57 protein-coding genes and 4 pseudogenes (2 of these 61 cut by a window edge) are annotated in these 55,530 nt (G+C 69.3%); 30 read left to right on the top strand and 31 right to left on the bottom strand.

Annotation, left to right across the window (positions count from 1 at the left end; genetic code table 11):
- On the bottom strand, positions 1-394 hold the start of the coding sequence (locus OG247_RS41710; protein WP_327257173.1) for a sensor histidine kinase. Its footprint begins 821 nt before the window's first position; only the first 394 of its 1,215 coding nucleotides appear in the window; its start codon is at positions 392-394; its stop codon lies beyond the left edge, outside the window.
- Positions 391-1,065: a response regulator transcription factor gene (locus OG247_RS41705; protein WP_327257172.1), complete on the bottom strand. Its 675-nt coding sequence runs from the start codon at positions 1,063-1,065 to the stop codon at positions 391-393. Before OG247_RS41705 ends, OG247_RS41710 begins: the two co-directional genes overlap by 4 nt.
- Positions 1,066-1,614: 549 nt before the next feature.
- On the opposite strand from OG247_RS41705, the gene OG247_RS41700 reads away from it, so the two are divergent.
- Positions 1,615-3,129: a hypothetical protein gene (locus OG247_RS41700; protein WP_327257171.1), complete on the top strand. Its 1,515-nt coding sequence runs from the start codon at positions 1,615-1,617 to the stop codon at positions 3,127-3,129.
- 330 nt (positions 3,130-3,459) lie between these two features.
- Here the strand turns inward: OG247_RS41700 and OG247_RS41695 are convergent, their stop codons facing one another.
- Entirely contained in the window at positions 3,460-3,636 is a 177-nt protein-coding gene (locus OG247_RS41695) for a hypothetical protein (protein WP_327257170.1), read from the bottom strand.
- A 16-nt stretch (positions 3,637-3,652) separates the two neighbouring features.
- Positions 3,653-3,976, bottom strand: a complete 324-nt coding sequence (locus OG247_RS41690; RefSeq protein ID WP_327257169.1) for a hypothetical protein — start codon at positions 3,974-3,976, stop codon at positions 3,653-3,655.
- A 707-nt stretch (positions 3,977-4,683) separates the two neighbouring features.
- Here OG247_RS41690 and OG247_RS41685 point away from each other — a divergent pair.
- Positions 4,684-7,161, top strand: coding sequence for an MFS transporter (locus tag OG247_RS41685; RefSeq protein WP_442813550.1), 2,478 nt, complete (start codon positions 4,684-4,686; stop codon positions 7,159-7,161).
- 400 nt (positions 7,162-7,561) lie between these two features.
- Here OG247_RS41685 and OG247_RS41680 read toward each other — a convergent pair whose 3' ends face one another.
- The 3 genes from OG247_RS41680 to OG247_RS41670 all read right to left on the bottom strand — a co-directional run bounded on the left by OG247_RS41680 (position 7,562) and on the right by OG247_RS41670 (position 9,785).
- Complete coding sequence (locus tag OG247_RS41680; protein ID WP_327257167.1) at positions 7,562-7,696, bottom strand: hypothetical protein; 135 nt, start codon at positions 7,694-7,696, stop codon at positions 7,562-7,564.
- Between the two features lie 191 nt (positions 7,697-7,887).
- Positions 7,888-8,988 (bottom strand): serine hydrolase domain-containing protein, encoded by a 1,101-nt coding sequence (locus tag OG247_RS41675; protein WP_327257166.1) that lies wholly within the window; start codon positions 8,986-8,988, stop codon positions 7,888-7,890.
- A gap of 242 nt (positions 8,989-9,230) precedes the next feature.
- Complete coding sequence (locus OG247_RS41670; protein WP_327250346.1) at positions 9,231-9,785, bottom strand: YceI family protein; 555 nt, start codon at positions 9,783-9,785, stop codon at positions 9,231-9,233.
- A gap of 1,230 nt (positions 9,786-11,015) precedes the next feature.
- Here OG247_RS41670 and OG247_RS41665 point away from each other — a divergent pair.
- From OG247_RS41665 to OG247_RS41650, 4 genes and pseudogenes are all read left to right on the top strand, one after another.
- The gene (locus tag OG247_RS41665; RefSeq protein WP_327257165.1) at positions 11,016-11,756 is read left to right on the top strand and encodes a class I SAM-dependent methyltransferase; all 741 of its coding nucleotides are present in this window, start codon (positions 11,016-11,018) and stop codon (positions 11,754-11,756) included.
- Positions 11,757-11,883: 127 nt separating this feature from the next.
- Complete coding sequence (locus OG247_RS41660) at positions 11,884-12,420, top strand: NUDIX hydrolase family protein (protein WP_327257164.1); 537 nt, start codon at positions 11,884-11,886, stop codon at positions 12,418-12,420.
- 270 nt (positions 12,421-12,690) lie between these two features.
- Positions 12,691-13,938, top strand: a complete 1,248-nt coding sequence (locus OG247_RS41655; protein ID WP_327257163.1) for an NAD(P)/FAD-dependent oxidoreductase — start codon at positions 12,691-12,693, stop codon at positions 13,936-13,938.
- Positions 13,939-14,040: 102 nt separating this feature from the next.
- Positions 14,041-14,174, top strand: a pseudogene (locus tag OG247_RS41650) (IS5/IS1182 family transposase); the annotation flags it as partial.
- 215 nt (positions 14,175-14,389) lie between these two features.
- On the opposite strand, the gene OG247_RS41645 reads toward OG247_RS41650, so the two are convergent.
- From OG247_RS41645 to OG247_RS41630, 4 genes are all read right to left on the bottom strand, one after another.
- Positions 14,390-14,926 (bottom strand): hypothetical protein, encoded by a 537-nt coding sequence (locus OG247_RS41645; protein WP_327257162.1) that lies wholly within the window; start codon positions 14,924-14,926, stop codon positions 14,390-14,392.
- A gap of 80 nt (positions 14,927-15,006) precedes the next feature.
- Entirely contained in the window at positions 15,007-15,252 is a 246-nt protein-coding gene (locus OG247_RS41640; protein ID WP_327257161.1) for a hypothetical protein, read from the bottom strand.
- 96 nt (positions 15,253-15,348) lie between these two features.
- Entirely contained in the window at positions 15,349-15,747 is a 399-nt protein-coding gene (locus OG247_RS41635) for a hypothetical protein (RefSeq protein WP_327257160.1), read from the bottom strand.
- Between the two features lie 584 nt (positions 15,748-16,331).
- On the bottom strand, positions 16,332-17,840 hold the full coding sequence (locus tag OG247_RS41630) for a DUF4246 domain-containing protein (protein WP_327257159.1): 1,509 nt from the start codon (positions 17,838-17,840) through the stop codon (positions 16,332-16,334).
- Positions 17,841-18,066: 226 nt separating this feature from the next.
- Here OG247_RS41630 and OG247_RS45015 point away from each other — a divergent pair, with 226 nt between their 5' ends.
- Together OG247_RS45015 and OG247_RS41625 are read left to right on the top strand one after the other, a co-directional pair.
- On the top strand, positions 18,067-18,291 hold the full coding sequence (locus OG247_RS45015) for a hypothetical protein (protein WP_442813549.1): 225 nt from the start codon (positions 18,067-18,069) through the stop codon (positions 18,289-18,291).
- Between the two features lie 380 nt (positions 18,292-18,671).
- The gene (locus OG247_RS41625; RefSeq protein ID WP_327257158.1) at positions 18,672-19,463 is read left to right on the top strand and encodes a DUF2785 domain-containing protein; all 792 of its coding nucleotides are present in this window, start codon (positions 18,672-18,674) and stop codon (positions 19,461-19,463) included.
- Between the two features lie 59 nt (positions 19,464-19,522).
- On the opposite strand, the gene OG247_RS41620 is transcribed toward OG247_RS41625, so the two are convergent.
- Positions 19,523-20,233 carry a response regulator transcription factor gene (locus OG247_RS41620; protein ID WP_327257157.1) on the bottom strand — a complete coding sequence of 237 codons (711 nt, stop codon included), beginning with the start codon at positions 20,231-20,233 and terminating at the stop codon, positions 19,523-19,525.
- Entirely contained in the window at positions 20,230-21,390 is a 1,161-nt protein-coding gene (locus OG247_RS41615) for a sensor histidine kinase (RefSeq protein ID WP_327257156.1), read from the bottom strand. Before OG247_RS41615 ends, OG247_RS41620 begins: the two co-directional genes overlap by 4 nt.
- A gap of 275 nt (positions 21,391-21,665) precedes the next feature.
- Here OG247_RS41615 and OG247_RS41610 point away from each other — a divergent pair, with 275 nt between their 5' ends.
- On the top strand, positions 21,666-22,586 hold the full coding sequence (locus OG247_RS41610) for a hypothetical protein (protein WP_327257155.1): 921 nt from the start codon (positions 21,666-21,668) through the stop codon (positions 22,584-22,586).
- A 267-nt stretch (positions 22,587-22,853) separates the two neighbouring features.
- The gene (locus OG247_RS41605; RefSeq protein WP_327257154.1) at positions 22,854-23,399 is read left to right on the top strand and encodes a hypothetical protein; all 546 of its coding nucleotides are present in this window, start codon (positions 22,854-22,856) and stop codon (positions 23,397-23,399) included.
- A 186-nt stretch (positions 23,400-23,585) separates the two neighbouring features.
- Here the strand turns inward: OG247_RS41605 and OG247_RS41600 are convergent, their stop codons facing one another.
- Entirely contained in the window at positions 23,586-24,152 is a 567-nt protein-coding gene (locus OG247_RS41600; protein WP_327257153.1) for a MepB family protein, read from the bottom strand.
- Between the two features lie 362 nt (positions 24,153-24,514).
- Between OG247_RS41600 and OG247_RS41595 the strand changes: the two genes are divergently transcribed.
- From OG247_RS41595 to OG247_RS41585, 3 genes and pseudogenes are all read left to right on the top strand, one after another.
- Positions 24,515-24,820: a hypothetical protein gene (locus OG247_RS41595; RefSeq protein WP_327257152.1), complete on the top strand. Its 306-nt coding sequence runs from the start codon at positions 24,515-24,517 to the stop codon at positions 24,818-24,820.
- 116 nt (positions 24,821-24,936) lie between these two features.
- Positions 24,937-25,914, top strand: a pseudogene (locus OG247_RS41590) (hypothetical protein).
- Between the two features lie 119 nt (positions 25,915-26,033).
- Entirely contained in the window at positions 26,034-27,146 is a 1,113-nt protein-coding gene (locus OG247_RS41585) for a hypothetical protein (RefSeq protein WP_327257151.1), read from the top strand.
- 7 nt (positions 27,147-27,153) lie between these two features.
- Here the strand turns inward: OG247_RS41585 and OG247_RS41580 are convergent, their stop codons facing one another.
- Entirely contained in the window at positions 27,154-27,474 is a 321-nt protein-coding gene (locus OG247_RS41580) for a hypothetical protein (RefSeq protein WP_327257150.1), read from the bottom strand.
- A 125-nt stretch (positions 27,475-27,599) separates the two neighbouring features.
- Here OG247_RS41580 and OG247_RS41575 point away from each other — a divergent pair, with 125 nt between their 5' ends.
- Complete coding sequence (locus OG247_RS41575; protein ID WP_327257149.1) at positions 27,600-27,914, top strand: hypothetical protein; 315 nt, start codon at positions 27,600-27,602, stop codon at positions 27,912-27,914.
- 153 nt (positions 27,915-28,067) lie between these two features.
- Here the strand turns inward: OG247_RS41575 and OG247_RS41570 are convergent, their stop codons facing one another.
- The 3 genes from OG247_RS41570 to OG247_RS41560 form a co-directional block, all read right to left on the bottom strand.
- Positions 28,068-28,661 (bottom strand): hypothetical protein, encoded by a 594-nt coding sequence (locus OG247_RS41570; protein ID WP_327257148.1) that lies wholly within the window; start codon positions 28,659-28,661, stop codon positions 28,068-28,070.
- Positions 28,658-28,873 carry a hypothetical protein gene (locus OG247_RS41565; RefSeq protein ID WP_327257147.1) on the bottom strand — a complete coding sequence of 72 codons (216 nt, stop codon included), beginning with the start codon at positions 28,871-28,873 and terminating at the stop codon, positions 28,658-28,660. The genes OG247_RS41570 and OG247_RS41565 overlap by 4 nt, the downstream gene beginning before the upstream one ends.
- A 171-nt stretch (positions 28,874-29,044) precedes the next feature.
- Positions 29,045-29,335 carry a hypothetical protein gene (locus OG247_RS41560; RefSeq protein WP_327257146.1) on the bottom strand — a complete coding sequence of 97 codons (291 nt, stop codon included), beginning with the start codon at positions 29,333-29,335 and terminating at the stop codon, positions 29,045-29,047.
- Between the two features lie 346 nt (positions 29,336-29,681).
- Here OG247_RS41560 and OG247_RS41555 point away from each other — a divergent pair, with 346 nt between their 5' ends.
- From OG247_RS41555 to OG247_RS41540, 4 genes are all read left to right on the top strand, one after another.
- Positions 29,682-30,671: a helix-turn-helix transcriptional regulator gene (locus tag OG247_RS41555; protein WP_327257145.1), complete on the top strand. Its 990-nt coding sequence runs from the start codon at positions 29,682-29,684 to the stop codon at positions 30,669-30,671.
- 160 nt (positions 30,672-30,831) lie between these two features.
- On the top strand, positions 30,832-31,059 hold the full coding sequence (locus OG247_RS41550) for a hypothetical protein (RefSeq protein ID WP_327257144.1): 228 nt from the start codon (positions 30,832-30,834) through the stop codon (positions 31,057-31,059).
- 210 nt (positions 31,060-31,269) lie between these two features.
- A complete protein-coding gene (locus tag OG247_RS41545) occupies positions 31,270-32,580 on the top strand; it encodes a CHAP domain-containing protein (RefSeq protein WP_327257143.1) in 1,311 nt (436 codons plus the stop codon).
- A gap of 78 nt (positions 32,581-32,658) precedes the next feature.
- A complete protein-coding gene (locus OG247_RS41540) occupies positions 32,659-34,092 on the top strand; it encodes a CHAP domain-containing protein (RefSeq protein WP_327257142.1) in 1,434 nt (477 codons plus the stop codon).
- Between the two features lie 157 nt (positions 34,093-34,249).
- On the opposite strand, the gene OG247_RS41535 is transcribed toward OG247_RS41540, so the two are convergent.
- A complete protein-coding gene (locus OG247_RS41535) occupies positions 34,250-34,882 on the bottom strand; it encodes a DUF2461 family protein (protein ID WP_327257141.1) in 633 nt (210 codons plus the stop codon).
- Between the two features lie 169 nt (positions 34,883-35,051).
- Here OG247_RS41535 and ligA point away from each other — a divergent pair, with 169 nt between their 5' ends.
- From ligA to OG247_RS41515, 4 genes are all read left to right on the top strand, one after another.
- Positions 35,052-37,100 carry an NAD-dependent DNA ligase LigA gene (gene ligA, locus OG247_RS41530; protein ID WP_327257140.1) on the top strand — a complete coding sequence of 683 codons (2,049 nt, stop codon included), beginning with the start codon at positions 35,052-35,054 and terminating at the stop codon, positions 37,098-37,100.
- A gap of 454 nt (positions 37,101-37,554) precedes the next feature.
- Positions 37,555-38,016 (top strand): hypothetical protein, encoded by a 462-nt coding sequence (locus tag OG247_RS41525; protein WP_327257139.1) that lies wholly within the window; start codon positions 37,555-37,557, stop codon positions 38,014-38,016.
- Between the two features lie 46 nt (positions 38,017-38,062).
- Positions 38,063-38,557, top strand: a complete 495-nt coding sequence (locus OG247_RS41520) for a hypothetical protein (RefSeq protein ID WP_327257138.1) — start codon at positions 38,063-38,065, stop codon at positions 38,555-38,557.
- 33 nt (positions 38,558-38,590) lie between these two features.
- On the top strand, positions 38,591-38,860 hold the full coding sequence (locus OG247_RS41515; protein ID WP_442813547.1) for a DUF1963 domain-containing protein: 270 nt from the start codon (positions 38,591-38,593) through the stop codon (positions 38,858-38,860).
- Here OG247_RS41515 and OG247_RS41510 read toward each other — a convergent pair whose 3' ends face one another.
- Entirely contained in the window at positions 38,861-39,691 is an 831-nt protein-coding gene (locus OG247_RS41510) for a PaaX family transcriptional regulator C-terminal domain-containing protein (RefSeq protein WP_327257814.1), read from the bottom strand.
- 53 nt (positions 39,692-39,744) lie between these two features.
- Complete coding sequence (locus OG247_RS41505; RefSeq protein ID WP_327257136.1) at positions 39,745-40,377, bottom strand: GNAT family N-acetyltransferase; 633 nt, start codon at positions 40,375-40,377, stop codon at positions 39,745-39,747.
- Positions 40,378-40,553: 176 nt separating this feature from the next.
- On the opposite strand from OG247_RS41505, the gene OG247_RS41500 reads away from it, so the two are divergent.
- Positions 40,554-41,573: an alpha/beta hydrolase family protein gene (locus OG247_RS41500; RefSeq protein ID WP_327257135.1), complete on the top strand. Its 1,020-nt coding sequence runs from the start codon at positions 40,554-40,556 to the stop codon at positions 41,571-41,573.
- Positions 41,574-41,618: 45 nt separating this feature from the next.
- Here the strand turns inward: OG247_RS41500 and OG247_RS41495 are convergent, their stop codons facing one another.
- Together OG247_RS41495 and OG247_RS41490 are read right to left on the bottom strand one after the other, a co-directional pair.
- Entirely contained in the window at positions 41,619-42,263 is a 645-nt protein-coding gene (locus OG247_RS41495) for an NADPH-dependent F420 reductase (protein WP_327257134.1), read from the bottom strand.
- 67 nt (positions 42,264-42,330) lie between these two features.
- Entirely contained in the window at positions 42,331-43,143 is an 813-nt protein-coding gene (locus tag OG247_RS41490) for an inositol monophosphatase family protein (protein WP_327257133.1), read from the bottom strand.
- A 115-nt stretch (positions 43,144-43,258) separates the two neighbouring features.
- Here OG247_RS41490 and OG247_RS41485 point away from each other — a divergent pair, with 115 nt between their 5' ends.
- From OG247_RS41485 to OG247_RS41475, 3 genes are all read left to right on the top strand, one after another.
- A complete protein-coding gene (locus tag OG247_RS41485) occupies positions 43,259-44,203 on the top strand; it encodes a LysR family transcriptional regulator (RefSeq protein WP_327257132.1) in 945 nt (314 codons plus the stop codon).
- A 1,355-nt stretch (positions 44,204-45,558) separates the two neighbouring features.
- On the top strand, positions 45,559-46,365 hold the full coding sequence (locus OG247_RS41480; protein ID WP_327257131.1) for a cutinase family protein: 807 nt from the start codon (positions 45,559-45,561) through the stop codon (positions 46,363-46,365).
- A gap of 232 nt (positions 46,366-46,597) precedes the next feature.
- A complete protein-coding gene (locus OG247_RS41475; RefSeq protein WP_327257130.1) occupies positions 46,598-47,008 on the top strand; it encodes an Imm10 family immunity protein in 411 nt (136 codons plus the stop codon).
- A 160-nt stretch (positions 47,009-47,168) separates the two neighbouring features.
- On the opposite strand, the gene OG247_RS41470 is transcribed toward OG247_RS41475, so the two are convergent.
- Positions 47,169-47,564: a DUF2690 domain-containing protein gene (locus OG247_RS41470; RefSeq protein WP_327257129.1), complete on the bottom strand. Its 396-nt coding sequence runs from the start codon at positions 47,562-47,564 to the stop codon at positions 47,169-47,171.
- A 114-nt stretch (positions 47,565-47,678) separates the two neighbouring features.
- Here OG247_RS41470 and OG247_RS45010 point away from each other — a divergent pair.
- A pseudogene (locus OG247_RS45010) lies at positions 47,679-47,789 on the top strand (IS630 family transposase); the annotation flags it as partial.
- A 103-nt stretch (positions 47,790-47,892) separates the two neighbouring features.
- On the opposite strand, the gene OG247_RS41465 reads toward OG247_RS45010, so the two are convergent.
- Together OG247_RS41465 and OG247_RS45005 are read right to left on the bottom strand one after the other, a co-directional pair.
- A complete protein-coding gene (locus OG247_RS41465; RefSeq protein ID WP_327257128.1) occupies positions 47,893-48,792 on the bottom strand; it encodes a GNAT family N-acetyltransferase in 900 nt (299 codons plus the stop codon).
- Positions 48,793-49,052: 260 nt separating this feature from the next.
- Positions 49,053-50,105 (bottom strand): annotated as a pseudogene (locus tag OG247_RS45005) (IS630 family transposase).
- A gap of 843 nt (positions 50,106-50,948) precedes the next feature.
- Here OG247_RS45005 and OG247_RS41450 point away from each other — a divergent pair.
- Positions 50,949-51,728, top strand: coding sequence for a helix-turn-helix transcriptional regulator (locus OG247_RS41450; protein ID WP_327257126.1), 780 nt, complete (start codon positions 50,949-50,951; stop codon positions 51,726-51,728).
- 83 nt (positions 51,729-51,811) lie between these two features.
- Here the strand turns inward: OG247_RS41450 and OG247_RS41445 are convergent, their stop codons facing one another.
- On the bottom strand, positions 51,812-51,967 hold the full coding sequence (locus OG247_RS41445; protein ID WP_327257125.1) for a hypothetical protein: 156 nt from the start codon (positions 51,965-51,967) through the stop codon (positions 51,812-51,814).
- Between the two features lie 135 nt (positions 51,968-52,102).
- Between OG247_RS41445 and OG247_RS41440 the strand changes: the two genes are divergently transcribed.
- Positions 52,103-52,771 carry a hypothetical protein gene (locus OG247_RS41440; protein WP_327257124.1) on the top strand — a complete coding sequence of 223 codons (669 nt, stop codon included), beginning with the start codon at positions 52,103-52,105 and terminating at the stop codon, positions 52,769-52,771.
- A 100-nt stretch (positions 52,772-52,871) separates the two neighbouring features.
- Here OG247_RS41440 and OG247_RS41435 read toward each other — a convergent pair whose 3' ends face one another.
- The 3 genes from OG247_RS41435 to OG247_RS41425 all read right to left on the bottom strand — a co-directional run bounded on the left by OG247_RS41435 (position 52,872) and on the right by OG247_RS41425 (position 54,104).
- The gene (locus OG247_RS41435) at positions 52,872-53,189 is read right to left on the bottom strand and encodes a hypothetical protein (RefSeq protein ID WP_442813545.1); all 318 of its coding nucleotides are present in this window, start codon (positions 53,187-53,189) and stop codon (positions 52,872-52,874) included.
- Between the two features lie 96 nt (positions 53,190-53,285).
- Positions 53,286-53,522, bottom strand: a complete 237-nt coding sequence (locus OG247_RS41430) for a hypothetical protein (RefSeq protein WP_327257123.1) — start codon at positions 53,520-53,522, stop codon at positions 53,286-53,288.
- 306 nt (positions 53,523-53,828) lie between these two features.
- On the bottom strand, positions 53,829-54,104 hold the full coding sequence (locus OG247_RS41425; protein WP_327257122.1) for a hypothetical protein: 276 nt from the start codon (positions 54,102-54,104) through the stop codon (positions 53,829-53,831).
- A gap of 738 nt (positions 54,105-54,842) precedes the next feature.
- Between OG247_RS41425 and OG247_RS41420 the strand changes: the two genes are divergently transcribed.
- A complete protein-coding gene (locus OG247_RS41420; protein WP_327257121.1) occupies positions 54,843-55,145 on the top strand; it encodes a hypothetical protein in 303 nt (100 codons plus the stop codon).
- 169 nt (positions 55,146-55,314) lie between these two features.
- On the opposite strand, the gene OG247_RS41415 is transcribed toward OG247_RS41420, so the two are convergent.
- On the bottom strand, positions 55,315-55,530 hold the 3' portion of the coding sequence (locus OG247_RS41415) for a trypsin-like serine protease (protein ID WP_327257120.1). Its footprint extends 1,578 nt past the window's final position; the window shows 216 of its 1,794 coding nt (coding positions 1,579-1,794); its start codon lies off the right edge, out of view; it ends in the stop codon at positions 55,315-55,317.

Here is a 55,530-nt window from a genome sequence, read left to right as displayed (position 1 = left end):
TCGAATGCCAGCGGGTCAGGCTGGCCAGGGTGAGCACCGCGGCCGCCGCCCAGGCCTGCCGGTGGGGACCTTGGCGGGCCAAGGCGCACAAAGCGATCCAGCTCGCGGCCAGTGCCTGACCGCTGCAGGTGGCCGGGAGGGTGAGGAGGAATGCGCCCGCCGGTCGCCGGTGGCGGATCCGCACGGCTGACACGGACGCGATGAGCACCAGCAGTGCGAGGTAGCCGTGACGGCTCGAGGTGTGCGGCTGCCCGCCGCACACGGCCAGGCGCGGCCAGGTGTACGCCAGGATGACGGCGGTGAGCAGCAGATCACCGCTCCAGCGCGCCCTGGCCGTGCACGGTGCCAGGATCCAGTGGTCCAGCCACTCCCCCACCGGTATCTGGTGTCTCACGCGCCTGGCCTGTCCGCAGTGGCGAGATGGGACCGGGTGGCCAGAACGGCCGCCTGCAGCCGGTTCTCGACGCCCAGCTTGGTGAGCAAGGAGCTGACGTATTCCTTCACGGTCCCGGTGGCGAGGTGGAGCCGCTGCGCGATCTCCGCGTTGGACAGGCCCTCCCGGAGCAGCGCCAGCACCTCGCGCTCACGATCCGACAGCGCGGCCAGGGCACGAGCCGCGGTCGTATCCGCGTTGTCGGGCCTGCGGCTCAAGCGCCGTACGAGTGGCGCGGACAGGCATCCGCTGCCGGTGCCCAGTGCTCGCACCGCCGAGATCAGGGCCTTTGGCTCGGTGTCCTTGAGGAGAAAGCCGGCCGCTCCGTCGCTCATCGCCTGAGAGAGGTACTCGTTCAGGTCGAAGGTGGTGAGCATGGCGACTTCGGGCGGTTCGGGCAGGGCGCGCAGAGCCCTCAGGACGGTCAGTCCGTCCACGTCGGGCATCCGTACATCGAGCAGCACGACGTCGGGGCGCAGTTCGCCGACCCGCTCCACCGCCTGGCGGCCGTGGCAGGCGCCGACGACCCGGAGGTCCGGAGCGGAGTCGAGGATGTGTGACAGCCCCAAGCGCAGCAGTTCCTCGTCGTCGACGATCAACACCCTCAACGCCGGACATGCCAGTACTGCCACGGTGTCTGCCTTCTTTGCCAGGTGCCCGGATGCCGGGATGGAGGGTCGTGGGGGAATGCCGCGGTGCCGTGCCGTGCGTCCGCCCTGCAAGGAAACAGCCGATCGCGTCCGGAGCTCAAGGGGCGTGTGCTCCAGGTGTGCCTTCGCCCGCTTGACAGTGGTGGGGCAGACGCACGCCCGCTGCCGTTCATCGCCCTGACCTGGGGATATCGTCCACGCACAGGCCCGTCTCGAGTTCTGCTTCCATCGGTTCCGGGCAGTCCAGGACGTGCCCGGATTCGGCTGAGGCGCGCGGCACCCGTCGCGACGCGTCTACGCTCAGCAGCGCGTCGCGGGGATCACCGAGCACAGCGCGGATACCGGCGAGGGGGGCAAGGTCTGCGACGAACTGCCGGGTCGGCCCGAGACAGAGGATCCGGGCCGCGCACCCGCGGAGGGCCCCCGGACCACAACGGGTGCATGCTGGAGGAGAGGGCCCTGCTGACTGGCAGACCCGCGCGGCAATTTGCGTGTGCTCGCGAAACGCGCCCCAGGGCGTGACTGGGCCCCGTGACGCATGACGCATGCCGCAGCGAACTGACGAAGGCCGCGTCCAACAGCCTTCGGGACGGGCGTGCAGTGACCTCACCGACCGACCCCCCGCAGCATCCCCTGGCGCGCCTGCGGGCAGCGCTGGGACTCTCGCACGGCGGCTACGCCCGGGTCGTCGCCGATACCCACGCCTCCCTGGGGTACGGGCCGATCCTGGCCCGGCGGGAGAAGGTCTCGCGCTGGGAGTCCGGGCATGCTGTCCCCTCGCCCACCGCACAGCTGGCCATGGCCAGCATCCACGGTGTGGACCAGCACGACATGACACGCCTGGGATGGCCGCACTGGCTCCACCTGGCCACCGACGACGCGGCGCTGCTGGAAGGGTGCTGGAGTCCCGGGGCCGCCGTGCGTGCCGCCCACACGGCGGCGGTGCTCGCGCACCCGTCCCGAGCGCGAAGGCAGACCCTCGCGGTCACGGGGGCGGCTCTGCGCGGCCAGCTTCAGTCCGCCCTGAACGTCCTGGAGCATCCCCCCGCACTGTCGGGACAGGACGGATCCCCCCTGCCGGAACAGGCGCTCGCCTGGACGGAGAGGCGGCTGCGGACGCTGGAGGTCCAAGAGGCCACTTCCCCCGTCACCGCCCCGGTCCTGACGTACGCGGCGCGGGCGGAGCATCAGCTGATCACCGAGTTGCTGGCCACCAGTACCTACGGACCGGCAACGGCGGCCCGCCTTTTCTACCTCGGGGCGCGCGCGGCGAGGCTGTGCGCATGCCTCAGCACCTGCCTGTCGGAGACGGCGGAGGCGGAGCGCTATGCCCTGAGCTCCGTGCGCAGCGGCGCCGCCGCCGGGTCGGGACGACAGGTCGTCGCGGGACTGGCCACCCTCTCCGGCATCCATGCCGTGCTGGGCAATCCCCACGACGCGCTGCTGAGCATCGACGCAGCGCGACGGGTGCCACGCGCGGCCGCGGCTTCCGTGCACGTCCTGGACTGCTGGGAGGCGCTCGCCCGGACGCGCCTCGCTGACGCACCGGCAGGATTCCGGTCGCTGCGCCGCGCCGAGCACGCCGTGGACGGCCCGGCACCGATGGAAGAGGAACCAGTATCGGACCTCGAGCGCGGACCGGACCACGAGGCTCCGCTCCGTCCCGATCTGGACGCGATGCGGATCACTCTGTGCTCCGGTCTCGCCTGGCTGGAGCAGGGCAAGGCCGGCCGCGCCCTGGCGGACTTCGCCGACCTCACCGGCGGCGGCCCGTACGAGGATGCCCCGTCGCCCTTCGCACCGGGTGTCCTGCGCTACGTCGCGGATGCTCAGTTGGCGGCCGGAGAGCTCGACGGCGCCGTCGAGAGCACGCGCCGGGCCACAGCCCTGGCCGGCCGTCTGCCGGTGGCCCTTGCCGAGGATTTCCGTCGGCTCTTCGCTCCCTACCGCGATGAGCCTCGGGTACGAGAGGTCTTGGAGACGCTGCCCCGACACGCTGACGCCACTCCCGGGCCCCCGCCCGGACCTGCCGCTCGCGGACGATAGACACACATGTCACCGACGCGCTCCACGCCACGGCCGCAACCCGCGGCGGCAACGGCGCCAAAGTGATCTTCCACGCGGACTGCGGCTCACCATGCACCTCCGCCGTGCTCGCCCAGGTCTGCGACCGGTACGGCATCCGAAGGAGCACGGGAAGGGGCGGCTCGAGCCATCACAACGCCCTTGCCGAGGGGCAGCCGGGAACCGGTTGTGTGCGCTCCGCAGACGCGTGCGTCGCGAGCCGGACCGCGCGGCCTCCTGCCCCTGAAAGGAGGAAGTCGCGCGCACCGGAGCGGCATGCCACAGCCCGACACCCGGTCCCCGACCGATGGGTCAGCGGGCGGCGGGGTCCGAAGACTTGCGGCCCTCGACCTTGCCGAGCGCGTACGTCATGACCCCGGCGACGACGGCGGTCGCGACGAGCTCACCCCAGTACGGGCCGATCAGGAAGTGGTTGACGAGCGCCAGCACGGCGAACGCCACGGCAACGATGACAATTCTGGACAACATGTGCGGAATATCCTGTTCAGCCGAGGAGCGAGGTAATACAGCCGGTAGCGCCGGCCGCGACGGTGTTCACGGCGATCTCCCTGGCCAACTTCTTGTTGACCCGGCCCACGATCAGCGCCGCAGCACTGCCGATACCGGCCCGGATCAGGCAGTCCTTCGCCGCCTTTGTCATCGGGCGGCCCTCCAGGGCCTTGCAGTACTTTGCCTTGTTCGTCTCATGCTTGTCGAAATAGCACTTGGAGATGTTGTACTCCTGCCGCGGATCGACCGCGTGGGCGGGAGCGGCACCAAACGCGACGGCTGCGAGCACCAGCGCGGACACAACTCTGATCTTCTTCACTTCATCCCTCAGGTCACACCCGAACGGAACAGCACCGCCGGGTTGACATGAGCTTGGGTGAGCACGGTTCGTTCCTGTACCCGCCGACCGTCCCCCATCACCCCTGCCGACCGGCAGGGTCCCCTCCCCCCGCGGCCCGACAGCGCATCTGTCGACGATGTGGCGACGGCCCGAGACCGCAGCGGTCGGCGCCGGCCCCGCTGCACTCGTACGCGGACGACATCGGCCGCGACGGCTCGGAGAAGCCGGCGCACACGGGCGACGCCGGGAGACCGCGCGAACGGCGAGCCGGCGCCGTGGACCACCGTCGTCCACGTCACGGCCCTCGCAGTCGCCGCCTCCTGGGCCAGGCGCGGGTGACGACGAACGACGAGGGGGCTCCGTTGACCGTGATCGTCCCGTTGATCTTGGTGACCCGGGTCGGGGTGAGGCCCGCGGTGCGTCGCCGGCGGCGTGGCGCGAGTGTCGGGTGCCTAGTCGGTCGGGCGGGATCGGGCCGCGAGGGCCCGGTCACGGGCCGGTCCGGACCCTCACCGGTTCGAGTGGTTCTCCGCACCGGCCGACTGTTCACCACGACCCCTCTCACCGGCTCGTATGCCCGTCGGACAGGTCCGGGACGTCAATCCGCGCGTTTGCTCCCGTTGTTGCCGAATGCGAGAAAAGGGCGGCGCAGGCACGATTGCCTGGGGCAACGAGGGGAGCTGTACGTGGGCGGTATCACTCTGGTGACGGACGAGCAGGCCGCCCCGCGGCCGGCTCCGGTCCGCTTCGAGAAAAGGAGCCGTCCCGAGCCGGCCGGCCGAGACGCCGCGAGCGGGCCACCACCCTCCGCCGGAGTAGGTCCGGCGCCCGTGGAGTTCAGCCCACGCCGGGTCCGGCTCGTGTTCTTCGGCCTGATGCTGGCGCTGCTGCTCGCCGCGCTGGAACAGATGATCGTCGCCACGGCCCTGCCGAAGATCGTCGGGGAACTCCAGGGCCTGGACCGGATGTCGTGGGCCATCACGGCCTACCTGCTCACCTCCACCATCGGCCTGCCGCTCTACGGCAAACTCGGCGACCTCTTCGGCCGCAAGAGCGTCTTCCAGTTCGCCATCGTGGTCTTCATCATCGGTTCCGCGCTGGCCGGCTGGTCGCGCACCATGAACGAGCTCATCGCCTTCCGCGCGGTTCAGGGCATCGGCGCCGGCGGGCTCATGATCGGCGTACAGGCGATCATCGCGGACATCGTGCCGCCCCGGCAGCGCGGCCGCTTCATGGGGCTGATCGGCGCAGCCTTCGGCCTCGCTTCCGTCGCGGGACCCCTGCTCGGCGGGTTCTTCACCGACCACGCATCGTGGCGCTGGTGCTTCTACATCAACGTCCCGTTCGGGCTGATCACCATGGCCGTCATCGCCGTCGTGCTGAAGCTCCCCAAGCCCACGGTCCGGCCCCGGCTCGACGTGATCGGCGCCGTACTCCTGGCCGCGGCCTCGACCTGCCTGGTACTGCTGACCAGCTGGGGCGGCACCGAGTACGCGTGGGACTCGCGGATGATCCTGGGGCTCGCCGTCGGCGCTGCCGGAACGTCCCTGCTCTTCGTGGTCGCCGAGCACCACGCGGCCGAACCGATCATCCCGCTGCGGCTTTTCCGCGACCCGGTCTTCACGGTCACCGCTCTGGTCGGGGCTGTCGTCGGCATCGCGCTGTTCGGCGCCGCCAGTTATCTGCCGACCTACCTCCAGATGGTCGAGGGCGCCACCGCCACGGAGTCCGGGCTGCTGATGCTGCCGATGATGGGCGGGGTCGTCGTCGCCTCCATCGTCTCCGGCCAGTTGATCAGCAGGACCGGCCGTTACAAGGTGTACCCGGTCCTCGGCGGGGCGCTGTCCACCCTCGGCATGTGGCTGCTGTCCCGGCTGGAGACCGGCACGACCCAGCTCGCGTACAGCCTGTGGATGGCGGTCCTCGGCGTCGGCATCGGGCTGGTGCTGCCGGTGCTGGTCCTCGCCGTGCAGAACTCGGTGCGGCCCACCGACCTCGGCAGCGCCACCAGTGCAAACAACTACTTCCGACAGATGGGCGGCAGCATCGGCGCCGCCGTCTTCGGCACGGTCTTCGCAGGCCGGCTGACCGACGCCCTCGCCGAGCGGCTGCCCGCCGGCGCCGGGATCCCGGACTCCTCCGCCATCACCCCGCAGCTGGTGCACTCCCTGCCGCCGACCGTCAGGGACGCGTACGTCGCGGCCTACGCCGAGGCGATGCCGCGGATCTTCCTCTACCTCGTGCCGGTGCTCATCCTCGGCTTGCTCATCGCCTGCTTCCTCAAGGAGAAACCGCTGGTGTCCCACAACGCCCCTGCAGCCGATTCGCTGCTCTCCGAGGCCCTCCCGCAGCCGCTGCCCGGCGAGGTCCCCGCCGCGCGGACCTCGACCGACGCCTCCCAGCCGGGCGGGCTGCCGGTCTGCGGAACCGTCCAGCACTCCGACGGGAGCACCCTCCCCAGCGCCGCCCTGACCCTGATCGACGTGAGCGGTCGCCAAGTCGGCCGGGGCGCCAGCGGAGCCGACGGACGCTATGCCCTGAGCGTGCGCGGCCCCGGTTCGTACGTCCTGATCGCGGCGGCCGGCGGCCATCAGCCGCAGGCCGTCAGCGTGACCGTGGGCGAGCGGCCGGTCGAGCTGGACGTGGTGCTCGGCGGCGCCGGACGGCTGGCCGGCACGGTCGTCACAGCCGACGGCGCCCCGGTTCGCGACGCGGCCGTCACCCTCACCGACGTCCGGGGCGAGGTGGTCTCCTCCACCCGGACCGGCCGGGAGGGCGTGTACGTCATCTCGGAGCTGGTGGCGGGAGAGTACACCCTGGCCGCGAGCGCCCCTGCGTTCAGGCCGACCGCACTACCGGTGAGCGTGCAGGCCTCCCGCGAGACCCGCCAGGACGTGGAGCTCGCAGGCGGCTCGGTCCTGCGCGGCACGGTGCGCGGCAACGCGGGAAGGCCGGTCGAGGATGCCAGGGTCACCCTGCTCGACGCGGCCGGGAACGTGGTGGACACGCTGACCACCGGTTCGGACGGGACCTTCCGGTTCATCGACCTGCCGTCGGGCGAGTACACGGTCATCGCGGCCGGCTATCCGCCGGTGGCGACGGTCCTGCAGGTCGCGGGCGGCGGGCGGACCGAGCGGGACGTACAGCTCGGACACAAGGGCTGACGAGCAGTCAGAGATATGGTCCCTGTAGAGTGCGGGGCCGCGTCCAGGAACCTTCCTTCCAGGTGGTGTTCTCGCCGAGGCGGGCCAGGTGCGCGGTGAGGAGTCCAGGGCCGCCGTGCTCGCGGATCTCCTCCATGCGGTGGGCCAGCAGGGGCCACTGGCGGGATCCGACCAGGAGCCCGCCTGCGTCTCGGGCAGGACGTCCTTGACTACGCCGCCGATCGCGGCGTGCGCGAGCCGGTTGACGCCGAGCTGCTCCAGGGCTTCGCCCGGTCGGCGAGGCGGTGGCCACCCGCTCCGGAGCCGACCTCCGTTCTACTGAGAACGGCTCCGGAACGCGGCGCGCGGCGGTGCGTACGTCACCCACTGCGGGCGTGGCGTGTGCACCGCCCATCAGTGGTTAAGCCGGGTCGCAGTAGAACTCGCCTGCCGGCCCGGGCCACTCGCAGCCTTCGGCGTGGCTGACGCCGACCGAGCCGAGCGAGACGAGTACGGCCATGGCCAGTACCGTCAGAGCCTTACGAAGTGCCGTCACGGATTCCCCCCATTGACGTGTGCGCAGCCGGACCGGCTGCGTCAGCAATGAAGCTAGGGCCGGAACGTCGGCTACCCAAGGCATAGTTCAGCCAAGCAGCCCCCGCCAAACGATGGTTGGAAGGGATGTGTCGAGGTAGCGGCGGACCTCCACGTCGTCATCCACGCGCCTTCCTCGGTGTCGGCCGGCGGTCAGGGGCGTTTGGCGCACAGGGCCGCGTCCACTGCCCCTTGGAGGTGTCGCAGACTTCCACCCTCGGCCGCCCAGGTCGTGGTGTAGACGGTCACGGTGCCGCGGCCTGCCGTGGCGCGGCCTCCGCCCACCGAGTTGCCGGGGAGGTCGCCGCCGTGGCCCCAGTAGACGCCGCCGCAGCTGAGGGGGATCGAGGCGATGCCGTAGCCGTAGCGGCTACCCGCCGGATAGACGTCGCGACCACCGACTGCGGTGGTGTCCTGGGTCATCTGGCGCAAGGCCCAGCCGGGCAGGAGGCGGCCGCCGAACAGTGCGTCCCAGAAGGTGTTGAGGTCCTTGGGCGTGGAGACGAGTCCGCCGGACGCCCCGAACTCGTACCCGGGGAGCTCGGTCAGATCCATCCGGCCCGCCTCCGGGGCAGCGGGGTGGATGCCGTAGTTGCGGGCGTGCGGTCCGCGCAGGGCCAGCTCGCCGGGTGCGGGCCAGTAGGTGTCGTCCAAGTGGAGGGGGCGCAGGATCGTGCGCTCGATGTACGTGCGGAACCCGACACCCGACGCCTTGTCGATGACCATGCCGAGCGCGAGGTAGTTGGTGTTGGAGTAGCCCCAACCGGTACCGGGTGCGAAGGCCGGCTTCTCCCCCAGTGCGAGGGCCAGGTAGCCCTCGGGAGTGCCCGGGCGGGTCCAGTCGACCAGCGTGGCGTACTCCGGCAGCCCGCTGGTCTGCTTGAGCAACTGTCGGACGGTGATGGTGTGTGCCGCGAGTTGCGGGACGTAGCGGCCGGCGCGGTCGTCCAGTCGTACCCGACCGTCCGCCACCAGGCGCATCACCGCTGCCGCGGTGAACGCCTTGGTGTTGCTGGCCAACCGGATCCGCCCTTGCTCATCGACCATGGGCCGGCCCGACTCCAGGTCCGCGACACCGGCGGTGCGCGTCGTCCTGCCGTCGTACGCCAGGGCGCCCGGGACCTTGTCACCGTCCACGAGGAGGTCCAGCTGCCGCTGGACCGGGTCCAGCGGCCGGGCCGCCGCCACGGGAACGAACGCCCCGATGGTCGTCGTGGCGAGCAGGACTGCGGCGGCGATGCGCTTGCGGTACATGAGATTTCCCCCTGGTCGTGGCCCGACCCGTGTGAGCCGGTCAGTCGCTTGACGACGACATTGCCAGGACACCGACCCAAGATCATTGCGCCCAGCCCCCGAACCAGCGGGCAGCCACCCCCCTTGACACATCGCAGCCTGTCAGGAGCACGGTCGCTCCGAGCGACGCCGGGACGGAGGCAAAGCTTGTCCTGCTGAAAGCGGCCTGCGCTGCGCCACGAGCGCGCAGCGCAGGCCCAAGGTCAGGGCTGGCGGATCGCGGAGACCTCGAACTCCAGCACCACCTTGTCGCCGACGAGGACGCCTCCGCCTTCCAGTGCGGCGTTCCAGGTGATGCCGTAGTCCTTGCGGCTGATCGGCGCCGAGCCTTCGAATCCGACGCGCAGGTTGCCGTAGGGGTCCGTGGCGCTACCCTGGAATTCGAAGTCGATGCTGAGTGGCCGGGTGACGTCCTTGATGGTGAGGTCGCCGGTCAGTCGGAAGTTGCTGCTGTCGAGCTGCTGCACCCCGGTGGAGACGAAGGTGATGTCGGGGAAGTTCGGCGCGTCGAGGAAGTCGTTGGTGCGCAGGTGGCCGTCGCGCTGCTCGTTACGGGTGTCGATGCTGGCGGCCTTGATGGTGACGGACACGGTGGACTCGGTGGGGTCCTCGCCGTCGAAGTGTCCGGTGCCTTCGAACTCGTTGAACGCGCCGCGGACCTTGGTGACCATGGCGTGACGGGCCACGAACCCGATCTGGGTGTGGGCCGGGTCGAGGGCGTAGTTCCCGGTCAGTGAGGTGAGGGGGGTGGTGGTCATGGACCTGCTCCGCGGTGGCTCGGGGACGGGAAGGGGAGGCGCTCGTCCACGCTAGCCATCCCCGAGGTGACCGGCGTGACGGGCGTGGCTAGCGCGCCTGCGCATCACCCGATCGGCGAGAGCGGGCCTGCGGGGGTTCGGCCCGGGCGACTACGGGGGGAGCCGACGCCGGGTGAACGCTCGATCACCGGTTCCGCGGGTGGTGGGGCTCTGGTTGTCCTGGTTCGTCTGTGCCGGAAAGCCTCCTCAACCGCAACAGGGGATCGCTCCCAGACGGCCGGGGATCCCGCTGGCGAGGGGCAGTGCGCTCCCGGTGTTGTCTTCGTACGGGTGGACCTCGGCGCCGAGCCTCGGGTGGACGTACGGGGCACTGCTGGCCTGTCAGCGGGGGCCGGTACTTTCGCCCCCATGACGACACATTCCAAGCCGCTGACGGTGCTGCTGAACGACCCCACGGGCGAAACCCGTCTTTACGCGGAGAAAACTCTGGTGGGTAACGCTCACTGGACATTCTGGTGGGACTGAACGACCCTGCGCGTCAGAAGGCGGAGCGCTGAGGGTCCGAACGACCGCGTAGATCGTTATTGGGCCTGTCAACTTGACGCCTGACGCCTGACGTCGTGAGGTGTCGAGGTGTCTCCGGTGAATCCGGCTACCCAGCCGGGTGACGGGGCCCGATACCCAATTCCAGGCAGGCCGCGGGCCGGCTACAACCCGGAGCGTGATCAACAATCTGCTGCGCCGCGGCCTGGCCGGGCTCGCCCTCGCCCTCCTGGCCACCACTCCCCCGCTGCCGCCAACACCTCCTCAGTGAAGGCAATCTCCTCCACCGAGCACGGTGCCGTCAGCGCTCCCGGGGCGCCTGCTGCAGCCGGGGTGCGGGCGTCGCTGCCGTTGTTCGAGGCCATCGACCGGCTTCCGGTCGCCGCCGAGCACCGCGAGGGCTACAAGCGGGACCTCTACGAGCACGGGAACAAGGGCCTCAACGGCACCAACCGCTGCGACACGAGGCGCGAGGTCATTTTGGCAGAAGCTGTGACGGCACCTCAGGTCGCGGCCGGCTGCGAGCCGCCCTCTGGACACCGCTCCCCGCCAAACCCCGCCCCGGCGGCACCCCCGGCCGAGGGACCGGCGGCTCATGGACCGAGCCAGAGGCGCGGACCGAGGCGAGGGCCGGCCAGTGCCCTAATCGTGTTGACCGCCCCCGGCAGGCAGTGCTGGAGTCGGCACGTGAACAGCATCCCCGCCAACCGGCGGCTCTGGAACCAGATCAGCAGCGCCTACCAGCACGAGCACGACCCGCAAATCGGCGCCGCACCCCGGCTTTGGGGCATGTACTCCATCCCCGACGCGCACCTGCACGCCCTGGGCGACGTCACCGGTAAGCGCGTCCTCGAACTCGGCTGCGGCGCCGGCCAGTGGTCCAGGGCGCTCGCCGCCGAGGGCGCCACCGTGGTCGGGCTCGACCTGTCCGAGGCCCAACTCGCCGCAGCGGAACGCGCGATGGGGGCAGCCCGCTACCCGCTGGTGCAAGGCGCCGCCGAACAGCTCCCCTTCGCCGCAGACAGCTTCGACCTGGTTTTCTGCGACTTCGGTGGCCTCAGCTGGGCGCCCCCGCACCTGGCCGTCCCGCAGGCCGCACGCGTCTTGCGCCGAGGCGGACGCCTGGTGTTCAACGTCGCCAGCCCATGGTTCGAAGCTTGCTACGACGAAGCCGCCAGCCGCGTGACCACGACGCTGCAGCAGGACTACTTCGGGCTGAGCACCATCGCCGAAGGCGACGGCGCGACCAGCTATCAGCTCACCTACGGCGACTGGGTCAGGGTCCTGCGCGGCGCGGGTCTCATCATCGACGACCTCATCGAGCCGCGGCCCGAACTCGGAACACCCAACGGCTACAACGAAACCGACCCAGCCGACTGGGCACACCGCTGGCCGGCGGAACTGCTCTGGGTATCCCGCAAACCGTAAGTCCGCCGCGCCGAGAGGTGGAGGCGTCCCCTCGCCGGGCAGGCCATGGGGACCTGCGCGTGTGAACCGGCATGTGAACCGGCATGTGGGTACTGCGGATACGGCACCCGGAAAGTACGATCAAGCAATGTCTGACATGACCGAAACCACGCCCGGCTGGCTGACCACGGATGATCTTGAAGTGGCCAGGGCCCAGATGCCGATCCTGTACGTGACAGCGGTTCCCGTACGCGTAGACGAGAGCGGCGAAGTCACCGGCATCGGACTGCTGCTGCGCATCGGTCCGGACGGAACGGTCAGCCGGACCCTCGTGTCCGGACGCGTACTGCACCACGAACGAGTCCGTGACGCGCTGTTGCGCCATTTGGAGAAGGACCTCGGCCCGGTGGCCCTGCCCCGTATCCCCGCATCCCTCCAGCCCTTCACTGTCGCCGAGTACTTCCCCACCGCCGGCATCACCGCCTATCACGACCCCCGCCAGCACGCGGTGTCGCTGGCCTACGTCGTCCCGGTGGCCGGCGACTGCCGACCCCGGCAGGACGCACTGAACCTGGTCTGGTTCAGTCCCCAGGAAGCCGCCGGCCTGGCCGTGCACGACGAGATGCCCGGCGGCCATGGCGTGCTGCTGAAGCAGGCGCTCGCACACACAGGACACACCTACTGAGAACCTCGCACCACAGCCGTAAAACCTCGCCCTGGCCGGATCTGATGGGTTGAGCACAGGTACCAGTAAGAAATCCGCTCTCGGTGCTCCACGAAGAGCGCCCTTATACGGCCCGGCCCTGTGTGAACAGGCACGCCCAGGGCAGCGCCCGTGCCACAGCCTTGCTGAACCACGAACCGCCCGGCCCCGGCGTGCCCCGGCACAGCGGTCTTCTCAGGCGGCATAGCGTGAGCTGGAGATCCCCGGCATCGGAAGCGAAGGTGGCCGTACATGAGGTCGGAACAGGGCGGCGGCCGGGACGTGATCGTGATCGGTGCGGGCGCGGCCGGGCTTGCCTGCGCCGCGGACCTGGTCGCCGCAGGCCTCCGTGTCAGCCTGCTGGAGGCTTCGGACGCCGTCGGCGGGCGCATCCGCACCGACCGCGTCTCCGGCTTCGTCACCGACCGCGGCTTCCAGGTCTTCAACACCGCGTATCCGCAAGTGAAGCGTCGCCTCGCGCTGCGTCCCCTGCGCCTGCGGCCGTTCACCCCTGGGGTTCTCGTACACACCGGAGGGGGGCGGCTCCTGCAGTTCACGGATCCCACCCGCCGGCCGCGCGAGAGCCGCGACCTGGTGCCCGGTCGACTGGCCTCGGCCCGCGACCTCGCCGCGCTCGGACTCCTGACCGCACAGGACGCGGTACTGCCTGCCGGGCGTCTGCGCGCGCGATCCGACCGCACGACCCTCACCGCGCTGACGGACGCCGGACTCTCCACCAAGCTGATCGAGACGTTCTTCAGGCCGTTCCTCTCCGGCGTGTTCCTGGAAGACGGTCTGGAAACCTCTTCGCGGTACTTCCACTTCGTCTGGCGCAGCATGGTTCGCGGCACCCTGTGTCTGCCTGCCGACGGAATCGGCGCCGTCCCCGCCCAACTCGCCGGAGCCCTGCCACACGCCGTCCTGCGCACCGGCACCCCTGTCGCCCGTCTCACCGGCGACGGGGTGGTCCTGTCGGACGGTACCGAACACCACGCGCCCACGGTCGTCGTCGCCACCCACCCGACGGCGGCGGTCCGGCTGCTGCCCACGCTGAAGGTGCCCCCGGGCCGCACCGTCACCACCCTCTACCATGCGGCCGATCGTTCCCCGCTGCGCGAGCCCACGCTCCTCATCGACACCGCGCGCCGGTTCCTCAACACCTGCGTGCTGACCGAGGTACACCCCCACTACGCCCCAGACGGCCGGGCACTGATCTCCACCTCGGTCCTCGGCGCGCCCGACCCGACGGAGGAAGCGGTGGTCCGGGCCGCACTCGCCGAGGCGTACGGCGCCGACACCGACTCCTGGCAACTGGTACACCGGTACACCGTCCACGACGCGCTGCCCGCGATGCCGCCTCCGCTACCGCTGAGCCGGACGAGCAGGTTCAGCCCCGGCCGGTACGTCTGCGGTGACCACCGGGCAACCGGCTCACTCCAGGGCGCCCTGGCCTCCGGGGCCAGGGCCGCCCGCGAAGTCCTGGCGGACACCCAGCGCTGAGCGCCCTCCTGTCCACCACCGCATACGCGGTGATCACGGGGTCTGCTGCTTGCGGATCAAGACGCCATTTCACTTGGTGTGATCTTGCGGCCGTCTGGGGTCACCGTCAGCGTCCGGGCCCTCAGAGAGGGCAGCTGACGGGACCGAATCCGACCGACCGTGGCAAGAAGGGTTCGAAAATCCACCTCACCGCGGACCGCCAGGGCATGCTCCTGCCGGTCGGCATCTCCGCCGCCTTCGGCGATGGCTCACTCCCCGTGGCATCCGGAGCGGACGATTCACCCGGACAACCTAAGAACCCACCGGATCAGCGGCCAGCGCGCCGCCGCCCAGGCCGGGTAGCAGTTCGTCCTCGCCGGCAAGAACGGTGACTGGACGACGACCTGATACAGAGGCAGCAAGCTGTGGTTGCACGACCCTCACGGAACCAACACGATCACCACCGGTGTGCTCAGGCGCGAATGATCTTGGGGAAGGCCTTGGTGGTGTCGACGTAGTACTTGCGGACCAGCGGTCCGAAGCTGCCCTCCGCGCTGCCTAGGATCATCGACTTGATGACCTCCAGATTCTTCGCAGCAGTGAAGCCCTGCGGCTTCGTCTCGGTGTCGCCGGCGACCAACGCCTTCCACGCCGCACGAGACTCCGTCGTGGCGCTGACGTCTGGGTCGAAGCCCAGGAAGTAGCCGCGTCCGCCGGTCTCCTGCCCGACAGCCAGGAGGACGATCACATGGAATCCGATGTTGCGCTCGTTGTTGAACTTACTTTGGTCCCCGCCCACGTGTCCGGTCGAACCGTTGACGTACACGGCACGCTCGGCCTTCACAGCCGTGTTCGCGAACGTGGAATCGGCCGGCATCTGCAACCAGCACTTGAAGCGTTCGAGGGCGGTGCCCGTCGTCGCATCCACCGCCGTCGAGATCCGCGCCCTGACGTCCTTGACCGCCGGTGTGGTCTTGTCGCCGGCTTGAACGTACGCCTGCTCGAGCACGAAATATCCCCCAAGTTCGGCTCCCCCCAGTTCGAGGCGCCCTTCGAGAGGACCCGCGACCCCGAACCTCGAGCGAGCCCCTACCAACCCATGTTCTTGGCCACCTCGGCCTGGGCTGCGGCGATCTCTTCATCAGTGGACTCGATGATGTCCACCTCCTCCAGGCGTGCCAGCAGGTCTGCGAGCGCCTGCTTCTGAGCCGGGTGCGTCATCGGCACGGTGTTCAGGTCGGTGCTCATCAGCCAGTCGAACAGCACGATCGCGTCAGCACGCCACAGGCGGAGATCGACGGTTGGTGTAGACCCCCAGGGGAACCCAGTTTCCATGTGAGCATCTTGCCAGGTCAGCGCGCTGGGGCGCGTCACAGACCGTCCACCCCAGACCGCCGCAAGATCACACCAAGTGAAATGGAGTCCAAGAGTTCAGGACGCCAGTTCATAGACCAGCAAACCCAGACCGAGGAGGAGAAGGGCCAGGGTGAGCGAGCAGGTGAGACGGAACGCGAATCTGCTCCAGTACTCCGCTCGTCGACCGTTGGGAGTGTCAGTGCGCCAGACCGACGGGATGTCGACGCGGCCCTCGGCGATGGCCGCCGCGGCCCGCCGGACATCCCCGGGGTGATAGGAGTAGTAGGTCGGCGCCGCCCCGTACGTGCCCCGGCTCTCCCCACCGAACCGGCGGACGCGGACATCCCCACGAGCAGCGGCGCTCGGTAGCCAGTACTCACGCACCGGCCATCGCTCGACGACCTCTCGACTGTCCAGCCAGGGCTCCTCTTCGTCCGCTGACTCGGGTGTTCCCGGATCCGGCGTTCGCGGCATGTATCTCCCTCGATGCGGCAAGTCCCCAGTACATACCCGCTACCCGCATGCCGACAGAGCACCCACGACACCGACATGTGCGATCGCTTCAGCCTTCCGCGCCGAGAGACAACGCACGCCAGCTCCTGAGCATCAGCCTCAGCGGCGTGCAGGCGGTCCGCCTCGGTCCGGGCTTCGGCCAACTCCGCCCGGGCCGCATCCACACCTTCACGCAGTGCCTGATCCGCTCTCCCACCCGCATCCGGAGCCGGGGCTCGCTTTGACGCCGGGCCAGCCGGCCGGGCCGCCTCCTCCACGCGTGGTGGTGCCGCCCCGGGTAGCGGTTCAAGGCCGGTGAAGCCGCATACGGCGTCCGGGGCCTTCCTCAGCCGGCCGGCCCCACCGCCCGGAAGCCAGCGCCTGGTCCATAAACGGTGCGACGGATCAACGGATGGACGGGGTGGCGGGTGTGATCAACGGGATTCGGTATCGACTGGGCCCGACAGGCCAGGGGCAGAGAGCGACCTGCAGGGAAGCATGCCCCTGCAGGCACGTCACGCCTGATGCCCCATCAAGGATGCATGGCGCGCCCATCAACCCGCGGTTCAGTGCTCGCAGAGGGAGAACTCCCGTTCGTAGAGCTGCTCGTTGTGTTCGTCGACGAAGAACTTCCTTTCCTTCATGAGTTCCTCGCGGTACGTCTTGGCCTGCTCGAGCGTCATGGTCGATGTGTCGGACCAGGGCTGCTGCGGCGGCACGTCGGAGGTCGAAACGATCCGCTCCGCCGGGTCGACCAGGAAGAACGCGAGGATCTTGCGGTGTCCCGGGCGGGTGGGGTCCGCGAGGCGGAACGCGTCCACGCGGTGCTGCAGGACGTTGGGGAAGGCCAGGCAGCGGCCCGCCGGGGTCGGTACCGAGCCCAGCGCCTGATTCAGCGCGTCTTCGTCCTGAAGGCCATAGACCTCGCGCACCCCGGCGTCGTCGTTCTGTTCATAGTCCGGGTCATGGAGTGCGGCCCGGAATCCCAGCCGACTGTCGGTGATGTTCTCGCTGTCCCAGTAGTAGATGCCGGTCGAGACGATCCGCTCGTTCAGCATTCCCTCGACGTGCCAGGAACCTCCGGGGTACTCGGGCTGGTCCGGGGTGAGGTGGACGGTGGCGAGCTTGACGATGACCTGGAGCCGGCGGCCGCGCAGGTCGACCCGGGCGGAGGCGTCGGGCAGTGCGGGCTGGCTGAAGTCCGGAGCATCCGGGACGATCGGGCTGCGGTCCTCCCGCCAGGCCTCATAGGCCACTTCCCAGGCATCGCGGGCGTCCATGTAGGTCGCGTTGTCACTGTAGGACGACTGACGCGGATGCTCCGGTTCCGAGTCGTACCAGCCGTAAGGATCGGCCTCGATCCGCAGGGGCCGCGGGTGCCGCAGATCGGTGAGCACGTTCTCGAACAGCGGGCGCAGGCGCGCGAACATGTCCGGCAGGACGGAAGCCAGCGCGCGATGCGCCTCGGGGTGGACGTTATTGACGTACGAGCGGAAAGCGACGGCGCCGTCGTCACTGACGTCGACGTCCGTGGGCAGCCACTGGAACCTCTCCGAGAACTCGTACTTCGAGTAGTGATTCGTCGGGTTCTGCCAGGCCCGCTCAGGACCTCCGCTCACCTCCCTCACCAGGCAGAACAGTGAGGGGTGCACGAGATCCAACACCTGGCCGTCGGATCCGGGATGCCAGTCCAGCTCTTCTTCGGGGACCTCTTCGAGGACCCTGACCGCCTCACCCAGCCGGGATCTGAGCTGCTCATCGACAAGGTCGTCCGACTGCCAGACGCCGTCGACCGCGGACACCTCGATGCCGGTACGCGCATCCCGCAACGCGGCGTAGTACCCCAATTCGGCGAGAACGTAGCGCACCTGCGCTTCGGTCAGGCCCTGCGCCACCGCTTCCTGTGTCCACCTGGCGGCGACGTCGGCGTCGTTCATCTTGTCGAACCACGCGGGCTTGGAGCGCAAGTGCGAGCTGCACTGCATCATCTGCAACTCCCGCAGCGTCCGGGGCGCCGCGAACGCCGCGGAACGGGAGGTCTGAAAAGGCAGGGGAAAGGCGGACAGGCCGGTCACTTCTGGTGGTCCTCACAGTCGGTGGGGGTGCCCGGAAGAATAGCCCGGCCCACTGACACCACAGCTGCGGCCCCCGGGCAGGACCGCCTTCGTGCCGAACCAGCCGACGGCAGCATGCGCGTCACGGACGACAGGCGGGGCCTGCCGGTCAAGGCGGCGGAGTCCACCGGTAGGCCGGCCGTCGAACGCGAACTGACGGAGCTGTCTTTCGATCCGAAGCATCTTCGTGCAGGTCGCCGTGCAGTGGAACACCGGTTCAGGGGGGCCGCTCCTTCGAACGAACGACACCCGCATCCATCTGGGCGGCACACACGCACAGGGCTTCCGTACCGCACTCACGAACATCGTCGACGGCTATGCGCGCCATCAACCCACAACCCGAACGAAGCCGGAGCAAAGAACACGCTCGAGGTCACGATCACGGACGGCGACCGAATCGCCGGGACACTGAGCGCGCACGGATGCACCGCGGGGGCACCACCGCGCTCACCTCACTCGGCATCCACTGGCCCGCGGTGAACGCCGGGACGGGCTGGGGTCGATTGCCTGTGGAGCTCGGCTACTCCGACTCAGCCTTGATCTTGACACGGTAGAGCACGGCGTGGCGGGGCCTGAACCAGGTCGTATGCGGATCCCGACATGGAGTTCCGTTACGCCTCTGCTCCTCCTGCGCTGGACGGAGCCACGGCGTCTCGCCCTGTCCGGCTTCCGAAGGCGGGCTGATGCGGATGCCGGAACTGCAGTGCTTGGTCAACTAGTTGATCGGGCCAAGTGGATCCCTGGGCGTAATTCGCAGGCGTGCGGCAATGGGAAGGACTTATGGTGCCCGTCATGATCGACTGGAAGAGCGTCGAGGCCGCCGATTGTGCCGTGCCTGCCGGCGGGTCCATGGACGACCTCGTGCGCGAGCTGTCCCGTGCCCTGGCAGATCCCGATCCGCTGGTCCGGGACGGCGCGCCCTACGCCGTCCTAGCGACCTGGATCGCCCGGGGGGTGATCGGGAGGTCCAGGCGGCTCGAGTTGGGGGACGAGATGGCCGCCCGGTTCACCGACCGGCACATCCAGGCCCGTGCCTTCGCTCCCCTCGTGCTCGAGATGCTTGTTGCGGCGGGAGACTTCAAGGCCGACTGGGTGGAGGCCTTCGAGGACTGGTACCCGGCGGAGGTGGATCTGCGCGGCCACGACGAGAGGCTCGGCTGGCTTCATGCGGTGGCGCACGGCGCGGATCTGCTGGCCGGCTTCGGCCGGCACCCCGAAGTGGCGCCGGTGCGGATGCTTGACCTCGCCGCCGCCCGCCTCACGGCGCCCACCGACCACGTCTACGAGCAGTTGGAGGATGACCGCCTCGCCCGGGCCGTCGCCCGGGTCCTCACCCGCACCGACCTGAGCGAACGCGACTCCGTCGGCTGGCTGGAGCCGGTAGCCGACCGCTTCGGGGCCGACCGGATCAGCACCCCTGTGCCCGCCCACCTCAGCAACTGCCTGCGTACCCTGCGCCTGCTCTACATCCTCGCCGACCGGGGCGTGCGGCCCGTAAGCGAACTACCCGCGGAGCCGCTGCACCACCGCGACGCGGTCAAGTCCGGTATCGCCGCCGTTCTCGACCGGATCGTCAGGCGCTGAGCGTCGGTACTGTCCCGGACCCGGGAGATCGCGGACGGGAGTGTGCGCCGCGTGAGCCCTCAGGTCGGCATCAGGCCGCTCTGGTACGAGATCGCCACCGCTTGGGCTCGGTCGCGGGCGTCGAGTTTGGCCAGGATCCGCTTCACGTGGGTCTTTACGGTGGATTCTGCGAGGGAAAGCAGCTCGGCGATTTCCGTGTTGGACAGGCCATGGGCGACCTGCCGCAGCACTTCGCGTTCACGGGTGGTGAGTCGCTCCAGGCGGATGTCGGCGGCCGGTGCCCGCAGGTCCCCTGAGCGCGTGGGTGCGGGCTGGGCTGCGAGCCGGGTCAGGATGTCGCGGGTGACGGCCGGATCCAGCACGGCCTGACCGGCCGCGACATTCCGTACGGCGTCGATGAGGCGTTCGGGGGAGGCACGTTTGAGGAGGAAGCCGCTCGCGCCGGCCCGGATCGCACTCCACACGTATTCATCGTGGTGGAACGTCGTCAGAACCAGCACCCGGGTCGGCAGACCGGCGGCCACGATCCGCCGGGTTGCCTCGACTCCGTCGATGCCGGGCATCCGTACGTCCATCAGGATGACGTCGGGGACGAGTTCGTGGCACAGGCGGACGGCCTGGATGCCGTCCGCTGCCCGCCCGGCCACCTCCAGGCCGTCCTCGGTCCCGAGGATCAATTCGAGGCCGGCCTGGAGCAGGGCGTCGTCGTCGGCCACCACGATCTTGATCCGGCGCTCGTCGTCGGCCGCTCCTGCGGCCTGCCAGGTCATCGAACCGGGAGCGAGACGTGCAGGCGGAACCCGCCCTGCTCGCCCTGCCCGTGTTCGAGCCTGCCGCCCAGGATCGACACGCGCTCGGCGATGCCGAGCAGACCTCGTCCGGGCTCGTAGCCGTTGCCTGCGCCCTGGCCGTCGTCGCTGACCTCGATGTCGAGGCGGTCCCCCACCCGGCGGACGGTCACGTCGGCGGATCCGGCGCGGGCGTGCTTGACCGTGTTGGTGAGCGCCTCCTGCACGATCCGGTACGCCGACATGTCGATACTGCTGGGGAGTTCGTCCCGGCCCGGATCCACCTGCGCCGCCACGCTGATCCCTGCCTGCGCCATCCGCTCCGTGAGACGGCTCAGGTCGCCGAGCCTCGGCCGGGATCCGGCCGGCTCGGTGCGGCGCAACAGGCCCAAGACCCGGTCGAGTTCCTCCAGTGCATCGCGGCCGGAGTCTTCCAGTTGCCCGAGCACCTCGCGGGCGCGCTCCGGGTCACGGTCGAGCAGACGCCGGGTGGCGCCCGCCTGAATCAGCATCACATTGACGGTGTGGCCGACGAGGTCGTGCAGCTCACGCGCCATCCGGGCGCGCTCCCCCGCGATCACCTCCTCGCGAAACCGGAGCTGGGTCGCGTCGCGGTCCTCCAGGCGCCGCGCGGCGCCGAAGCCGATGGCCCAGACGAGGAGCCACAGGAAGAGAACCCCGGCCGGCACCACGGACCAGACGTCGTGTTCCTGCTGTCCGGTGAAGTAGGCGATCATCCCGAGGAACGCGGCGAACGGCCCGGTCCAGGCCCGGGTGCGGCTCGCGTGTAGGCCCAGGGAGTACAGGCCGATCAGGTTCGCGTACGGGGAGAGCGGATTCTCCAGACCCCACAGCGCTTCGCCGGACAGGGCCGCGGTACCCACCAGGTACGAGGCCAGCGGCGCGGTCCGGCGACAGGCCAGCGGTCCGGCGACCGCCGCGGCGAACATGACGGCGCGCGTCGTGCCCGTGTCCGCCCCTGCGGCCGGCCCCAATTGTTCGACGAGCATGACGGCGAAGAAGGCCGCGGCGAGTACGGCGTCCGCGGCGACGGGGCGGGCGAGCAGCGGCCGGCCCGTCGGCATCCGCCACGTACGGGGCTGCCACCACGTGCTCAGGTGGTTCGCGGGTCGGCGCATCGCTGCCAGGTCCTTCCAGCCGCGGGGTGGGCTCCGGAAGCCGACTGTCCCCGTTTGCCCTGTTGCCCGCACGTTAGCCGCGGACCGCGGGGTGCGCATCGTCCCTGTGGGGTACGCCGCCCCGGACAGCCACCCCTCCCGGGGTCCACCGGGTGCCCCCGGCAGGGGACGCGGCCGAAGCGGCTCCCTTCCTAGCGTGGCGAGCACGAACCGCACCCGCTCCTGGAGGACCCGTGAACCGCTCACCGGCAGTGTCGCAATGGCATCGCCCACTCATGCTGAACTCCGCGCTGATGTTTGCCATTTCGCTACTCTGCGCCGTCGCCGTGCTGGTCGACGACCGTCAACTCCTTGGTGAATCGCTCTGGTTCAAACCGATGAAGTTCGGCATGGCCTTCGGCATCTATGGAGTCACGCTCGCCTGGCTCCTGAGCAGGCTCAACAAGGCGAGGCGGCTCGGCTGGTGGACCGGCAGCGTCATCGCGGTGGCCGGGGTGATCGACGTCTGCGCCGTCGTCTACGCCGCCGCCCACGGCACCTACAGCCACTTCAACGAGAACACCGACGCCGTCGCCCGGAACGTCGCGGCGGCCTTCTCGATCGGCGTCATGCCGCTCCTCGTGGCCACCCTGGTCATCGGGACGCTGGTGCTGTTCCAGTCCGGCACCGACCGGGCACTCACCATCGCGCTGGGCGCGGGGCTCACGCTCGCTGCTGCCGGCATGGCCGTGGCGGTCTGGCTCAGCACCCTCTCCAGTGAGCCCCGTACGGTCCAGGACGCGGCCGGGAACCCGGTCGTGCTGAGCGGCGCTCACGGGATCGGCGATCCCGACGGGCGGGGGATGCCGCTCACCGGCTGGAGCCTGACCGGCGGAGACCTCCGCGTACCCCACATGGTCAGCATGCACGCCATCCACGCCCTACTGCTGCTCATCGCCGTGATGCACCTGTACGGGACCCTCTTCCGCCGACGGCTCGACGACGGGGTCAGGACCCTGATCGTCGGCGCGTTCGCGTGCTGGTACACGGGGTTGTTCGCCGTACTCACCTGGCAGGCACGGCGCGGCCAGTCCGTGGCGCACCCGGACCGCCAGACGCTGATCGCCCTCGCCGCGGTGACGCTACTGACGCTCGCCGTCACGGCTCTCGGTCTCGCCCTCACCACGCGGCGTACGCGGCGTACGCGGTATGCCTGATCCGCCGGGCGGCGGGCGGCGGGCGCCTTTCCGAAGCCGAAGGCGCCGAACGGTCCTGCCGGGTGCGGCCCCACGACGCCTATCTCCGCCAGGCGTTGCAGAGCGCCAGCGGAGACCGGTTCGCGACGGCAGCCCGCAGGACTCCCGGCCTCCTCTGCATGCACCGGTCCTCCGCGCGCTCCCTGCTGTCCGCAGTCGAGGTCGGCGGTTTGAGCAGGACGGCCCTCCTACGGCTGCTGGGCGCTCCATGCCCGGTTCGACGATGCCGTGCGCGACTTCGACCTGTCGTTGACGTGGTCACTCGAGCAGAGACTGCCAGGAGAGATCGCGATCTCGGCTTCTTCACGGCACTTCGTGGACGCCTTCCGGGCAGGCCCTGCCATGCCGGCGAGCGCCACGGGCGCCCGTGGGGTCCTCGAGGCGACCAACGTGAGCTGGGCTCGCCGGTTCCTTGCCTGTGTAGAAATCCTGAACGCGGCCGGAGACAGCTCCGAGGTCCATCGCCGCACCGAGGAAGTCCTGGCCGACTGCGAGGTACACGGGGTCAACTCATCTGCTGCTCATGCCGAGTTCGCGCGAGCCTTCCGCTATGCGATCGTCGATGACATGGCGGGACTGCTGGCTTCCCGCAAGGGGATACGCCAGCACGTCACCGGCACGGAGTTTGCCGACCTCTGCGAAATCGTCGACTTCTGGCTGGGGGATGCGGCCCCCGACGACGGCTTGCCCCTCGCCGACTGGATCGGTGGCGCCGATGCCGTACGCGAACGATGGCTGGACCTGACCACAAGGCGCCGCGCCACCCGCCACTGACGCGCAATGGCGCACGGGAACGCCTTCACTCGGTGTGGTGGTGGCTACGCGCCGGCTCACTGCTGAGACCACCGTGCCGTTTCGGTGGTGGGGCCCGCAGCGGTTCTGGACGAGTGATTCCGACATGATCGGTGACTGGCGATCGCGTAGCGGCCGGCCTGGCCTTGGGGACGCAGCAGTGCCGAGCTACGGGTGGTAGAGCTCCTCGGCGCGGGCGGAGTCGATGGGCTCGTCCTGGTGAAAGGACAGGAAGTAGTCCAGTTGCCACGCCTGTGCATTGCCAGCCTGGCGGTTGGTGACGGTCACCCAGGGTGGGTAGACGCGGAAGGCCCTTTTCCCGCCGGAGCCGTTCTCCGACACGACACTGTGTCGGCGGAGTGTGTCCATGGGAAAGACGAACTGGCCGAAGTCGTGATCGTCGCGACTGCTGATGACGAACAGGTCGATGGGATCCGTGGCGGCGAAGGGCTGGATGGGCCCGGCCGGGGACCTCCTCCAGACGGTGACGAACTGGCCGACCTTGGTGGGGGTCGTCTTGGCGGCACGGAACCGGACGGCGAGGCCGTCCAGGGTGAATTCGTGGGCGGCGTACTCGGCACTCTCGCGCTCAGGGACCGGCTGCGAGCAGGTGAACCCGCAGGGGTCGTAGACAAGTGCCTTCGCCGCAACGAGATCGCTGTGCGCCTGGGTGGTTTCCAACCACGGTGTGAGGGCGGTGGGGAGGTGGGACACGTGCTTGCGGGTCGTCGGCATTTGCTCACCCTGTCACGGGTGCTTGGACCAGGTCGACGACGCGGCTTCGGGCACTGCTCATCGAGACGCCCATGAATGCTACGGCTGGGCTGGCCGCCGGAGCTGCAGCCGGACCGAACTCCGAAACGGCCCTACTCACCGCTGCACGGCGATGCTCGGCTTCACCTCGGACTACGAATGTGCGGTGCGTGGGCACCCGGCGCGGCGTGATGTTCCCGTACGTCCCGACGGAGTCGGTCATCCCGTGGCGTCTGCCACGAACATCGCACTGTCGTCCGGGGCAGGTCCCTGGCCGCGCACCACCCGTCGGGTTAGATGGCACCGTGGCGAGACGACCCAAGACGAAGAAGAAGAGCCCTACCTTGGGCATACCGAAGGAGATCGTCCTGCTGACCGTCGGGGAGGGCGTTTGGCGGTACACGTTCATGGCCGACAAAGCGGGCGGCCTCGGCGGATGCGGCAAAGTGCCCGTGCACTCCGATGCGACCGTTGAGGACGCTCAGGCCATGGTCTTCAGGCAGCTGGCGGATCTCACCCGCACACTTCACGGTGTTGAGATCGACGTTGCCTGGTCCTCCTTGGCCCCGGATTCATGGGTGGGGCATGTCCGGCACGGCCAGGGCCGGCCGCGGCCGTCACCCGATGCCTGCAGGTCACCGGATGCCTGAAGGCCACGAGACGTCCGAAGCGATACGGCGACGACCACTCGAGCGCAGAGCCGATGTCAGTGAGGCTCAGGCCCCTCCGGTCAGGTCATCGAGTTGGGCGGCGTTAGCCTCGGCAGATGATTCCTGCTCCGCCTCGCAAGGTCATCACCCGGCACCGTGACGGGCTGATCCTTGCCCACGTGATCGACTCCGGCAGGTTCGGGAGGCTGGAGCCCGCGGCCGTGTTCCAGCCGAGGGCCGGCGACGAGGTCGTGGAGTCGGTGGTCCGGCCCGATCTGGAGCGAGTCGTGTACACGACTTTGAACGGGATCGTCTGCCTCACGCGCACCGGTGACCTGGTGTGAGCGTCGGACTTCGAGCCGCACTCCGACGTACGCCATGGCCACCGGCCCGGCTGTGCGCTGTCCCTGGACAGCCGGACGGTGTGGGCATACCGGCCTGACGCGATGGCGGGACGCGGGGGCGCAGACCAGTGGGTCGTCTACGACGCCGCCAGCGGGGCGGTCCTCGCCCGCCGGGAGCTGGAGACGGTCGGGCACTGCGCCGGCCACCTCGTGCACCCCGTGGACGGCAGCGTTTACCTCGACATCGGTGAGGGCCAGGACGGCTCCGTCGTGCTTCGCGGCACGGCCCGGGCCGACGGTGAGGTCGACTTCGTTCCGTACCCGTGGTCGGACCGCTGTCTGATCGACCTGGCGCCGGGCGGGGAGCAGTTCATGACCGTCGACCACGGGCAGGCGGACGTCGCCTTCCACAGCCACCCCAGCGGCGACGTTCTCTTCACCCTCCCTGTCGAGGCCTTCGGGTACGACCCTGACGACACCTTCGTGGAATGGGGCGGCGGCTACCTGACCCGGGACTCGGCTGTGGTCGTCCTCGGCAGTGAGACCGAGGACGGGGAAGAGTGGTTCCGCCACCACCTGATCGACGTGCGGACGGGCGCGATCAGCGGCGAGATGCCCGTTGAAGCGGCCCACGCCTACGACCTGGTGCCCCTGGGGGATGGTTCCTGGCTCACGGACGGACCCGTCCGCTGGTCCGGTGACTCCCTGTGGCCCGTACCCGTACCCGTACCACCGCACCCGGCAGGTTGATGGGCCCTCCGGGGCAATACGTCTAGGCCGACCAACAGCCGGCGACAGCGACGACGAAAACACGTTGGCCGACCAGTAGCCGACCTGCGACGATGCCGCTGTTCCGAGGTGGAGGGTCGTTGTTCGTTTTCGTGTGTGCGGGGTGCGGTGCCGAGTTGACCGCCCCGCTGTCCCGGGTCCATCTTCCGGCTCATGCCCATCAGAGGTACGGAAACGGGGCTCAGCTCCCGGTGCTCATGCAGTCCGGGACCTACGCCGTCGAGCCGGAGCCCTGGGGGCCGCCGTGGCGCAAGTGGGAAGAAGTCGATCCGGACGAAGCAGCCGCGCGTGGTGTCTACGCCCCCCTCCACGCCCTGTCCGACGGGGCGCCGGGAGCGATCGTCATCGCACCCGGAGACGTCCGCGGCACCCTGCTGATTCCCGAGGAGCGCGGGGGTGCCTGCTGCGGCATCGACGGGGCCGACGGCCCCAACATGGCCTGTGAGGTATGCGGCCTGCTCGTGGCGACCAGGATCGACGACTGTTCGCTCTGGCAGGCGGTGTGGCTGGCCCCCAACGCCGTGCATCGCCTCCCCGTCGAGGGCACCGCCACCACCGAACCGCTCTCCTGGAAGGAACTGACGGAGCAGACGGAAGGCATGGCCCCGCTCGAGCCGATCGCCACGTGGGCAGGGCCGTGGAGCGGGTCGAGCCACTACTGGTCGTGGAGCCCGAGATGGGAGGCTGCTGCCGGCCGGGCGCTCGCCCACCTCTTGGCGGCTTCCGAGGGACATCCCGTGACGGTCCCGAACGGCCTGACCGAGGAAGTGTTCCAACGAGCCCTCGACGCCCTGCTTCCCGCGGGGGTGCAGGAGCGGCACGCCGTCCTCGCCGGGCCCGGGCTGCCGGCCCCCGACCCGGGTGCCGACATCCTCCTCGTGCCGGTCCATCCGCAGACGGGTCAGACCTGGCCCCCCGCTGGTCCGGCCACATCGGCATACCCGGTCCCGCTGGAGTTCGGGGTATGGCTCTGGCTGGCCTTCCCCACACCTCACCTCCCTGCCCCCATGGCGGGCCGCGTACCGGAGGACGTCCTGCGCGACGAACCGCTTCCGCCGCGCCCTGGACACCTCTTCCGCGCTGACAGGAAAACGTTCCTGCACACCGTGGTCCGGTTGCCGGAGGTCCGTAGTTCGTGGATACGCGAGATCGTCGAGGATCTGTCGGAGCGCAGGCGCCTGGACATCTTCTAGCCCACCGTCAGAAGGCGCCCGAACCTGGTCTCTCCGAACTGCCCCAGGAACCGAACGGCGTCGGACCGTGGTGGGTGCCTCCCGAGGTGGTGAATCCGTTCCCGGCCTCCGGGTGGTAAAGGTTGACGACCACGGTGTACGGCAGGTTCCCGGGGTCGTCCAGCCGTGCCGGCACCTCGCCGATTTCACCGGGGGAACTGCCGTACCACTCGTACATGTCATCCGCGTCGTTGATCGTGTAGGTGATGCTTCCGACCGGGACCTCCACCGACCAGCCCATCCCGGTGACGGCGTCCAGGACCGCGCGCACCGTGGTCGGGCACGGCATCGGACGTCTGACGGTGGCGGTGTCGTAGGGGTCGCCTGGACGGCGTCGGCGGCATCGCTCTTCCGCCCGAGGGGCTTCAACCGCTGCCGCCTCCCCAACTCGGCGAGGACGTCGACGAGGGCGTGGTGACCCTCAGCACGGTCCGCTCGATCACCCGGGAACCGGAGAAGGAGGCGGACTACGGCCGAGCCCGCGACGCGTGGGCCGAGATGTCGGGCAGGCCGAAGGCCGACGTACTCGGGCAGCTCGGCGGGGTGCCCGCTTGGCTCCAGGGCGACGAGACTCCGTCATGTCCCTCCTGCGATCGCCGGCTGCCCTTGATCGTTCAGCTTGAGGAAGGCCCCCCTCACAGCACGTCGATGAACTTCGGCGGCGGCGGCAGCGCGTACGCCTTCGCCTGCGAGCCCTGCACTCACGCGGTTTTCCTTTGGCAGTGCTGAGCGAGGAGGCCGTCAGAGGAGGTCGCCATAGGGGTTCCGGTGTTGGGTTCCGGTGTTCTGCGTCAGCAAGCCGTAGCGACCGGAAGGACCGGAGCGACTCCCGGGTTTGGCGGAGCTCGGCCGCCGCGTGCTCGCCTCAGGGGCGCCGTCGGGTCACTGCGTGTCGCCGGGTTCCGGCAGCGTCGGGCGTCCTTCCGAGGCCGGCAGCTCCGGCGCGGTGATACCGAGGTCACGGCGCATCGCCGTCTGCATTTCGGTGATCAGGTCCCAGGTGCCCAGTACGTACTCGTAGAGGACCTCCCAGGTGTCCCCGTACTCCGTGTCGCCCGCCGCGAGACCCAGCATCCGCTTTCGGGCGTCGGCCAGAGTCTCACGCACGTGGTTGCAGGCGTCCAGTACCGGATCCGGAACCAGCATCTGGGCCTGCGCGTAGTCGTTCTGGAAGGCGATGCGCGCTTCCTCGGCATGTCCGCCTGCGATTCCGCCGGCTCGGAGGGCCCGAAGGTCTTCCATGAGTCGTATGCGCCAAAGCCGCGTGCTGGAGTTCAGAGCGATGTAGGTGGTCCGCCTCCGCTCGATCTCCGTCCTGCGCTCCTCGTCCTGGCGCGTGATCTCGGCGGCCCGCTGCTGCAGGGTGAACTCCTGCAGCCGGGTCCGTGCACTGACCCATGCGGTCGTGATCGGGGCCAGGAGCGTGCCGGCCACACCCACGACGGCCACGAGCACCGCGACCATCTCTGCCTTCATGCTTCCTCCCCGCGTTGGAAGACGGTCCAGCTGGTGCTGCTGCCGGTACCGGTGCCGTCTACGTACAAGGTGACGCGGTACGCGGGCCGGGAGGGAGTGGCGCGCTCCTCGGTGCCGTTCCCGGCATCCGCGGAGGCCGGGCCGCCGAGCCCGGTCACCCCCAGGGGCGCCGCGAGCGCGAGGGCGACGATCGCGTGCGCGGTCCCCCTCATGCTCTGCCCCGCAATCACGGTGATCGGCCTGTGCACCGCCGACGCTACGGGACCCACCTGACCTTGCCCATAGTTCCCGCACGACTCCAACACGGTCCGCACGGAGGCGACTTCGGAGAGCGAGAAGCCGTGCACTGCCGAGACCTGCGAGGTGGAGGAGGTGGGGTTCGGCTAACGGTGGGGGTTCGGGGAGGGCGTCGTGCCCACGGTGTAGCCGAGGGCACGCAGCGGCTGGCGGACGGCATCGAGGAGCGCGTGCGCCCGGGCCAGGGCCCGGGCTTCCGTGTCGGCGCGTACGAAGACCATGAGCCCCAGGCCGTACGGGGCCGGCCGCACGCGGAGGTGTTCCAGGTGATGGGCCGCCGAGGCGTGGGCCCACAGCAGTTCGTCGAGGATGTGAGCCTCGTTGGCCGTACCGGGGCCGCCGTTCATGCGGAGCAAGGACGCCTGGACCATGCGCATGAGGGGTCCCTTCCGAGGAGCCGACCGATCGGACACGGTGGTTCCAGCGTGCGCGGCCGCGAGGGTGCTCGGAAGTGCGCACGCCTGGCACCAAGCTGACTGGCGCCAAGCTGACTGGCACCAAACGGCCTTGCCTCAGGTGGCCTTGCATGAGGTGGCCTTGCCTCAAGCGGTCCGCAAGCGGTCCGGCACCTTCCGGAAGGCCCGTACCAACCCCGGCCACTTCCGGACGATTACCGGCCGACGGTGCGGACGTTCCTTGTCGCCGTCGCGACCTGCTGGGAGCATCGCGCGCAGCGAGCACGCGGGAGCGGCTGCGCAAGCGTCCATCTGGGGGGTTGGGCACGTGCTGGAGATGCTGGGGCTGGAGCCGCACACCGAGAACGTCTACCGGGAACTCCTCGCCGATCCCACGGGCGGTGTGGCCGAGATCGGGCTGCGCCTCGCACTGCCCGAGGCGACCGTACGGGCCTGCCTGGACCAGCTCGCGGACCTGGCCCTCGTCCGCCCCTCCCGCGACGAACCGGGCGCCCTGCGGGCCGTGAGCCCCGAGCGCGGGCTGGAACTGCTGCTGCGCCGCCAGGAAGAAGATCTCCTGCGCAGACAGCAGGAATTGGAGTCGAGCAAGGCCGCGGCGGCCCGCGCGGTCGCCGAGTACGCCGACCTGCGCCCGGGGACGTCCGACGGTGACGGGACCGAGCGGCTGGTGGGGCTGGACGCGATCCAGGCGAAGCTGGAGGTACTGGCCGAGGAGGTCGGCCGGGAGTGTCTGGCGGTGATGCCCGGCGGGGCGCAGTCGCAGGCGAGCCTGGACGCTTCGCGCCCGCTGGACGAACAGGCGCTGCGGCGCGGCATCTCCATGCTGACGCTCTACCAGGACAGCGCCCGAAACGACCCGGCCACCCACGCGTACGCCCAGTGGATGACCCGGGAGGGCGGGATGGTCCGCACCTGCCCGGTACTGCCCCCGCGGCTCCTCCTCTTCGACCGTGAGACCGCCATCGTCCCCATCGACCCGGCCAACACCCGCCTGGGCGCACTGTGTACGCACGAGCCCGGCATCGTGGCCTCACTGGCGGCGCTGTTCGACCAGACCTGGAGCGCCGCCGTACCGCTCGGCGCGGACCGGCCTCAGGAGTCCGCGACCGGGCTCACCCCGGCGGAGCGGGAGCTCCTGAAACTGCTGGCCTCGGGCATGACGGACGACATGGCGGGCCGGCGCCTGGGCGTTTCGATGCGGACGGTACGGCGGCAGATGGCGGCCCTCATGGAGCGACTGGACGCCAGCAGCCGCTTCGAAGCGGGGCTGAAGGCGGCCCAGCGAGGCTGGCTCTGACGCCACCGCCCGGGCGTCACCAATAGGTCAGGACGCTTGGTGACACACCGGATCCCTTCTCCGGAGCGGGGCGAGTGAGCAGGATTTGGTTCACCGGGAGGGCGGCGGAAACGCGGCGGCCCGGTCCACGAAACCACTGACTCTCGCTGGGGGAACCGCCATGTCCCGGACCAAGTCCCTGCTCGCCACCGCCGTGCTCTCCCTGCTGCTGACCGGCCTCGCCACCACTACGGCGGCAGCGGCGGACGGCACCACCGGCATCGGCTGGGACACGGCCCCGACGGCCTCGGCCGGTGACACCGGAATCGGCTGGGACGTCGCTCCGGCAGCCACCGCAGGTGACTCGGGGATCGGCTGGGACACCGCCCCGACGGCCACCGTCGCCTGACTTGGCTGACCTGCCTGACCCGCTGACCTGACCTGCCTGGCCGAGCTGGGTGCCGTACGCGTCCTGCCACAGGCCGTCGGCACCGTGCACGTCCCCGCGCCCTCGGCCGTAGGCCCGCCGCCGTCCGCCGGCCTCACCCGGCATCGCCTCGCCCGGCCCGCCGAGCCGCGCACCCCCCTCCCGCCATGAGCCCCGTCAAGGAGCACAGCCATGCCTTCTTCCATGCCTTCTTCGCCCTCCACCCCCCGCCGCCGCCGCGCCGCCGTCACCGCTCTCGCCGCCCTGACGCTCACGCCGCTGCTCGGGCTGGCCACCGCCGGCACGGCGCACGCGGACTCCACCGCCGTCGCCTCCATAGCCAAGGCCCAGATGGGCAAGGGCTGCTCCTCCTTCTACGGCTGCCCGCACCCCGGCCAGTGGTGCGCCGACTTCGCCCGCTGGGTCTGGAGTCAGGCCGGGGCCACGCCGATGACCGGCATCGACGGCCGGGCGGTCAGCTTCTACCAGTTCGGCAAGAGCAACGGCACACTCCACTCGACCCCCCAGGTCGGTGACGCCGTCGTCTACGACGCGGACGGCTCCCTCACCGACGGCGAGGCCGATCACGTCAACCTGGTCGTCGAGGTCTCCGCGGACGGAACCCAGATCAAGACGGTCGGCGGGAACGAGAGCAACTCCGTACAGGCCCGGGGCTGGTTCAACTGGCAGACCAACTCCAGCCCCGTCGGCGCCGGCCGCGCCCTCGCCTTCGTCGGACCCAAGGGACTCGGCGCCCCGCCCACCCCCGCACCCACGCAGTCGACGTACCGGGGTGACATACCGATCTCGGGGGACTGGGACGGCCGCGGTCACACTCAGGTGGGTGTGTTCCGCAGCTCCGGCGGTGCGAACCAGTTCGTCCTGCGCCACGACGACGGTTCGATCTCGGCGATCGCGCTCGGAGATCCGGGTGATCAGCCGATCGTCGGGGACTGGGACGGTACGGGTCACACCCAGGTGGGTGTGTTCCGCAGGTCCGGCAGTGGGAACCAGTTCATCCTGCGCCACGACGACGGCTCGATCTCGGTCATCGCGCTCGGAGACGCCGGTGACCAGCCGATCATCGGGGACTGGGAGGGCACCGGCCGCGCCCAGGTGGGCGTGTTCCGCAATACCGGCGGCGCGAACGAGTTCATCATGCGCCATGCCAACGGATCCTTGAGCACCATCCTGCTGGGCGACCGCGGGGACCAGCCGGTCATCGGCCACTGGGACGGAGGCGCCCGAGATCTCCCGGGCATCTTCCGGCGCAGCCCTTCCGGCGGCGCGAACACCATCGCCGTCCTGCACGCCGACGGTGCCGTGACGCACGCGCAGTACGGGATTCCGGGTGATCTGCCCGTCATCGGCGACTGGAGCGGAGCGGGCCGCAGCAGCTACGGCATCTACCGGCCGGACAACGCCACCTTCTCGCTGAGCAACAGCTACGCGGGCGGCTCCGACACCTCCTTCATCTACGGCAACGGCGGCACCTGGTCCTGACCGGCTGCCCTGCCCTGCCGTGCCCTGCAGTGCCCCACCCACATCCCCACCCCGCATCACGAGCCTTGGAGTCCGGTCATGCCTGCTTTCTCCTCTTCCACCGCCACCGCCACCGCCACCGCCCGTTCCCGTTCCCGCTCGCTGCGCCGTCCGCTCGCCGCCCTCGCCCTGGTCCTCACGGCCCCGCTCCTCGGCCTGACCGGCGCGGCCCCGGCAAGCGCCGACGGCGGTCAGGTCGCCACGACGGCTAACGCTCAGGTCGGCAACGGGTGCACCACGTACTACGGCTGCCCCCACCCCGGCGCCTGGTGCGCGGACTTCGCCCGCTGGGTGTGGGGGCAGGGCGGGGCGCAGACGAGCGGCCTGGGCGGGGCGGCGTACTCCTTCGTCACCTACGGCAGGCAACGCGGCACGATTCACAGCACCCCGCAGGTCGGTGACGCCGTCGTCTACGCCACCGCCGCCAACTGGTCCTCGGGCTGGGCCAACCACGTCAACGTCGTCGTCGCGGTCAACGGCGACACGATCACCACGATCGGCGGCAACGAGAGCAACAGTGTGAAGAGAGCCACCTTCAACTGGCGGACGAACGGCAACCCGCTGAACGCCGGCGCGATACGTGCCTTCGTCGGCGCTGCCTGGACCGCCCCGCCCGCGAACACCAATCCGGCTTCCCTCCCGGCGGGCACCCTGATCAAGGGTCCGGGCAGTGCGACCGTCAAGGTGGTCGTCTCGGGGGCCGGCCTGAGCATCACCGGGGACGACGTGACCCGCGACGGGTACGACCTGTCCACCATCGTCCCGGTGACCGACGCCGCCTTCAACGCGCTGCCCGGCGTCCTGCCGAACGGCTCCGTGCTCATCGACCAGTCCGGCACCGACCGCACCGTCTACGCCAGCACGAGCGGGGTGTCCCTGCCCCTGAACGGTGCGGAGTTCAGCGCGTACGGCTACGACACCCGCCCCCTGATGGGCGTACCCACGTCGTACATCGCGGCCACCACCGGCCGCCGGCTGCCGGACCAGAGCCTGGTGAAGGCCCCGGGCGACGCCACGGTGAAGCTCCTCGTCGGCGCGGCGGGCTTCGCCCTGACCATGGACGATGTCAACGCGATGGGCCTCGACCTCGGCCGCACGGTGGAGGTACCGCCCTCCTACTTCACCTCGCTGCCGAGCACCCTGGCCAACGGGACCCTGTTCAAGGAGCCGGGCAACTCCACCGTCAAGGTGGCCGCCGGAGGCGCAGGGGCCGCGCTGACATTGAACGACGTCAACGCCATCGGCTACGACCTGAACCAGACCCGCACCATCCCGTCCCACGCCTTCGCCGCCATCGGCACCACCCCCGCTGACGGGACCCTGCTGCTCGCCCCGGGTGACGCCACCGTCTGGCGGATGACCGGTGGCCGCAAGCACGGCCTCACCGGCGCGGAGTGGAACGCGGGCGGCTACCAGGACGCCGACATCGTGCGCGTCCCCGCCGGCTTCCTGTCCGCTCTCCCCACCACCTGACCTGTCGGGCCTCTGACCGGCCACCAGCACCACCAAGGGCCCTGCCGATCGGCAGGGCCCTTTTCCCCATGTCGTCTCGCCTCGCATCGCCGCGGCGTAGCCGCCCCGCTGCTCTCCGGGTGTCCTTCCTCCCGTCCGGCGCGGCGCCCTCGTGATGTCAGGAGGTGTGCTTCAGGTGGCGGACCAGCCACATCAGCAGGGGGTCCAGGTCGGCGGCGGCCGAGAGGACCCTGTCGGCCGCCTCGGAGGTGTGCAGCCACTCCTCGCAGCCGAGGGGGCGGGCGGCGATCAGGGAACGGTGGCGCAGCAGGTTCGTACGGGAGTGGTCCGTCGGGTAGCCGCGCGGGGGACGTTTCATCACGTCCCCGGAGATGTCGTAGCCCTTCTTCCGCACGTCCTCCACGATGGCGGACAGTTCGCGGCCGCTCCCCTCGGAGGCCACGGCCTTGCGGAACCTGTCCACCTGGCCGGGGTCGGGGTACCACCAGGCGCCCTGGATCCGCAGGCCGTCCAGGGAGAACCGGAGACCGATCTCGATCTTGCGGTCGAGCCGGATCACCGCGCTCTGGTTCTGCCACCACCAGGAGTCGGTGCGGTAGTGCCAGACCGAGAAGTCCTCGTATCGGGAGTCGGCGTCCGCGACCTCGTTGAGCAGGTCGATCATCGGCTGCCGGACCAGTTGTTCGCGGTCAGCGCGACAGCGCTCGCGGGTCTCGTGGGTCGGTTCGCCCTGGAGCTGGCACAACACGTCCATGGCCTGCTCAGGCCATCCTGTGAACTGTCCGCGCATGCGGGCAGATTAGCTCACCGCCCTTGCCCTCCCCCGCTGTGCCGCAGAGCGGGGTGGTTGTGTGCTGCGTGCTGTGTGCTGCGTGCTGTGTGCTGCGTGCTGTGTGCTGCGTGCTGTGGCAAGGCGAGCTTCGGCGGCATTGTCAGTGCCGGGCAGGATGATCGCCTACATGACCGAAAACAACGCCCTGCTTTCCCCTTCCGCCTACACGGAGGCCGTGGCCGCCGCCGTGGCGGCGTCGGCCGCGTACTACGGAGACGGGACCACCCCGCTCGGTGACGACGAGTACGACGGGCTGCTGCGCGCCATCGCTGCCTACGAGGACGCCCACCCGGACGAGGTGCTCGCCCAGTCGCCGACCGGGAAGGTGGCGGGCGGGGCGGTGCAGGGTGACGTGCCGCACTCGGTGCCGATGCTCTCCCTCGACAACGTCTTCGACGCCGACGAGCTCACCGAGTGGGCCGCAGGGCTGGAACGGCGTCTCGGGCACCCTGTGGCCGGATGGTGTGTGGAGCCGAAGCTCGACGGCCTCGCGATCGCCGCCCGGTACCGGGGTGGCAAGCTCGTTCAGGTCCTCACCCGCGGCGACGGCCTGGCCGGCGAGGACATCACCCACGCCGCCGAAGCCGTCCTCGGTCTGCCGCCGCTCCTCACCCGGCCGATCGACGTCGAGCTGCGCGGCGAGGTGCTGCTGACGACCGCGCAGTTCGAGGAGGCCAACCGGATCCGGCTCGCCCACGAGGCCACGCCCTTCGCGCACCCGCGCAGCGGAGCGGCCGGCACCCTGCGGGCCAAGGACCGCCCCTACCGGATCGAGTTGACCTTCTTCGCCTACAGCGCGATCGGCCTGGACGACCTCGGCCACCTCGCCCTGCTGGAAAACCTGGCCGCGCTCGGCGCGAACACGGCCGCCGGCACGGCCGCCGCCCCGATGCGCTGCGAAACCGTGGAGCAGGTCCAGGAACGCATCGACGTGATCGCCGGCCTGCGCGCGGACCTGCCGTTCGGGATCGACGGCGTCGTCGTCAAGGCCGACACGGCCGAGGACCAGCGTCAAGCGGGCAACGGCTCGCGCGCCCCGAGGTGGGCGGTGGCCCGGAAACTGGCGGCCGAACACAAGGTGACGCGCCTGCTGGCGGTGGAGTGGAACGTCGGCCGGACCGGGATCATCGCCCCGCGCGCCGTCCTGGAGCCCGTGGTGATCGACGGGGTGACGGTCACCTACGCCACGCTCCACAATCCGTCCGACATCACCCGTCGCGGGCTCATGATCGGTGACCAGGTGTTCGTCTACCGGGCCGGCGACGTGATCCCCCGGGTCGAGGCACCGCTGGTCGACCAGCGCACCGGCGCAGAGAGCCCGATCGTCTTCCCCGAGGTATGCCCCCGCTGTGGCGACGCGATCGACACCTCCGAGCAGCGGTGGCGGTGCGTGCGCGGCCGCAGCTGTCAGGCCGTGGCCTCGGTGATCTACGCGGCCGGCCGCGACCAGCTCGACATCGAGGGTCTCGGCGGCACGCGCGCGATCCAGCTGGTGGAGGCCGGTCTGGTCAAGGACGTCGCCGATCTGTTCACGCTGACCCGCGAGCAGCTCCTCGGTCTGGAGCGGATGGGCGAGACCAGCGCCGCCAACCTCCTGGCCGCGATCGAGACCGCCCGCGGGGCCGTGTTGAGCCGCGTGTTCTGCGCCCTCGGTGTCCGCGGCACCGGGCGTACGATGTCCCGCCGGATCGCCGCGCACTTCGGGTCGATGGCCGCGATCCGGGCTGCCGACGCGGACGTGCTGGCCGGGGTCGCCGGCATCGGCACCGAGAAGGCCCGCGTCATCGCGGCCGAACTCGTCGAACTCGCCCCGCTCCTCGACAAGCTCCAGGCTCAGCAGGTCGGCACGCAGGTCACCGAGCCGCAGCAGCCCGCAACCGGCGCGGACGACGGCACGGACGACGCCCAGGACTCGGCGGGCGGCCCCCTGGCAGGCCAGGCCGTCGTGGTAACCGGCTCCATGACCGGCCCCCTTGCGGTGCTGTCCCGGAACGAGATGAACGAACTGATCGAGCGGGCCGGCGGAAAGGCATCGTCGTCGGTGTCCAAGCGAACCACGCTCCTGGTGGCGGGCGAGAAGGCCGGCTCCAAGCGCACCAAGGCGGAAGAACTCGGCATCCGCATCCTCGACCCCGAGGAATTCGCCGCCCTCGTCACCGACCTCCTCCCCACCTAGCCATCGCCGCCCCCAGCCCTCAGCCCGGGCCGGGCCTTCTCCAGGGCGCCGATCCTCTCGACCGACCGGCAGGCCACCACGGCCGGGTCTTTACCCGGTCGGCCGTGAGCAGCACCAGCTTCGCCAGGCAGGTGTTCGACCCCGAAGCTCGCGCGGCCCTGGTCACTGGAGTGGCTCACGGCAGCCTCCGTATCTTGGTGCCATGACGGACGGTGAAGAGGCGAGGCACTACGTGAACCGCTGGGGTGACACATCAGCTCCTGCCCCGGAGCGGCGGGGGCTTCGCCGGGAGGCGTGCTGGTGCTTCGACCAGTCCAGGACGCCGCTCGCCGCCGGCCGCTCCCCGGAGATGTGAGCGAGCACGGCGGCACCGCGATCAACATCGGCATGCCACGCATGGCCCCAGGTCAACCCACCCAGAAGGGGGGAAGGACTTCGCTGCGACAATCACAAAATGACCAGCAACGACATCCGGTTCGACTGCCGGCACCGTAGCGACGGCGGCCCGCTCGTGATCGTCCCCCGCATCGACGGAGCACTACTCACCGAGCTGATCGACGGGTTCGAGATCGCGGCCGGGATGCAGCCCGCCGGCGATGCCTACGGCGGTCTGATCCCGGAGTTCTTCCGGTTCGGCCCGATGCAGGACCACTTCATCGGACGGTCCACCAACGCGATGGGGCCGAAGACACCCGTTCTCGGTTGTGAATGCGGGGAGTGGGGATGCTGGCCGCTCATGGCGCGCATCACCGTGACGACCGACCTCGTGACCTGGGACGCCTTCGAGCAACCGCACCGCGCTACCCGCGACTATGCGGCATTCGGTCCGTTCCAGTTCGACCGTCACCCATACGATGACGCCTTGCGGGCCCTGAGCGAGGTGATCGGCTCCGGCGTCGACGACGCGCGCGTTTGAGCGCTGCCAAGCACGGCCTGCCGGGCTAAGGACGGGGAAGCAGTTCATGGAAAGGTTCGAGGCAGAGAGCATGGCGCTCATGCCTGGCCAGAAAGTGCGGGCCCGGGTCCTCAGCCATCACCCATGGGGTGTGCTCGTTGAGATCGCTGGTTACGAGAACGCCAATCTGTCGGCCTCCATCGACATGATCGAGCAGTTCTCCCGGACCACGAGCAGCCATGACGAGCTACTCGCGCTCTTTCCGCCGATCGGTTCACACATCGATGCAGTGATCGAGCAAATCCGGCGCTGGGATCCGCCGGTATCAGTGCGGCTCTCCATCCGACCTGCAGACTTGGAGTCGCTGACCTGGAGCTGCGACTTCTGTGGTGAACCGGTCACGTTGAGCCCAGGCGGAGACGCCCTCGTCCTGGACTCGCGCAGCATCGACGGTCCGGGAGGCCACACCGTCATCTCCCACCGGCACTGCCTGGCCGAGCGAATCCACCCCGAGAGCCGCGGAGAGCGGGCGCGAGCATTGAAGGTCGGGAAGATGTACTGACGTCGTGAGCCCGCCTACCGGCATGACGAAGAGGTGGGCCACCAGATCGGCGGTCATGCCCACTCGATACAGAACCCGGTGGAGATCGAGATCGCGGAAGCGGTCACGGACGGGGATGTGTCGTGGGGCGACCCGGCCCTCGACAAGGAGATCGGCAGTTGGGTGCTGCTCGCCCAGTTCGACAGCGATGACGCTGCCGACATGGTGTGGGGCGATGGCGGCGTTCTGTACTGGCTCATCCGCCCCCAGGACCTGGCTGAGTACCGCTTCGACCGGGCGGTGTTCACCTGGCAGTGCAGCTGATCAGCGCCGATCCACTCTGGTGTCGGCGTAGAGGCGGAAGAGGACCGGGTGGGCTGCGCCGCCTTCCCGTTCGTGCAGGGCCGCCCAGCACCGGGCGACGAGCTCCCGTGCCTGGGTGCCGGGCCACGGCTGGGGCAGGAGCTGGGGCGGCAGCAGCGGGTCGGGCTCCATGGCGCGGGTGAGTTCGGCGGCGAGCTCGACCGCGATGGTGAGCAGTGCGGATGGGGAGAGTCCGGCAGGGCCGGTGAGGCGGGCGAGGCGGGGTTGGGTGATACGGGTGAGGCGGTGGTAGCGGTCGGCGATCTCCTGCAGGGGCCACAGGCGGCGGGTGAGTTCGACCGGGTCTCGAGTGTCGCCCTTGCGCAGGTCGGTCGTGGTGAGAAGGGTGAGCGCACCATGGGCGCCGAGGCGGTGGGCCGCTTCTTCGACGTACGGTTCCCAGGCGTTGGCGCAGACGTACAGTCCGCCCTGGAGCGGGGCGCCGCCCAGGTGGACGAGCGTCTCGCGCAGGGCGTCCCGGGACGTGCGCGCCGATTCGGGCACCGCGAAGGCGGCCAGGTGCCAGACGCCGTCCCAGGGAGCGAGCCCGGCGTCCTGCTGGAACGCGTGCCGTAGGAAGTCGGCGTTGGGAGCCAGGGCGCGCGTGGTGTCCGCGGTCGCGTGCAGCTGTGCCTTGCGGCCACGGCCCTCGTGGGTGAACCGACCTTCGGTCACGAGGCGTTTGACGCACAGCCGTACCTGCTGGTCGCTCATGCCCAGGGTGTTGGCGACGGTGTAGAGCTCGTCCGCGCCGACGGTGCCGTCCTCGCGGATCAGCGCGTGGACGAGCATGCGGGTGGGGACCTCGACGTGGTCCGTGTGGTCCGTGTGGTCCGCTTCGGAGCTCACAGTTCTTCCGCCTCTCGCGTGCCAACGGCGCGACGCATGGTGGTCACCGCGGCGAATCCCAGTAGCCCGCGCAGGTAGGGCGTGTGCTCGGTCCGCACGGCCGTGAAGCCGCGCCGCTCGTACAGAGCCCTGGCGCGCGGATTGGTGTCGATCACATCCAGTCTGATCTCCCGGCAGTGCTGCTCCGCCGCGAGGGCGGCCACTTCCTCGATGAGCAGGCTCCCGACACCGCGCCCTCGCATGCCCGGGGCCACGGCGATGCCGTCCATGACGAGCTGTCCGGGGGCCGGGTGGCGTTCGAACAGGGCGAGGAGCAAGAGTCTGGGCAGCCCCCGCAGGTGTCCGTACGCGCGCAGTACGGCGGAGGCCGATCCCCCGGTGAGGGCACGGCCGCCGAGCTGGTAGCCGGCGAGGCCTACGAGCTGCCCGTCGAGGAGCGCGCACACCGCGCGATCGGCGTTCAGGTGGGCGGCGATGAAGGGCACCGCCTTGTCCGGCGGGTTCAGCGCGGGGCCGAGCTTGCGGCCGAAGGCGTCCCAGTACATCTCGGCCGCCCGCCGCTCGGCGCCGGCCGGAAGACCCCGCCGGACCGTCACCACCGGTCCAGTACCGCTGTCCGTCGTGTCCATTCCCGGTCCCATGCCGTGCCCTCTTCTCCCCCGCTGCAACCCGGAACACAAAACTATCATTCTTCCGACGGTCGTGCCCGTAGTGATAGTTTTAGGTGGACTCACCCGAACAGAGGCGGTCAGATCCCATGCATCCGAAGATCCAGCCACCCCGACGGCGCGGGCTCCGCATAGTCATGTGGTCACTCGTCACGGCCCTGGTCGTGGCCGCCGGCCTCGTCGGCGTGGTGTTGTGGCAGCACTCCTACGCGATGGACGAGCAGCGGGTATCGATCCGCCAGGGCGGCCACACCCTCAACGGCGTACTGGCCACTCCCAAGGAGGGCCGCAAACGCCACGGCCTGGTCGTGTACGTCCACGGCGACGGCCCCGTGGACGCCACCCATGACGACGGGTACAAGCCCCTGTGGGAAGCGAACGCCAAGGCCGGGTACGCCTCCCTGTCCTGGGACAAGCCCGGCGTCGCGGGCGCGCCGGGGAACTGGCTCGGCCAGTCCATGGACGACCGGGCCGACGAGACGGCCGCCGCCATCGCCTGGGCGCGCGCCCGCCCGGACATCGACGGCGACCGGATCGGACTCTGGGGCGTCAGCCAGGCGGGCTGGGTCCTGCCGAAGGTCGCCGCCAAGACGCCCGTGAGCTTCGTCATCGCCGTCTCGCCCGCGATCAACTGGCTCCAGCAGGGCCGCTACAACCTCCTCGCCGAGCTGCGCGCCGACGGCGCGTCAGCGGCCCGTACCAACGAGGCGATCGCCAGGAGCGACACGACCCGACGGCTGCTGGAGCGCCGTGCGACCTTCGAGGAGTACGTCAAGGCCATGGGTGGCGACGCGGACGGCATGACCGCCGACCGCTGGGGCTTCATCTCCAAGAACCACACCTCGGACGCCACGCAGGACCTTCGCGCCCTGCGCGGCGTACCGGTGCTGCTGGCCCTCGCAGGTCATGACATCAACGTGGACACCGCCGACACGGAGCGCATCTACCGCGAGGTGCTGGACGCAGGCGGTGCATTGACGGCCGAGCAGTACCCGGACGCGACCCATTCACTGCTCAAGCAGTCCATCGAGCAGTCGGACCTCAAGATCACGCTCACTGCGATCTTCTCGCCCCGCTCGCTCTTCGCGGACGGATTCCTGGAGGGCCAACGACAGTTCCTCGAGGATCTCGACCGAGGCGGCAACGCCACTCCGTGACGGTCCTGCAAGATCGGCTAGGCGCGTGGTGCACGTCTCGGTGGGTCAGCGGGCGAGGGAGACGGCGAAGGGCTTGAAGCCGTGTCGGCGCAGGATGTGGGGCACGACCAGGATCATGGCCTCAGTGGCGCGGGCCGTGGTGATGTCGCCGAGGTCCTCGATCCGTTCGGGCTGCCAGCCCAGGTCGCCGAGCAGGCCCGTGACGGTCTTCTTCGCCTGTTCGTCGTCGCCCGAGAGATAGGCGGTCGGTGGGGTGGTCAGGGTTTCGGGGGCGGTCATGACCATGAACAGCATGGTGTTGAGGGTCTTGACCACGTGGGTGTCGGGGAGCGCGGCCTGGAGTTTCTCGGCGAGGCTGCTGCCGGGGTAACACAGGTCGCCGGGCAGGCCGTCAGCGGTGTCGCGGGTGGCGTTGGAGACGTCGATGAGGATCTTGCCGGCGAGTTCGGTGCGCAGGTCGGTGAGGCGGTCCAGGGAGCTGTCGCCGGGCGTCGCGTTGATCACGATGTTCGCGGTGCGGGCGGTGGTGCGCTGGTCGACGAAGGCGACGTGCGGGGCGAGCCCGATGGTGCGGGTGGCGGCTTCTTCGGGGTTCTGGCTGCCGAGGGTGACGTGGTGTCCGGCTGCGGAGAGCTTGCCGGCGAGGTTGGTGCCGACGCGGCCGGCGCCCAGGATGCCGATGCTGGTCATGCGGTGATGCTCCTTGCGGTATCGGGTGTGGAGAGCGGGGGGGGAGCGGGAGAGCGGGGACTGCCGGTCAGGCGATCGGCGCAAGGACCTTGAGGGCGGCGGTGTGAAGGCCGGGGGCGGCGGCCAGGAAGTCGCGGCTGGCGGTGTTCCAGGGTTCGCCCGCCAGGTCGGTGACGGTGCCTCCGGCTTCGGAGACCAGCAGGGCGCCGGCGACCAGGCCTGAGCGGACGTCGGAGAACTGCCAGAACGCGTCCATGCGTCCGGCGGCGACGTGGATGAGCTGCAGGGTGGCGGGTACGGACACGCGTACGACCAGGCCGTTGATGAGCATGGCGGTGACGGAGTCGCCGATCCGCCGGAAGGTGCGCTCGTCTTCGCCGGGCTTGGCCTGGCCGGTGCCGATGAGTGCGGCGCCGAGGTCGGTCTTGGCGGATACCTTCAGGGGCCTGTCGTTCAGGCGAGCACCGCCGCCGGCGACCGCGGTGTAGGTGTCGCCGGTCAGCGGCAGGTGGACGACGGTGAGTACCGGCTGGTTGTCTCGGACGAGGGTGGCGGTGACGGCCCAGTCGTCCAGGCCGTGGACGTGGTTGATGTTGCCCTCGGCGGGGTCGACAACCCACCATTCGCCGGGCGGGAGCGCACCGCCGGCCAGCTCGTCCTCGGCCCACTGCGACCCCGGCCGGGCCCGCAGCAGGGGTTCCCGCAGCACGTCCAGCACCGCGTCGTCGTTGGCGTGGATCTCGCCGACGACCTCGTCCAGACTCACGCCCCGGGGGTGCGAGGTGTAGCGGTCGCGCAGTGTGACGCCGGCGGTCCTCACCGCGGCGGTCACGTCGGACAGGAGCGTCGTACCGGCGGCGAAGGGCATGGCTGTGCTCATGGTGGGCTCCCTGGAATCGGTCTGAGCGGGGCGGTTGTCTCGCCCCCGCACTTCGAAGGTAGGCCGCCCGATCATTAACAACAAGTGCATGCTTTGCACTTGTAGAGTTACTGCCATGCAACTGGATTTGAACCTCCTCACGGCCCTCGACGCCCTGCTGGAAGAGGGAAGCGTCGCCGGCGCGGCGGCACGCCTCCACGTCACGTCACCGGCGATGAGCCGCTCCCTGGGCCGTATCCGCAAAGCCACCGGCGACGAGATTCTGGTCCGTACCGGCCGCAGCATGGTCCCCACCACCCGCGCGCTGGCCATGCGCGCCGAGGTCCACGCCCTGGTGCAGCAGGCCCACCGGCTCCTGTCGGAGCAGCAGGAACTCGACCTGGCGGCTCTGGACCGGGTCTTCACCGTGCGCTGGCACGACGCCCTGACCGCCGCATGCGGCACCGCATTGACCAAGGCCGTCCACCATCAGGCCCCCGGCGTCCGGCTGCGCCTGTCCGCCGAACCCGGGACTGACGACGCCGAGCTGCGCCGTGGCGAGGTCGACCTCGAATCGAGCTCCAGCGCTCCGACGCTCCCCGACATCCGCCACCGCCTCGTCGGCAGGGACCGGCTGGTCGTCGCCGTCCGTCCGGGCCACCCGCTCACCGAAGGCCCGCTGAGCCTGGAGCGTTACGCGGCCGCCGAACACCTCACCGTTTCGCGGCGCGGAAGCCTGCGCGACCCGATCGACGACGCCCTGACCGCACGCGGCCTCGACCGACGCGTCGTCGCCGCCGGGCCCACCGCCGCCCTCGCACTGCAACTCGCCCTCGACACCGACCTGGTCGTCACCCTCCCCGACGCGGTCACCCGCACGGCCCGGGAGCAACTCGGCCTGACCACACTGCCGCCGCCGCTGCCACTGCCCGACGTACCCCTGCACCTGCTGTGGCACCAGCGCTACGACAACGACCGCGCCCACACCTGGCTGCGAGACCTCGCCACCGAAACCGTCCGGGCACTCTTCACACCACCGACGGGCTCCCAACAGCCCCTCACCGACCGGAGCGGTGACTGACGATCACACCCGGTACACCCGGCGGGAAGGCCTGCGGCAGCTGACGCCCGTTCGCATGAACGTCACCTATGCGTGCGAGCATGCGAGTCCCAATCTCGCGTCAAAACGACGTCGCTACTCAGGTTCTGGCTCAGCTTGTGTGACCAGTGCACTGTGAGTAATCGCTAGCCGAGTGCATGAAGAATCAACTGCACCTCTTGGCGCCATTCAGTCGCGTCTCTGTTGTCCACCCAGCCCTTGGCCGGCTCGGACCCGTCTCCAGGGACGCGATGTAGTGCTTCGCGACCCAGAGCATTGAGGAGGCCGGCAGCTGAGGAAGTGGCTCGTCAGGCATGTCCCCGGGGCAGATCACTACCTTACTGCCCGGGGTCTGAGCAGCGACCAGCGGAGCGGCGGCAACTTGGACATGAGCCGCCCAAGGCCACGTCCCACACCTCCGGGGAGGGACCCGTCCCAGCCGCGTGCGCCATTGCCGGCAGCGTGATCGCGGTGTCGGTGAAGAGTAAGATTTAGGTAGGGCCCGGCAACTACGGCTTCAGCCTAGGCGTCTGGCGATATCGAACGTCGCGTCCATTGCAGATCGATCTGAGCACGGACGCAAGACGTATATAGGTATATCCACCAGCGGATTCGTCATGGCCATGACCACGCGGCGACAGGTTTCCCACTTCATTGGCGCGTCCTGTATGGCTGCGGCCCTCGCAGTGTCGACGGGCGTGACCGGCGCTTTGGCGGAGCCCCAAGCCCTTTCAGGTGCTGCAGCATCCATCCAGGACGATCCGCCGCCCCCGATGGACGAGGACGATCCGCCTCCCCCCGTGGAAGAGGACGATCCACCTCCCCCCGTGGACCAGGATGATCCACCTCCCCCGATAGACCCGCCACCGCCGACAAATCCACCCCCACCTCCGGCCACGGTCGACCCACCGCCAACGGACCAGCACGATCCACCACCGGTGGACCCGCCACCGCCACCGCTCGACCCGCCGCCACCACCAGCGGACCAGCACGATCCACCACGCCCAGTGGCCCCGCCCCCACCACCAGTGGACGAGCACGATCCACCAGTGCCCGCAAACCCGCCCCCGCGGCCTCCGACAAACCCGCCACCACCACCGGTGGACCAGCACGACCCACCACCCCCAGTGAAGCCGCCGCCACCAGTGGACGAGCACGATCCACCAGTGCCGGAAAACCCGCCGCCGCGGCCTCCGACCAACCCGCCCCCACCACCGATTACTCCGCCACCACCGCCGGTGGACCAGGACGATCCGCCTCCCTCTGTGGGTCCCTCCCCACCAGCGGCCGACACGCCGAAGCAACCGAACAGCCAGTCATGTTCGGCACCTCTCCTGATGGGCCTGCGCGGTTCCGGCGAAAGCGCCACCCCGACCGCGGGACCCGCCGAGACCACCATCGAGCACCAGAACCTCGGCCCGGAAATAGGCGCCGTCTACGACAACTTGAAGCCCGACGGTGTCCAGGTGTCCGGGATCCCCTACACGGCAGCACCGGTACCCGAGCTTCAAGGTGACATCGCCCTGCAACTCACCAGAGACATCGTGAAAAAGGCGGCGCCGCTGTCAAAGGCAGGTCAAGCCGAGTTCGTAGCGAAACTCGTGAAGGACGGTTTGCCTACCCCCGCCAGTGTGAGAGAAGGTGCCACGAATCTGAAGAAGGAGATCCTCGACCGGGTCAGCCACTGCCCCCACGGGAAGATTCTCCTGGCCGGCTACTCACAAGGAGCTTGGGTCATCCGTGTCACCCTTGACGAACTCAAGCACAGCCCAGGCGTGGATTGGCCTGCAGTCAGCGCCAACATCAAAGGCATCGGACTCCTGGCAGACCCGTACAACGCGATCTACCACCCGAGCCTGCCTGAGGACCTCAAGGCCAAGAGCAATGGGGTGTGTGCCGCAGAAGACCCCGTCTGCAACAACCCGTTCACCAGCCCCCACCTTGACCGCTGCTTCCCTCACCTCACCGGCCTCTGTCCGCACATTCGATACACAACGGATCGGGGCCCGACGGACAAGGGAGTACCTGGGACCGGGAATGAAATGACCGGGGTCGAGAATGTCGCCTTCCACCTGCGGCTGAGCCTCGTGCAGCTTCCGCCCGGCCCGGTTCCCGTTCCATCGGTCAGGCCAGATGTGCGCTGACAGTCAGTCGTGACGGGCGAGCTTGATTGCGGAGACCAGAAGGATCAGCGCCAGCCGACCCCAGTGTGAATGCCCCTGCGCCCACGGGGTGGATCCACCACCAGGACCGTCCGGCGGCCGGAGCGAGAGTGCTGTCTTAGACGTCGGCGTCGGCGTCGGCATTCGCCGGCACCCTCGACAGCTTGTCCGGCCTGCCTCATGTCTCAGCTGGACTCGCTGATAGAACCCTGCCATGACCTACCGATTCACCGCCCGGGCCGCCAGAACAGAGATAGACCCTGACGGCTACTTCACCGAAGCCGCCCTCTCCGAGGGCGAGGACGGAAGCGGTTTCATCCTGATGTTCATGGCGGGAGAGGAAGACCCTGACGACCAAGAGGTCGCTCTGGGGATGGACACGCACTGCCTGGTCACAGCCGGACAGGGAACCGCGTATGGATGTGTGCGCGAAGCCGTTCTGACGGGCCATGTCCTCCGCGTCTCCCTCAACCCTGAAGCACTGGCAGATCTACGGTTGAGCGACAGCGAGGTCGAAGCCGTCATAGAGGCGCCGGCCGAGGACATCGCACTCTTCCGCGAAGTCCTCGCCCAGGTCCTCGCCTATGGACGTGCCGATGCCAGACCCGCCCGTGTAGCCGTTTGACCCGATCTGCCGGATCAGCGGTCTGCCGTCATCGGACCCGCCGATGAACCCGAGTCGCGGTCCTCGTCATCGTCAACCCGGCCGAACAACGCCCCGTGCCCGCGGCGGAGGCTTCCTCGCCGAAGGCACGGGGCGTGGCAGCCGCTCCGACGGCCAGAGGTCAGTAGGTTCCCGTGCGACCCGACCAGTAGTACGGAGACCGGTCGAAGTCACCCCACGCGTAGCTCGTGACGTTGTGATCGCCGAGCATCCGCGTGTAGCAGGACGTGCTGCCCAAGGGCACGGTGCAGGTGTAGGACCCACCGTCGCTGTTGCGGATCACCTTTGCGTGCCCCGGCGAGTTGTCACCCGGGTACTCGTACTTCGCCTGCGAAATCCGTGCCCAGATGGCCTCGCACGAGACGCTGTAACGGAGTTCCAGGACCGCCGGCCCGATCGCGGCCGAGGCAACGGTAACGGTAACGGCATCCCCCTGGCAGTACGCGGCGGGGTCAAGCCCGCTGCAGCCGTTGTTCCAACAACCCCCGGCAGGGGCCGCCTGAGCCGCGGTGGGCAACAGCGCGCCTGCCGATCCGAGAAAGAGGCAGCGGCAGCGGCAGCGGTGACTACTGAGGTTTTCTGCTCGGCGTCGGGCAGTGACGGTTCATGGTCCCTTCGGTATGACGGTGGGGTGAGATATCCGGAGGGTTGGGGGCTGACCTCTGAGATTCGGGCATTTCGTGAGGGGATCCGGCTTCAGTCCGTCAAGAGGTTCGCGGCGGGTGAGAAGACCGCGGTAATCGAGCCCGCTGTCGATCCCCTGCCGGCCAGCCTGTCACCGGGCACTGGCAAGCGGTCCGGACCTGCCCTCGGACCGGACCGCTCGCACCGGGTGCTACTCCTCGCTAGGCCTCCTGGCCCGCTGAGTGGAAGTTGATGCGTTCCTTGATGACGGGGAAGCCGGCCTTGGTGAAGTTCGCGGCCATGGGGAAGTTACCCTGGTCGGTCGATCCGGTGACGACCTCCGCGCCCTGCTCCACGAGGAGGTGGGTGCACTCCGCGAGGAGGTCGTAGGCGTAGCCGTGACCGCGCTGCTCCGGCAGGACTCCGATGAAGCCGATGGTCGGGCCGGAGGGGTTGTGGGCCGGTATGTGGATGCCGGCCAGGTCGCCCTCGGGCGTGTGCGCGATCTGCCACCACTCCCGTGGGGAGGGGCACCAGTGGAGGAAGTCGAGTTCCTCCTGGGCGGCCTGGTCGAGACCGCCCTCGTCGATGGCCCTGAGCGCGTGGGCGTCCAGGGTGACGGAATGGATGCGGCGAAACGCGTCGAAGAACACGGCGTCGTCGGGTTCGGCGCTGAAGCGCAGGCGTCCGGGCCGCTCGGGCAGACCTTGCTCCGGGGTCCAGCGGTACAGGAAGCGTTCCACCAGGAGTTCGTACCCAGCGGCTCGTGCGGCGGCGAAGCGCGTCTCGGCGCCGGCCCGCAGTTCGGGGTCGTCCCGCCAGCCGCTGGGCACGTTGATCTCGAGTTCGACCTGCCAGGGAGCGGAGCGCAGGAGTTCGGCTCCGGCCTCCTCCTCCCCCTCGGCCACGTCGAACCAGTTGATGTTGACGGGCTCCGAGTCGTCGGGGCCGCCCCACCACGCGCCGCGTGCAACGACTTCGCCATCGCGCAGGGCGACGCGCTTCCAGTGGGGGCGGAACCGAGTACGCCGATGACCCTCACGGGCGCCCAGGGGGTCGGGAAGTGCGTCAAAGAGATGTGCGTCGCTCGCGGAGAGCGCACGGATGACCAGATCGGTCATGGATTCCTCCGGGATACAGGCTGCTTGGAGCGCCCCCGGTCAGAACTGAGAAACCACGCCGGGATGCTGGAAGAGGGAGCGCTGGAAAGGTGTGAACCACACGGCACTCGCCTCCTTCCGTTCATCTCAGGGCGTGGAGCCACACGGTACGTGATCTTCCGCGGGTCCGTCCACGGATTTCTGCTGTCCTTGGAAGGAAGGGTTTCGCGGGAAGAGGCAAGGCGCTCTCAATGGCCCACGGGGCCTTACTACTGAGGTTCTCAGGGTGGGGTCAGCGGGTTGATGGCCAGGCCGGTGGAGGTGAGGCAGCCGTCGATCAGGCGAGGCCGAAGCCGAATCTTGCGTAACTCGCGTCGCAGTACTCGGTCGAGGTCGTCGGGTGCGTCGAAGGCGGTGTTGGCCATCGCTCGGCGTACCAGTGACCAGAAGGTCTCGACGGGGTTCAGGTCAGGGGCGTAGGGCGGGAGGCGGACGGTGGTGAGCCAGTCATGCTCGGCCTCATAGCGTTTCAGCCCGGCTGCGAGGTGGGTGTTGAGGTTGTCCCAGACCACCACGATCGGTCCTCCGAGCTGGATGTGCGCCCGCACCAGGAGGTCGCGGTAGTCCTTCCAGGAGAAGCTTTTGCGTGCGCCCTTGAAGAGGAGATGGGCGCGGGGCCGGTAGATGAGACGGGCCGGTTCGCCGGGTTTGTAGCAGCACAGTGCGGCGACCGAGGTCCTGCGGCGGGAGCGGCCGCGGACGCGGGTGACGGGGGTGTGTCCGCGCCGGCCCCAGGTGCGGGCGCGGGGCGGCGTCATGGAGAATCCGGCCTCGTCCTCGAAGACGATCCAGCCCCCGTGGGCCGCCGCGACGCTTTACCCGCGGCCACACCTCCTTCTTCCACAGCTCGACGAAGTCCTCGTCGCGTTCGAGTGCTCTGCGGGCGGGCGCCTGCCAGGACCAGCCGTGCCGTTTCAGCAGCCGCCAGACCGTCGCCACCGACAGCGTCAAACACAAACGGCGGCGGATCACCGCCTGGACGCGGACCAGGGTCCACCGCTCATCCTTGAAACCGTGTGCTTACGGGCCCTTGCCGAACTCGTCCTCGAGAACGGCGAACTGGGCGTCGGTCACGGTCGGGCAGTTCGCCGGCCCACTCGAGCGAAGGGCCTCGATACCGCCCTCGCGCCAGGCACGGCGCCACTCACCCGCAGATCCTTCGCGATCACCACGGTCTTCTCACCCACCACGAACCGCACACCGGCATCGAGCCGGATCCCCTCACGAAACGCCCGACGCTCAGCAGTCAGGCCCCCACCCTCCGGATAACGCATACCACCGGCATACCGCAGGGATCATGACCCGTCACCACCCGACGACAACCCGAAAACCTCAGTAATCGGATGCGTGCGGACATGGTGGCGTTCCTCCTGATGAGTGGATGCGGGGCCGCGAGCGGTACGACGGATTTCCGTACGGTCGTTCGCGGTAGCGCGAAAGTGCACGGATTCCCGGCCCCCTGGGTGACGGCGGCAGTACCGGTCACTCCGCTTGCCAGGAGCGTTGTCGCCGCGACCATCTGGCCTGACACTTGCGTACGTACACGTGCACCAAGTCTCCTCGGTGCACGGGTACGCAATGACAGTGCGTCAATCTTTCCTTCTTCCAGGCCAGTTGGTGCGCAACCTGTCGTGGCCCAACGACGCTAACTCCGCTGCCCGGAGGCATGCGATCCCTGGAAGTGGGGGTTTCGCCGGTCGATGTGATGCGGTAACAGACGCGGGTGACCCCATCGACCCAGCCCCACCGAACGGCATCGAGCTGCGCCGGGCCCAGGCGAGGATCGCAAGGCTCTGCCGCGAGTTACCGGACCCGATGACGCTCTTTGCCCGAGTGAGCGACATCATTCCCGCGGTGGTCGGAGCGGACTGTGTGTGTGGGCTGACACTCGACCCGGCCACGCTTCTGCACACCGGCGGGTTTCACCACAGGGGCGTACCGCATTCCCACCTGCCTCGACTGCTGGAGATCGAGTACGGCGAAGAGGACGTCAACCAGTTCCCCGGGCTGGTGAAATCGGGCAGGACCGCGGCCGGCCTGTGGCAGGCCACCCGGCAGCGACCGCACAACAGCTCCCGCTACCGCGACGTCTACCGCCGGCCGGGATGGGTGATGAGATGCGTGTGCTTCTGCGCAGCGGCAGCCGTACGGTGTGGGGTGCGCTGGTTCTGCACCGCGGCGGCGACCGGGCGCCGTTCAGCGACGGCGAGATCGCCACGGTGTCGATGCTCGCACCGTCCATCACCGAGGCACTGCGCGGCGCGTACCTGCGCCACGACGCCGTCGCCGCGGACTCCGAGCTCCCGGCCGCGCCGGGCCTGTTGATGTTTCACCCCGGCGGCGAGCTCGACAGGGTCACCCCGGCGGGGCACGCATGGCTGGAGCAGTTGGTCAGAGCCCCTGCCGAGTCGACCTCGTCGCTTCCGCAGCCCGTCCTCCACGCGCACGGCAGGGCCCGCACGACGGGCGAGGCCTCCCTGCGCATGCGCAGCCGGAGCGGCCGGTGGCTGTCCGTCACCGCCGTACGAATGGACGCGGACGGCGGTGTCGCCGTCATGATCCAGCCCAGCAGCCCCGAGCACATCGTCGGAATCATGATGGATGTGTACGGCCTCACCCTGCGAGAACGGCAGATCGCCCAGCTGGTCACCTACGGAATGTCCGACACCGACATAACCAAACGGCTCGGGATATCCCCGCACACCGTCAGGGACCACCTCAAGAAGATATTCGACAAGACCGGGACGAACAGCCGCGGGAGGCTTCTCCAGCTCCTCTACTTCAACCACTACCAGCCGGACATCGAAACGGGTCGCACCATGGGAACGCACGGGTGGTTCACCGCGACCGACCGCGCGCCGGCGCAGAGGAGCCCTGGGGCCACCGATCGATGGTGAAGGGGCTGGGCAGCCTTTGCCCCGGACCAAGCGGACCTCTCGCTGTACTCTCGGTGGCGCCCGGCTGCCGAACCCGGTGCCCGTCAGCTTTGCCGATTGCTGTCCTCGTTGCTCGATCCCCGTCGCTGGCACCAGCGCATCCACGCATAGCCGGCCGCGGCCACGGCAGCACCACCGATGAGCTCGGACGGCAGGTTCGTCAGTAGGCCCTCGATGACGAGGCCGAGTATCTGGTCCATGCCTGGCGCTCCTTGAGTGACGGATGTTCGAGCGTTGGAGTCACAAAGGTGCAGTCGGCCTCAGCCGGGTCGGACGATCTGCGGGCGGTCCAGGACGTTTCCGGATGCACTCCTCCCGCATCCGAACGGGATGGCATGCTGCTGGACGGTTCTGAACAGTTCCGAACGGTCGGGGGAGTTCTGGTGGGCAAGCCGGGGGTATTCAAGAGGCCGCAGCTGGAAGACGGGCCGTTGAAGGACCTGAACGATGCCCTCCACACGCTCCACCTGTGGGCGGGGCGGCCGTCTCTGAGCGAGATGTACACAGCCCTCAGCGATGAGGCGAAGAAGAAGATTTCCCGCAGCACCTTGCACGCCGCTTTGGCCGGCCCTGCCTTGCCCAGGCGGGACACGATCGACGCCCTGGTCGAGATACTCGGAACTCGAGCACGCAGCACGACGCCGGAAGACCAGCTTCTGCGGTTCGACACGCTGTGGCAGAGGGCCGCACTGACTGACGTGACGGAGGAATCCCTCCTCAACCTGCCTTTGCCGCTGGGCGCGGCGGGCGACGTGCCTTTTGACCTGATCTCGCTGGTCAGGCAGCAGTTGGACGGCCAGCCGGAGGACAGCGACCGGGTGTTTGCCTTGCTTCTGCTCGCCGCCCTGAAACCCGGCGAGACCAGTGAGCGGCATGACAGGACCACGGACCTCTTCAGATTCCTGGTAGCCGAAAAGTTCGGCCAGCTGCGGCAGCCGCCACCGCCCCTTGCCGCCATCGGAGGTGCTGATGACGATGTCATCGATGCGGAGATCATCGACTGAGGCCGTTCCGGGTAGGGCAGAGGACTGCCCTACCCCCACCCCTTGATCGGGTGAGGTTTCCGGGCTGTCCCGGGGTGGGGCGAGCGAGGTGCAGAGGCGGTCAGTCCCACCAGCCGTCGCCTGTTTGCCAGCGCTGCACCCACGCCAGGAAGCCGAAGGCTTCCGGCCCTGGCCAGCCTGGCGTGAGCCGGCCCAGGGGCAGCAGGCCACCGTCCTCCGGCGGTCCGATCGAGGATCCGTTGGCGATCTCCGCGACGAAGGTCCGGCACGGCTCCGGAAGCACAGCCCCGTGCTCGGCTTCCCACGCCGAGACCGCCTCGTGTCCGAGAGCCGGCTCCCGCCACTCCGGCTCGAACGCCGAGCGCAGGAGCTCCAGGACGGCCTCATCAGGGCACTGATCAGGTGATCCGATTGCCATGGGCGACATGCTCGCAGAAGGGGCTGACCGAGCCGCCGCGGGTGGCGACGCCAGGTGCTGCTGCCCCGCGCGGGCGGGGATGGCCCCTCCCGCCGACTACATGGCGGAGCGCAGCATTCCCGCCGTCTTGGCCATCGCGGCCTTGGCCGCCTCGTCGGTGGCAGTTCGTGCGGCGTCCTCGAGCAGGAGGGCGGCCGCCTGGAGGAGTCCGATGTGGACGGGCACGGTCTCCAGCCCGGTGAGCGCGGCCATGGCCTGGTCGGTAGCGCTCTGTGGGATAAGGGTGCTGACGCCACGTCCGACGATCCGTTGGGGCTGCGTAGGTGTACTCACGGGATGATTCTCGCGGGTCTCCGGACACCAAACTGCCCACATGCGCGAGCGGTGGGCTTACTGTCGCAGTCCCGGACGGCGCCCAATCTCCCGCTCGTCGGGTCGGTGGGAACGTACGCCCGGGCAGTTCCCGTTGCCGGGCCTGCACCGGCCGCGTGGGGGCCCACTTCTGTTCCTCGGCGATCGACCGGTGGGCGGCGGCGTCCAGCATCGCCCGCGGTACGGGCGTGCCCTCGCTTTGCCCGGCGGACAGGAGCGCGGCGGCGCTCTTCCGCTCCGCGCCCATCAGCGCCGCGTAGGCCCCGGTCAGCGACTCGACCTGCCGCAGGTGGACGGGGGAAGGGCTGGGCCACCCAGGGGGCGGCGCCCCGCCATCTGCCAGCCGGTGGGCGAGAGCCGGTACGCGGTCGCGGCGAGGGCTCCCACTCCCCCGGCGTCTGCGACGGTGTCGGCGGCCGGGCTGCCCGTACCCGGCAGTTGCTTGGGCGTCCGCTGTGTGCCGAACAGCAGCTGGTCCTGGCGGAGCTCGGCGGCGAGAGCAGTGGGTGCTCCCGGGAGCCCGGTCGAGGGGCGTCCTGGCACCCGGCAGGGCAAACCCGGGTGCAGAAGGCGCCCGCGCCGGCATCGCGGGTAGCGGCTCCCCCGCCCCCTGTAGCGACGCGCACCCCACGGGCGACGGTAAAGCCGGCCCGGAGCCCTGCCGGGCCCGGCCACCACACTTCGATGGACCATACGTCGCCGACCTGATGGCCGTCCGGATCGGGATCACCCGAGCCGTAGGGGTCGGGATCGACAATGATGTGAATGCGGGCCGCCGACTCGGACACGCGGTAGCAGTGCATGTCACGCGATACGTCGTCGAGTTCGACCGTGTGGGACCATAACAAGATCAAGCGGCCAATCAGGAGATCAGGCGCCCCTCCTGGGGGTCGAAGGTGGGCAAACCCCTGGACGCCCCACCCCGTGGAGATCCCGGGCTGGGGCGGGACCGGGCAAGGGGAAACGTCCTCTTCGCTCCCCACCCCGAGGGCTTGCCCAGGGGCGGAGTATCCCGAGGCTGGGCCGCGTCGTTGGACAGGCGTCCACACACCCCCCGCTCCCCCGGAGTTCCGAGCGATGCCCAGGATCCTTCCCGTCGCGGCCGTGCCGCTTGCACTCGCTTGTCTCGTTGTGGGAGTGACGGCGCCGTCGGCCCCTGCTGACGGGCGTACCGAGTGCGTCACCACCTCGCGTGAGCTGGACATGCCGCAGGAGTCGACACCCTGGCCCGACAATTGGACGTTCCGTACGACGGTGTGCGCTCAGAGGAGCGGGTCGATCGTGACCGCGTACGCCACTCTGAAGTGGACGGCGCCGCGCGTCCTCGCACGTCAGGTGTACATCTTCGACAGCGCGAGCATCGACGCGGGGATCGCCCGCACCGCGAAGGGCCCGCGGCTCATCAGCCGCGCGTACGACGTGCACGACCAGCTGGAGAAGGGCAGTGGCACCTACACCACCGGCAGGATCAGCTACCAGGCCGGCGCGGGCCGTGCGGTCGGCCAGGCAGCCCTCCACCTGAACTGGAACAACGACGGCCGCGGCACGGAGACGTTCCCCGTCCGCGCTTCCCCCTCTGTCTAGGCAGACGCGGTCGACATGGGCCGGTCTGAGCCGTCGGAGCTGCCCGTGGCCCGTTTTGACGGGCCCCGGGCAGCGTGCTGATGGGCGCGGACGATGGTGGAGTCGACTGCGACGCCCTGAGGCCGATGACACACATCGACCAGCGGTCAGATCATCCGAAGGAAATGACCTACGGGAGCTGTACGGCGTTCCAGTCCCAGCTCTTGACGGGGACCTTGTAGCTGGGGGTGAAGGGCTGTACGAGTCCGGCGGTGTCGGCCAGGCCGGTGTACATGGTGATGCTGGTGTCGGCGTTGCGGTACATCATGCCCATGTCGGTGCGGCCGTCACCGTTGTAGTCGCCTGCGGTGAGCTTCATGGCCTTGGGGTCCCAGCTCTTGGCGGG

This window comes from Streptomyces sp. NBC_01244 (assembly GCF_035987325.1).
GTDB lineage: Bacteria > Actinomycetota > Actinomycetes > Streptomycetales > Streptomycetaceae > Streptomyces.
Note: the sequence above shows the minus strand (reverse complement) of the source record. Positions and strands in the feature narration are given on the sequence as shown.

Excerpts from the sequence above, each read along its gene's own strand:
- OG247_RS41500 (WP_327257135.1), top strand. The coding sequence starts at position 40,554 with ATGTGGTCACTCGTCACGGCCCTGGTCGTGGCCGCCGGCCTCGTCGGC.
- OG247_RS41615 (WP_327257156.1), bottom strand. The coding sequence starts at position 21,390 with ATGCGCCGACCCGCGAACCACCTGAGCACGTGGTGGCAGCCCCGTACG.
- ligA (WP_327257140.1), top strand. The coding sequence starts at position 35,052 with ATGACCGAAAACAACGCCCTGCTTTCCCCTTCCGCCTACACGGAGGCC.
- OG247_RS41600 (WP_327257153.1), bottom strand. The coding sequence starts at position 24,152 with ATGCCGACGACCCGCAAGCACGTGTCCCACCTCCCCACCGCCCTCACA.
- OG247_RS41550 (WP_327257144.1), top strand. The coding sequence starts at position 30,832 with ATGTCCCGGACCAAGTCCCTGCTCGCCACCGCCGTGCTCTCCCTGCTG.
- OG247_RS41505 (WP_327257136.1), bottom strand. The coding sequence starts at position 40,377 with ATGGACACGACGGACAGCGGTACTGGACCGGTGGTGACGGTCCGGCGG.
- OG247_RS41465 (WP_327257128.1), bottom strand. The coding sequence starts at position 48,792 with ATGACCGATCTGGTCATCCGTGCGCTCTCCGCGAGCGACGCACATCTC.
- OG247_RS41640 (WP_327257161.1), bottom strand. The coding sequence starts at position 15,252 with ATGGAAACTGGGTTCCCCTGGGGGTCTACACCAACCGTCGATCTCCGC.
- OG247_RS41540 (WP_327257142.1), top strand. The coding sequence starts at position 32,659 with ATGCCTGCTTTCTCCTCTTCCACCGCCACCGCCACCGCCACCGCCCGT.
- OG247_RS41510 (WP_327257814.1), bottom strand. The coding sequence starts at position 39,691 with ATGCTCGTCCACGCGCTGATCCGCGAGGACGGCACCGTCGGCGCGGAC.
- OG247_RS41450 (WP_327257126.1), top strand. The coding sequence starts at position 50,949 with ATGCGTGTGCTTCTGCGCAGCGGCAGCCGTACGGTGTGGGGTGCGCTG.
- OG247_RS41525 (WP_327257139.1), top strand. The coding sequence starts at position 37,555 with ATGACCAGCAACGACATCCGGTTCGACTGCCGGCACCGTAGCGACGGC.
- OG247_RS41445 (WP_327257125.1), bottom strand. The coding sequence starts at position 51,967 with ATGGACCAGATACTCGGCCTCGTCATCGAGGGCCTACTGACGAACCTG.
- OG247_RS41480 (WP_327257131.1), top strand. The coding sequence starts at position 45,559 with ATGGGCCTGCGCGGTTCCGGCGAAAGCGCCACCCCGACCGCGGGACCC.
- OG247_RS41620 (WP_327257157.1), bottom strand. The coding sequence starts at position 20,233 with ATGACCTGGCAGGCCGCAGGAGCGGCCGACGACGAGCGCCGGATCAAG.
- OG247_RS41675 (WP_327257166.1), bottom strand. The coding sequence starts at position 8,988 with ATGTACCGCAAGCGCATCGCCGCCGCAGTCCTGCTCGCCACGACGACC.
- OG247_RS41610 (WP_327257155.1), top strand. The coding sequence starts at position 21,666 with ATGCTGAACTCCGCGCTGATGTTTGCCATTTCGCTACTCTGCGCCGTC.
- OG247_RS41485 (WP_327257132.1), top strand. The coding sequence starts at position 43,259 with ATGCAACTGGATTTGAACCTCCTCACGGCCCTCGACGCCCTGCTGGAA.
- OG247_RS41475 (WP_327257130.1), top strand. The coding sequence starts at position 46,598 with ATGACCTACCGATTCACCGCCCGGGCCGCCAGAACAGAGATAGACCCT.
- OG247_RS41565 (WP_327257147.1), bottom strand. The coding sequence starts at position 28,873 with ATGAGGGGGACCGCGCACGCGATCGTCGCCCTCGCGCTCGCGGCGCCC.
- OG247_RS41670 (WP_327250346.1), bottom strand. The coding sequence starts at position 9,785 with ATGACCACCACCCCCCTCACCTCACTGACCGGGAACTACGCCCTCGAC.
- OG247_RS41625 (WP_327257158.1), top strand. The coding sequence starts at position 18,672 with ATGATCGACTGGAAGAGCGTCGAGGCCGCCGATTGTGCCGTGCCTGCC.
- OG247_RS41545 (WP_327257143.1), top strand. The coding sequence starts at position 31,270 with ATGCCTTCTTCCATGCCTTCTTCGCCCTCCACCCCCCGCCGCCGCCGC.
- OG247_RS41495 (WP_327257134.1), bottom strand. The coding sequence starts at position 42,263 with ATGACCAGCATCGGCATCCTGGGCGCCGGCCGCGTCGGCACCAACCTC.
- OG247_RS41580 (WP_327257150.1), bottom strand. The coding sequence starts at position 27,474 with ATGCCGTGCCCGACCACGGTGCGCGCGGTCCTGGACGCCGTCACCGGG.
- OG247_RS41660 (WP_327257164.1), top strand. The coding sequence starts at position 11,884 with ATGTCTGACATGACCGAAACCACGCCCGGCTGGCTGACCACGGATGAT.
- OG247_RS41520 (WP_327257138.1), top strand. The coding sequence starts at position 38,063 with ATGGAAAGGTTCGAGGCAGAGAGCATGGCGCTCATGCCTGGCCAGAAA.
- OG247_RS41440 (WP_327257124.1), top strand. The coding sequence starts at position 52,103 with ATGCTGCTGGACGGTTCTGAACAGTTCCGAACGGTCGGGGGAGTTCTG.
- OG247_RS41535 (WP_327257141.1), bottom strand. The coding sequence starts at position 34,882 with ATGCGCGGACAGTTCACAGGATGGCCTGAGCAGGCCATGGACGTGTTG.
- OG247_RS41635 (WP_327257160.1), bottom strand. The coding sequence starts at position 15,747 with ATGCCGCGAACGCCGGATCCGGGAACACCCGAGTCAGCGGACGAAGAG.
- OG247_RS41570 (WP_327257148.1), bottom strand. The coding sequence starts at position 28,661 with ATGAAGGCAGAGATGGTCGCGGTGCTCGTGGCCGTCGTGGGTGTGGCC.
- OG247_RS41490 (WP_327257133.1), bottom strand. The coding sequence starts at position 43,143 with ATGAGCACAGCCATGCCCTTCGCCGCCGGTACGACGCTCCTGTCCGAC.
- OG247_RS41695 (WP_327257170.1), bottom strand. The coding sequence starts at position 3,636 with ATGTTGTCCAGAATTGTCATCGTTGCCGTGGCGTTCGCCGTGCTGGCG.
- OG247_RS41560 (WP_327257146.1), bottom strand. The coding sequence starts at position 29,335 with ATGCGCATGGTCCAGGCGTCCTTGCTCCGCATGAACGGCGGCCCCGGT.
- OG247_RS41655 (WP_327257163.1), top strand. The coding sequence starts at position 12,691 with ATGAGGTCGGAACAGGGCGGCGGCCGGGACGTGATCGTGATCGGTGCG.
- OG247_RS41435 (WP_442813545.1), bottom strand. The coding sequence starts at position 53,189 with ATGGCAATCGGATCACCTGATCAGTGCCCTGATGAGGCCGTCCTGGAG.